Origin of the sequence: Pseudomonas sp. MWU16-30323 (genome assembly GCF_020515595.1) — a bacterium.
GTDB lineage: Bacteria > Pseudomonadota > Gammaproteobacteria > Pseudomonadales > Pseudomonadaceae > Aquipseudomonas > Aquipseudomonas yamanorum.
This window is the reverse complement of sequence record NZ_JAIWYM010000001.1, coordinates 567,242-611,429: the sequence shown is the minus strand read 5'-3', so window position 1 is coordinate 611,429 and position 44,188 is coordinate 567,242. Positions and strand designations below refer to the sequence as shown.

At 61.0% G+C, this 44,188-nt stretch carries 45 protein-coding genes and 2 pseudogenes (1 of these 47 only partly in view); 19 read left to right on the top strand and 28 right to left on the bottom strand.

Annotated elements, in window-relative coordinates; genetic code table 11:
* Positions 1-8 precede the first annotated feature (8 nt).
* Entirely contained in the window at positions 9-764 is a 756-nt protein-coding gene (locus LIY45_RS02920; RefSeq protein WP_017477383.1) for a spermidine synthase, read from the bottom strand.
* A gap of 118 nt (positions 765-882) precedes the next feature.
* Here LIY45_RS02920 and LIY45_RS02915 point away from each other — a divergent pair, with 118 nt between their 5' ends.
* On the top strand, positions 883-2,229 hold the full coding sequence (locus tag LIY45_RS02915) for a 3-deoxy-7-phosphoheptulonate synthase class II (protein WP_017477382.1): 1,347 nt from the start codon (positions 883-885) through the stop codon (positions 2,227-2,229).
* Here LIY45_RS02915 and LIY45_RS02910 read toward each other — a convergent pair.
* Together LIY45_RS02910 and LIY45_RS02905 are read right to left on the bottom strand one after the other, a co-directional pair.
* Positions 2,209-3,438 (bottom strand): winged helix-turn-helix domain-containing protein, encoded by a 1,230-nt coding sequence (locus LIY45_RS02910; protein ID WP_226475249.1) that lies wholly within the window; start codon positions 3,436-3,438, stop codon positions 2,209-2,211. The genes LIY45_RS02915 and LIY45_RS02910 overlap by 21 nt on opposite strands.
* Before the next feature lie 45 nt (positions 3,439-3,483).
* Complete coding sequence (locus LIY45_RS02905) at positions 3,484-3,690, bottom strand: DUF1127 domain-containing protein (protein WP_026077947.1); 207 nt, start codon at positions 3,688-3,690, stop codon at positions 3,484-3,486.
* Between the two features lie 70 nt (positions 3,691-3,760).
* Here LIY45_RS02905 and LIY45_RS02900 point away from each other — a divergent pair, with 70 nt between their 5' ends.
* Positions 3,761-4,642, top strand: a complete 882-nt coding sequence (locus LIY45_RS02900) for a LysR family transcriptional regulator (RefSeq protein ID WP_226475248.1) — start codon at positions 3,761-3,763, stop codon at positions 4,640-4,642.
* Here LIY45_RS02900 and LIY45_RS02895 read toward each other — a convergent pair.
* The gene (locus LIY45_RS02895; RefSeq protein ID WP_226475268.1) at positions 4,632-5,381 is read right to left on the bottom strand and encodes a sulfite exporter TauE/SafE family protein; all 750 of its coding nucleotides are present in this window, start codon (positions 5,379-5,381) and stop codon (positions 4,632-4,634) included. The genes LIY45_RS02900 and LIY45_RS02895 overlap by 11 nt on opposite strands.
* A 109-nt stretch (positions 5,382-5,490) precedes the next feature.
* Here LIY45_RS02895 and LIY45_RS02890 point away from each other — a divergent pair, with 109 nt between their 5' ends.
* The 3 genes from LIY45_RS02890 to LIY45_RS02880 all read left to right on the top strand — a co-directional run bounded on the left by LIY45_RS02890 (position 5,491) and on the right by LIY45_RS02880 (position 7,643).
* On the top strand, positions 5,491-6,441 hold the full coding sequence (locus tag LIY45_RS02890; RefSeq protein ID WP_226475246.1) for a LysR family transcriptional regulator: 951 nt from the start codon (positions 5,491-5,493) through the stop codon (positions 6,439-6,441).
* Between the two features lie 77 nt (positions 6,442-6,518).
* On the top strand, positions 6,519-6,971 hold the full coding sequence (locus LIY45_RS02885) for a MarR family transcriptional regulator (RefSeq protein WP_226475245.1): 453 nt from the start codon (positions 6,519-6,521) through the stop codon (positions 6,969-6,971).
* A gap of 252 nt (positions 6,972-7,223) precedes the next feature.
* Positions 7,224-7,643, top strand: a complete 420-nt coding sequence (locus LIY45_RS02880) for an organic hydroperoxide resistance protein (protein ID WP_017477375.1) — start codon at positions 7,224-7,226, stop codon at positions 7,641-7,643.
* Positions 7,644-7,711: 68 nt separating this feature from the next.
* On the opposite strand, the gene LIY45_RS02875 is transcribed toward LIY45_RS02880, so the two are convergent.
* The gene (locus tag LIY45_RS02875; protein WP_003218698.1) at positions 7,712-8,284 is read right to left on the bottom strand and encodes an elongation factor P; all 573 of its coding nucleotides are present in this window, start codon (positions 8,282-8,284) and stop codon (positions 7,712-7,714) included.
* Between the two features lie 49 nt (positions 8,285-8,333).
* Positions 8,334-9,467: an elongation factor P maturation arginine rhamnosyltransferase EarP gene (gene earP / locus LIY45_RS02870; protein ID WP_226475243.1), complete on the bottom strand. Its 1,134-nt coding sequence runs from the start codon at positions 9,465-9,467 to the stop codon at positions 8,334-8,336.
* Positions 9,468-9,598: 131 nt separating this feature from the next.
* On the opposite strand from earP, the gene LIY45_RS02865 reads away from it, so the two are divergent.
* Positions 9,599-9,967, top strand: coding sequence for a hypothetical protein (locus LIY45_RS02865; protein ID WP_226475242.1), 369 nt, complete (start codon positions 9,599-9,601; stop codon positions 9,965-9,967).
* A gap of 15 nt (positions 9,968-9,982) precedes the next feature.
* Positions 9,983-10,465: a transcription elongation factor GreAB gene (locus tag LIY45_RS02860; RefSeq protein ID WP_226475241.1), complete on the top strand. Its 483-nt coding sequence runs from the start codon at positions 9,983-9,985 to the stop codon at positions 10,463-10,465.
* A 5-nt stretch (positions 10,466-10,470) separates the two neighbouring features.
* On the opposite strand, the gene cysB is transcribed toward LIY45_RS02860, so the two are convergent.
* The 5 genes from cysB to LIY45_RS02835 all read right to left on the bottom strand — a co-directional run bounded on the left by cysB (position 10,471) and on the right by LIY45_RS02835 (position 14,400).
* Positions 10,471-11,445, bottom strand: a complete 975-nt coding sequence (cysB, locus tag LIY45_RS02855; protein ID WP_010176165.1) for an HTH-type transcriptional regulator CysB — start codon at positions 11,443-11,445, stop codon at positions 10,471-10,473.
* 104 nt (positions 11,446-11,549) lie between these two features.
* Positions 11,550-12,050 (bottom strand): universal stress protein, encoded by a 501-nt coding sequence (locus tag LIY45_RS02850; RefSeq protein ID WP_017477371.1) that lies wholly within the window; start codon positions 12,048-12,050, stop codon positions 11,550-11,552.
* Between the two features lie 63 nt (positions 12,051-12,113).
* On the bottom strand, positions 12,114-13,031 hold the full coding sequence (locus LIY45_RS02845) for a 5'-nucleotidase (RefSeq protein ID WP_017477370.1): 918 nt from the start codon (positions 13,029-13,031) through the stop codon (positions 12,114-12,116).
* Between the two features lie 14 nt (positions 13,032-13,045).
* Complete coding sequence (locus LIY45_RS02840) at positions 13,046-14,011, bottom strand: putative 2-dehydropantoate 2-reductase (protein WP_226475240.1); 966 nt, start codon at positions 14,009-14,011, stop codon at positions 13,046-13,048.
* On the bottom strand, positions 14,008-14,400 hold the full coding sequence (locus LIY45_RS02835) for a thioredoxin (protein WP_226475239.1): 393 nt from the start codon (positions 14,398-14,400) through the stop codon (positions 14,008-14,010). Before LIY45_RS02835 ends, LIY45_RS02840 begins: the two co-directional genes overlap by 4 nt.
* On the opposite strand from LIY45_RS02835, the pseudogene LIY45_RS02830 reads away from it, so the two are divergent.
* Together LIY45_RS02830 and LIY45_RS02825 are read left to right on the top strand one after the other, a co-directional pair.
* Positions 14,399-14,518, top strand: a pseudogene (locus tag LIY45_RS02830) (PilZ domain-containing protein); the annotation flags it as partial. The gene LIY45_RS02835 and the pseudogene LIY45_RS02830 overlap by 2 nt on opposite strands.
* A gap of 180 nt (positions 14,519-14,698) precedes the next feature.
* Entirely contained in the window at positions 14,699-15,775 is a 1,077-nt protein-coding gene (locus tag LIY45_RS02825) for a 3-deoxy-7-phosphoheptulonate synthase (RefSeq protein ID WP_017477367.1), read from the top strand.
* Between the two features lie 114 nt (positions 15,776-15,889).
* Here LIY45_RS02825 and LIY45_RS02820 read toward each other — a convergent pair whose 3' ends face one another.
* Positions 15,890-16,171 carry a GNAT family N-acetyltransferase gene (locus LIY45_RS02820; protein ID WP_003189869.1) on the bottom strand — a complete coding sequence of 94 codons (282 nt, stop codon included), beginning with the start codon at positions 16,169-16,171 and terminating at the stop codon, positions 15,890-15,892.
* 626 nt (positions 16,172-16,797) lie between these two features.
* On the opposite strand from LIY45_RS02820, the gene oprI reads away from it, so the two are divergent.
* Complete coding sequence (gene oprI, locus LIY45_RS02815; RefSeq protein WP_003172710.1) at positions 16,798-17,049, top strand: outer membrane lipoprotei OprI; 252 nt, start codon at positions 16,798-16,800, stop codon at positions 17,047-17,049.
* Positions 17,050-17,181: 132 nt separating this feature from the next.
* On the opposite strand, the gene LIY45_RS02810 is transcribed toward oprI, so the two are convergent.
* The 3 genes from LIY45_RS02810 to LIY45_RS02800 form a co-directional block, all read right to left on the bottom strand.
* Entirely contained in the window at positions 17,182-18,150 is a 969-nt protein-coding gene (locus tag LIY45_RS02810; RefSeq protein ID WP_017477366.1) for a L,D-transpeptidase family protein, read from the bottom strand.
* A 72-nt stretch (positions 18,151-18,222) separates the two neighbouring features.
* Positions 18,223-18,516 carry a hypothetical protein gene (locus LIY45_RS02805; protein ID WP_003218723.1) on the bottom strand — a complete coding sequence of 98 codons (294 nt, stop codon included), beginning with the start codon at positions 18,514-18,516 and terminating at the stop codon, positions 18,223-18,225.
* A 58-nt stretch (positions 18,517-18,574) separates the two neighbouring features.
* Positions 18,575-19,180 carry an arylesterase gene (locus LIY45_RS02800; protein ID WP_226475238.1) on the bottom strand — a complete coding sequence of 202 codons (606 nt, stop codon included), beginning with the start codon at positions 19,178-19,180 and terminating at the stop codon, positions 18,575-18,577.
* Positions 19,181-19,190: 10 nt separating this feature from the next.
* On the opposite strand from LIY45_RS02800, the gene LIY45_RS02795 reads away from it, so the two are divergent.
* Positions 19,191-19,874 carry an ABC transporter ATP-binding protein gene (locus LIY45_RS02795; protein WP_003218726.1) on the top strand — a complete coding sequence of 228 codons (684 nt, stop codon included), beginning with the start codon at positions 19,191-19,193 and terminating at the stop codon, positions 19,872-19,874.
* Entirely contained in the window at positions 19,874-22,384 is a 2,511-nt protein-coding gene (locus LIY45_RS02790) for an ABC transporter permease (protein ID WP_226475237.1), read from the top strand. The genes LIY45_RS02795 and LIY45_RS02790 overlap by 1 nt, the downstream gene beginning before the upstream one ends.
* Positions 22,385-22,430: 46 nt before the next feature.
* Here LIY45_RS02790 and greB read toward each other — a convergent pair whose 3' ends face one another.
* Both greB and LIY45_RS02780 read right to left on the bottom strand, forming a co-directional pair.
* Positions 22,431-22,904 (bottom strand): transcription elongation factor GreB, encoded by a 474-nt coding sequence (greB, locus tag LIY45_RS02785; RefSeq protein ID WP_008437752.1) that lies wholly within the window; start codon positions 22,902-22,904, stop codon positions 22,431-22,433.
* Positions 22,905-23,056: 152 nt separating this feature from the next.
* Positions 23,057-24,286, bottom strand: coding sequence for a hypothetical protein (locus LIY45_RS02780; protein WP_226475236.1), 1,230 nt, complete (start codon positions 24,284-24,286; stop codon positions 23,057-23,059).
* Between the two features lie 304 nt (positions 24,287-24,590).
* On the opposite strand from LIY45_RS02780, the gene LIY45_RS02775 reads away from it, so the two are divergent.
* From LIY45_RS02775 to LIY45_RS02765, 3 genes are read left to right on the top strand one after another with little or no spacing between them, the layout of a single operon-like run.
* Positions 24,591-25,517 (top strand): ABC transporter ATP-binding protein, encoded by a 927-nt coding sequence (locus tag LIY45_RS02775; protein WP_226475235.1) that lies wholly within the window; start codon positions 24,591-24,593, stop codon positions 25,515-25,517.
* Positions 25,514-26,239 (top strand): ABC transporter permease subunit, encoded by a 726-nt coding sequence (locus tag LIY45_RS02770; protein ID WP_226475234.1) that lies wholly within the window; start codon positions 25,514-25,516, stop codon positions 26,237-26,239. Before LIY45_RS02775 ends, LIY45_RS02770 begins: the two co-directional genes overlap by 4 nt.
* A gap of 15 nt (positions 26,240-26,254) precedes the next feature.
* Positions 26,255-28,060 (top strand): Gldg family protein, encoded by a 1,806-nt coding sequence (locus tag LIY45_RS02765; protein ID WP_226475233.1) that lies wholly within the window; start codon positions 26,255-26,257, stop codon positions 28,058-28,060.
* Positions 28,061-28,064: 4 nt separating this feature from the next.
* Here LIY45_RS02765 and LIY45_RS02760 read toward each other — a convergent pair whose 3' ends face one another.
* From LIY45_RS02760 to LIY45_RS02750, 3 genes are all read right to left on the bottom strand, one after another.
* Positions 28,065-28,373 carry a hypothetical protein gene (locus LIY45_RS02760; protein ID WP_003218736.1) on the bottom strand — a complete coding sequence of 103 codons (309 nt, stop codon included), beginning with the start codon at positions 28,371-28,373 and terminating at the stop codon, positions 28,065-28,067.
* 255 nt (positions 28,374-28,628) lie between these two features.
* Positions 28,629-29,063, bottom strand: a complete 435-nt coding sequence (locus LIY45_RS02755) for a DoxX family protein (RefSeq protein WP_003218737.1) — start codon at positions 29,061-29,063, stop codon at positions 28,629-28,631.
* A 104-nt stretch (positions 29,064-29,167) separates the two neighbouring features.
* A complete protein-coding gene (locus tag LIY45_RS02750) occupies positions 29,168-30,589 on the bottom strand; it encodes a transglycosylase SLT domain-containing protein (protein ID WP_017477356.1) in 1,422 nt (473 codons plus the stop codon).
* 238 nt (positions 30,590-30,827) lie between these two features.
* Here LIY45_RS02750 and LIY45_RS02745 point away from each other — a divergent pair, with 238 nt between their 5' ends.
* The 3 genes and pseudogenes from LIY45_RS02745 to LIY45_RS02735 all read left to right on the top strand — a co-directional run.
* Complete coding sequence (locus LIY45_RS02745; protein WP_226475232.1) at positions 30,828-31,634, top strand: TatD family hydrolase; 807 nt, start codon at positions 30,828-30,830, stop codon at positions 31,632-31,634.
* Between the two features lie 96 nt (positions 31,635-31,730).
* Complete coding sequence (locus tag LIY45_RS02740; RefSeq protein ID WP_226475231.1) at positions 31,731-33,212, top strand: methyl-accepting chemotaxis protein; 1,482 nt, start codon at positions 31,731-31,733, stop codon at positions 33,210-33,212.
* Positions 33,213-33,321: 109 nt separating this feature from the next.
* Positions 33,322-33,576, top strand: a pseudogene (locus LIY45_RS02735) (terminase); the annotation flags it as partial.
* A gap of 22 nt (positions 33,577-33,598) precedes the next feature.
* Here the strand turns inward: LIY45_RS02735 and LIY45_RS02730 are convergent.
* The 3 genes from LIY45_RS02730 to LIY45_RS02720 form a co-directional block, all read right to left on the bottom strand.
* Positions 33,599-34,396: a thioesterase family protein gene (locus LIY45_RS02730; protein ID WP_226475230.1), complete on the bottom strand. Its 798-nt coding sequence runs from the start codon at positions 34,394-34,396 to the stop codon at positions 33,599-33,601.
* Between the two features lie 101 nt (positions 34,397-34,497).
* On the bottom strand, positions 34,498-35,262 hold the full coding sequence (locus tag LIY45_RS02725) for a CHAD domain-containing protein (RefSeq protein WP_226475229.1): 765 nt from the start codon (positions 35,260-35,262) through the stop codon (positions 34,498-34,500).
* Between the two features lie 89 nt (positions 35,263-35,351).
* Positions 35,352-35,630, bottom strand: a complete 279-nt coding sequence (locus LIY45_RS02720) for a hypothetical protein (protein ID WP_017477350.1) — start codon at positions 35,628-35,630, stop codon at positions 35,352-35,354.
* Between the two features lie 217 nt (positions 35,631-35,847).
* Between LIY45_RS02720 and LIY45_RS02715 the strand changes: the two genes are divergently transcribed.
* Positions 35,848-36,885 carry a patatin-like phospholipase family protein gene (locus tag LIY45_RS02715; RefSeq protein WP_017477349.1) on the top strand — a complete coding sequence of 346 codons (1,038 nt, stop codon included), beginning with the start codon at positions 35,848-35,850 and terminating at the stop codon, positions 36,883-36,885.
* Between the two features lie 129 nt (positions 36,886-37,014).
* Here the strand turns inward: LIY45_RS02715 and LIY45_RS02710 are convergent, their stop codons facing one another.
* The 5 genes from LIY45_RS02710 to kdpA all read right to left on the bottom strand — a co-directional run.
* Positions 37,015-37,710: a response regulator gene (locus LIY45_RS02710; RefSeq protein ID WP_017477348.1), complete on the bottom strand. Its 696-nt coding sequence runs from the start codon at positions 37,708-37,710 to the stop codon at positions 37,015-37,017.
* Positions 37,711-37,747: 37 nt separating this feature from the next.
* Complete coding sequence (locus LIY45_RS02705) at positions 37,748-40,399, bottom strand: sensor histidine kinase KdpD (RefSeq protein ID WP_017477347.1); 2,652 nt, start codon at positions 40,397-40,399, stop codon at positions 37,748-37,750.
* 128 nt (positions 40,400-40,527) lie between these two features.
* Positions 40,528-41,073 (bottom strand): potassium-transporting ATPase subunit KdpC, encoded by a 546-nt coding sequence (gene kdpC, locus LIY45_RS02700; protein ID WP_017477346.1) that lies wholly within the window; start codon positions 41,071-41,073, stop codon positions 40,528-40,530.
* 67 nt (positions 41,074-41,140) lie between these two features.
* Positions 41,141-43,198, bottom strand: a complete 2,058-nt coding sequence (kdpB, locus tag LIY45_RS02695; protein ID WP_226475228.1) for a potassium-transporting ATPase subunit KdpB — start codon at positions 43,196-43,198, stop codon at positions 41,141-41,143.
* Positions 43,199-43,210: 12 nt separating this feature from the next.
* A protein-coding gene (gene kdpA / locus LIY45_RS02690; RefSeq protein ID WP_226475227.1) for a potassium-transporting ATPase subunit KdpA crosses the window boundary here: on the bottom strand, positions 43,211-44,188 show its 3' portion. 717 nt of this gene lie beyond the right edge of the window; only the last 978 of its 1,695 coding nucleotides appear in the window; the start codon falls outside the window, past its right edge — the gene reads right to left on this strand; its stop codon occupies positions 43,211-43,213.

Below are 44,188 nucleotides of genomic sequence, written 5' to 3'. Positions count from 1 at the left end.
TCAAAACCCTACGTAGCCGGCCGAATCGCCTTAATCAACGACTGCAACGAATACCCCAACCGCGACGCCAACCCCTCAGCCCGCGCAGACACCGCAGCCAGATCAAGCTCCTGATCCAGGTCCGCCGGCACCAAAAGAATCACATTCCCCTCCTTCACCGGCAACTCCCAATAATGTCGGTGATACAACCCACGCAACAATGCCGCCCCCAAAGGCTTGCCATCATCCGTAGCCCACTGATTAATCACCAGCCAGCCCCCCGGATTCAGCTTCTTCTGGCAGTTCTCCAGAAACGTCCAGGCCAGGTGCCCCACTCCAGGGCCAACATCCGTATACAGGTCGACAAAAATCAGGTCCGCCGACTCCGCAGTGGGCAGCAACTCCAACGCATCCCCAACGCGGATATACAGCCGAGGATCATCATCCAACCCCAAGTACTCAATAGCCAGGCGCGGCACATCAGGCCGCAACTCAATGGCCTCAACATCTTCCAAAGGCAAAAACTTCAGGCACGCCTGAGTCAAGGTCCCGGCGCCCAAGCCCAGGAACAACGCACTCTCCGGCTGCTCATGGCACAACGCCCCAATCAGCATCGCCCGGGTGTAGTCGTACTCGAGCCAACTCGGGTCAGCGGTAAACACGCAACTCTGCTCGATGGCATCGCCAAACTCGAGAAAGCGGTAATCGGCCACTTCCAGCACGCGGATCATGCCGAAGTCATCATGGACCTCGGCCAGCAGGCGCTCGACGCGCTCCTCAGACATTGCAACTCCTAACGGCGTGCCAACGGGAAAGGCGGGATTGTCGGCGAACCGGCGGCAGCAGGTCACGTACTAATTGCTGATAACATGACGGCCCGACCGCAAATCACTCGAGTTCATGATGAGCCAACCCTGGAGCCCCGACAGCTGGCGCGCCCTGCCGATCCAGCAACAACCCCAGTACCCTGACGCTGCGCACTTGGCGCAGGTCGAGCAGAACCTGGCGAGTTACCCGCCGCTGGTGTTTGCCGGTGAGGCCCGTGAATTGCGCCGTCAGTTTGCCGAGGTGACCCAGGGTCGCGCGTTCCTGTTGCAAGGTGGCGATTGCGCCGAGAGTTTTGCCGAGTTCTCGGCGGCGAAGATTCGCGACACCTTCAAGGTGCTGCTGCAGATGGCGATTGTGATGACCTTTGCCGCCGGTTGCCCGGTGGTCAAGGTCGGGCGCATGGCTGGCCAGTTCGCCAAGCCGCGTTCTTCCAACGATGAAACCATCGACGGCATCACCCTGCCCGCCTACCGTGGCGATATCGTCAACGGCATCGGTTTCGACGAAAAAAGCCGCGTGCCAGACCCGGACCGCCTGCTGCAGTCTTACCACCAGTCCACCGCTACCCTGAACCTGCTGCGGGCCTTTGCTCAGGGCGGTTTTGCCGACCTGCATCAGGTGCACAAGTGGAACCTGGACTTCATCGCCAACTCGGCCCTGGCCGAGAAGTACAGCCAACTGGCCGACCGCATCGACGAAACCCTGGCCTTCATGCGTGCCTGCGGCATGGACAGCTCGCCGCAACTGCGCGAGACCAGTTTCTTCACCGCCCACGAGGCGCTGCTGCTGAACTACGAACAAGCCTTCGTGCGCCGCGACAGCCTGACCAATGACTATTACGACTGCTCGGCACACATGCTGTGGATCGGTGACCGCACCCGCCAACTGGACGGTGCCCACGTCGAATTCCTGCGCGGGGTGAACAACCCGATCGGGGTCAAGGTCGGCCCGAGCATGAATCCCGATGACCTGATCCGCCTGATCGACATCCTTAACCCGGACAACGATCCGGGCCGCCTGAACCTGATTGCGCGCATGGGGGCGAACAAGGTCGGCGACCATCTGCCGAACCTGATCCGCGCGGTGCAACGTGAAGGCAAGCAGGTGCTGTGGAGTTCCGACCCGATGCACGGCAACACCATCAAGGCCAGCAGCGGCTACAAGACCCGGGACTTCGCGCAGATCCTCAGCGAAGTGAAGGAGTTCTTCCAGGTGCATGAAGCCGAAGGCACGTATGCCGGCGGGATTCATATCGAGATGACCGGCCAGAATGTCACCGAGTGCATCGGCGGCGCGCGGCCGATTACCGAAGACGGGCTGTCGGACCGCTATCACACCCACTGCGACCCTCGGATGAATGCCGATCAGTCGCTGGAATTGGCGTTCCTGATCGCCGAGACGCTAAAACAGGTCAAGCGCTAAGAGCGCCACCCGCAACCGTGCCGCACTGGCCCGCTGGCAATTGAGCTGGATCTGCTCAAGCCCGAGCCAGTCGGCCATCTGCCGCAGATTCAGGGCCAGCGCCTGCATCCCCTCCTCGTCCAGCCCCGGCTCCTCCTCGTGAACGGCATGCACCGCCAGGCGTCCGGCCGCCCGCTCCGCCCGTAGGTCCACCCGCGCGGCGATTCGCTCGTTGTGCAGGAACGGCAACACGTAATAGCCGTACACCCGCTTGTCCTGAGGCGTGTAGATCTCCAGCCGATAGCGGAAATCGAACAAACGCTCGGTACGGCTGCGCTCCCAGATCAGCGAATCAAAAGGCGATAACAGCGCGCTGGCGGGCACCTTGCGCGGGACTTTTGGCGCGGGCAGGCAATAAGCCGGCTGTTTCCAGCCCTGAACCTCGCACGTGATCAATTGCCCGTCCTCGACCAGTTCCGCCAGGCGCCCACGGCTGTCGGCCGGGTCGAGGCGGAAGTAGTCGCGCAGGTCTTTTTCGGTGCCCACCCCCAACGCCGTGGCGCTGTGCAGCAGTAAGCCGCGCTGCGCTTCGGCCTCGTCCAACGGGGCTTGCTGGAGAATGTCGGCCGGAATCACGCGTTCCGGCAGGTCATACAGCCGCTCAAAACCGCGACGCCCGGCCACGGTCACCTGGCCGGCAGCAAACAGCCATTCCAGCGCGTGCTTTTCATCGCTCCAGTCCCACCAGGGGCCGGCGCGTTCCTCGCGGGTCGACAAACTGCCCGCCCCCAAGGCGCCTTGTTGCTCAACGATGCCCAGCACCCGCGCGATAGTGGCCTGTTGCTCGCGACCAAACCGCGCCATTTGCTGGTAGATGCCCTGCCCTTGGGCGGCCCGCTCCATGCGCCAGCGCATCAACGGGTAAAGCGCCATGGGTAACAGCGAAGCCTCATGCCCCCAATACTCGAACAGCGAACGCCGCCGCCCGGAACTCCAGGCGGCCTGTTCAAGAATCAACGGAGAGTAGTTACCCAGCCGGGAAAACAGCGGCAGGTAGTGTGAGCGCACCACCGCATTCACCGAGTCAATCTGCAATACACCCAAACGCTCAACCAGGCGGTTGACCTGTGCGGCCTTGATCAACGCCGGCGGCTGGCGCCCGGAAAAGCCTTGGGCAGCCAGCGCCAGGCGCCGCGCCTGCTTGAGGGAAAAGGATAACTCTGCGGGCATGGGACTCTCCTTGTGTGCTCGCGAACCACCCTACTGCATCCCGCGTCATTTTCGCAGCGGATCTTCCCAAAAGTGCCGGCGGCTTTCCTGCTCGACATCGCCACGGTTGAGCCCGATGTCCTTGAGCGCCTCATCGCTCATGCTCATCAACAGTTGGCGTTCACGGTGCACGGTCAGCCACCGGGAACCCAGTTGGAGCAGCCCGGAAAACGGCCGCTTCGCCATCAGTACAAAGCCTCTTTGACCTTTCATCATCTCGCCCTCCAGTGGGGATGACTGAAGTCTGTGCCTGGCGCTATGATCAATCCAACGAATGTTTCTTATGCAATACATCTCGGAGATTGATCGATTGTCCAGCTACCCGAGTATCGACACTGAAGTGCTGCGCACCTTCGTCGCCATCGCTGATCAGGGTGGTTTTACTCGCGCCGGCGAGCAGGTCAACCGTACCCAATCGGCGGTGAGCATGCAGATGAAACGCCTGGAAGAGGATGTGTTGCAGCGCAAGTTGTTCGAGCGCGATGGCCGTCAGGTGCGGCTGACGCCCGAAGGCCAGGTGCTGCTGGGCTATGCCCGCAGGATTCTGAAACTGCACAGCGAGGTGTTCAACACCCTGCGTGAGCCGCACATGGTCGGGCTGGTGCGCATCGGCACGCCCGACGATTACGTGATGCGCTACTTGCCGGGGATTCTCAAGCGCTTCTCCAAGGCTTACCCGCTGATCCAGATTGAAATGCACTGCGAATCGTCGCCGGTGCTGATGCAGCGCCGGGATCTGGACTTGACGGTTATCAGCCGCGAACCGGGGAATGAAATCGGCGAACTGCTGCGCCATGAACGCATGGTCTGGGTGGCGGCGCCCTGCTTCTGCATGGATGAGCATACCGCCCTGCCCCTGGCCATTTCCGGCCTCGACAGCTTTTGCACGCAGTGGGCACGCGCCGCGCTGGACGCACAGGGGCAGGAGTATCGACTGGCGTATCACAGCTCCAACGGGGCCGCGATCCTGGCGGTGGTGGGTGCCGGCCTGGCCGTCACGATCAACATGGAAAGCCTGGTGACCGAAGACCTGCGCATATTGGGCGCGGCGGACGGCTTTCCACCGCTGCCGTCGGTCAATCTGCGGCTGTTGCGCAACCCGCGCACCACCTCGCCGATCACCGAATGCCTCGCCGAATACATCCTCGAAGGCTTTAAACTTTAAACGTCAGCATCACCGCACACACCGCCAGGAACCCGCAGAACAGTCCGCGCAACATACGCTCTGGCATGGCGTGGGCAACTTTCACCCCCCAACTGATGCTGAGCAGGCCGCCGACGGCCAGGGGCACGCCGATCAGCCAATCCACTTCATGGTGCCAGGCGTAGGTCACCAGGGTCACGCTGGTGCTCGGCAGCGCCAGGGCCAGCGACAGCCCCTGGGCGACCACCTGGCTGGTGCCGAAGATGCTGGTCAGCACTGGCGTGGCCACTACCGCGCCGCCTACGCCAAACAAGCCACCCATGGATCCGGACGCCGCGCCCAGCACCCCCAGCCACGGCCAGGAATAACGCATCTGCGCTGAAGGCGGTGCATTGTGGGTAAACATTCGCAGCAGGTTGTAGGACGCCAATACCAGTAGAAAGGCGATAAACCCTACGCGCATCACACCCGCATCAATGCCCACCGCCCAGATCGAGCCCAGCCAGGCGAAGGCAAACCCCATCACGCCCAGCGGTAATGCGTGACGCAGTTCAATCCGGTTGCGCTGGTGATAACGCCACAACGCGAGCATCACGTTCGGCACCACCATCACCAGGGCTGTGCCTTGGGCAATCTGTTGGTCCAGGCCAAAAAACACCCCCAGCACTGGAATCGCAATCAGCCCACCGCCAATACCGAACAAGCCGCCAACAGTGCCCAACGCGACACCCAGAGCCAAATACAACGCTAAATCTGTCACCACTTCGCCCCCGCCTATTCCCAGGCTTTGCATGCTACGCAGTCGGCTCTGGCGCGGAAACGCACAGCAACGCACAATGGCTGTGCCAATTTCGCATAAGCAGACGCTGATGAACCCCAACACCCTGACCGATCAACTCAGCCTGTTTCTCGACGTACTGGAAACCGGCAGCTTTTCCGCGGCCGCGCGGCGTCACCCGCTCACGCCCTCAGCGGTAGCGCGGCGCATCGACAGCCTGGAAGGCTCGGTGGGTAGCCGGCTGTTTCAACGCAGCACCCATGCCGTGGTGCCGACGCCTGCCGGCCTGGCGTTTGCCGAGCGCGCCCGCCGGATTGTCAGCGAGTTACAACTGGCGCGGGCCGAAGCGGTGTCGCTGAGCCATGCGCCTGAAGGGTTGATCCGCGTGGACGCCCCGGCCGCCTTCGGGCGACGGCACTTGGCGCCTGCCATTGCTGACTTTCTTAACGTGTACCCGGGCCTCGACGTACACCTGCACTTGATCGATAGCTTTGTTGACATGCAAGGCGAGCATTTGGGCAAAGTCGACCTGGTGCTGCGGGCCGGGCATATCGTCGATACCCGGCTGATCGCCACGCCCCTGGCCAGTATCGTGCGCATCGCCTGCGCCAGCCCGGCCTACCTGAAAAGCCGTGGTACCCCGACTCATCCCAGCCAGTTGAACGAACACGACGGCCTGGACTGGGAAGGCCTGGCGCCGATGTTCGCCTGGCGATTTGAACTGGACGGCCGCAAGACCACCTACCGCCCGCAACGCATTCGCATGAGCGCCAACAACGCCGAAGCCCTGCTCTCCGGGGCGCTGGCCGGACTTGGGGTTGCCCACCTGCCGACCTGGCTCGCCAGTGAATACCTGGTGCGCGGCGAACTGGTGCCGCTGTTCTGCGAGAACGGTTTGCCGACGCCTGAAACCGCCGGCATCTATGCCCTGCGCCTGGAGCAACACGCCAACGCCCGCAGCCGGTTATTGCTGGAATACCTCAAGGCACGCTTCAGCCCCGTGCCGCCGTGGGATCTTGCGCTGCAAAGCGCCTTCGGCTGACCAAGCGGACAGAATTGTCTGGCGCGTTAAACATTTGCCCGCTAGATTCGAAACCAGACACGTTTTAAGGCACTGCCATGACCAAGCCCCTCGATACCTGCGAATCCTTGCTGCTCGACAACCAACTGTGTTTTGCCCTGCATTCCACCTCGTTGTTGATGACCAAAGTCTACAAACCCCTGCTGCAAGCCCTCGGCCTCACCTACCCGCAGTACCTGGCGATGATGGTGCTCTGGGAAGAGGATGGCTTGACCGTCGGCGAAATCAGCAATCGCCTGCTGACGGATCCTGGTTCCTTGACGCCGCTGCTCAAACGCCTGGAAGCCGAAGGCCTGCTCAGCCGGACCCGTAGCCGGGAAGACGAGCGTGTGGTGGTGGTTGAGTTGACCGATGCCGGGCGTGCCCTGCGGAACAAGGCGATGGATATTCCGCAGTGCATTCTGGGCGCCAGCGGGATGGACATCGAACAACTGCGCAAACTGCAGGGCGATTTGCTGGCGCTGCGGAAAAACCTGAAAGTCTCCCTCTAAAGGCACCACGCATCAAAAATGTGGGAGCGGGCTTGCTCGCGAATGCGGTGTGACAGTCACTAGATGCATTGACTGATCCACTGCATTCGCGAGCGAGCCCGCTCCCACATTTGTTTGTGCAGAGCCTCGCCATCAAGGCAGGCAAAATATTTTCAAAATATATATTGCGTACTAACTATTTGCGCGATACATTCACCTCGCCACTTACTTAGCGCGCAAATAATTAGCGCAAATAAAGACGAGGAAATCACCATGCAAACTCTCTATACCGCAGTAGCCACCGCCACCGGCGGCCGCGATGGTCGCGCTGTTTCCAACGACAATATCCTCGATGTAAAACTCTCCACGCCAAAAGAGCTGGGCGGCGCGGGTGGCCAGGCCACCAACCCGGAACAACTGTTCGCCGCCGGCTATTCCGCCTGCTTTATCGGCGCATTGAAATTCGTCGCCAGCCAGACCAAACGCAAGATCCCGGATGACGCTTCGATCACTGCCCACGTCGGCATCGGTCAAATCCCCGGCGGTTTCGGCCTGGACATCGACCTGCACGTCAGCCTGCCCGGCCTGGCCCAGGACGAAGCACAAAGCCTGGTCGACGCGGCCCACCAGGTCTGCCCCTACTCCAACGCCACCCGTGGCAACGTCGATGTGCGCCTGCACGTGACCGTTTGAATCAAACCGCGCCCACAAAAAAGCCCGACTCATGGTCGGGCTTTTTTTGTCGTACGGTGGCGCAAGAATTACTTCTTGGCGCGACCTTTGTACGAACCACCTTCACGGGTGTCGATCTCGATCAGGTCGTCGATTTCGATGAAATCGGCCACTTGCAGTTCGGTACCGTTAGCCAGTTTGGCAGGCTTCATCACCTTGCCCGAAGTGTCGCCGCGAGCGGAACCTTCGGTGTAGGCAACCTTGCGCACGATAGTGGTCGGCAGCTCTACGGAAACCAGACGGTCTTCGAAGAAGATAGCTTCGCAGACGTCTTCCATGCCTTCTTCCACGAATGGCAGAACGGCTTCGATGTCTTCAGCGTTCAGCTCGTACATGGTGTAGTCGGTGGTGTCCATGAACGTGTAGGTGTCGCCGCTGATGAAGGACAGGGTCGCTTCTTTGCGGTCGAGGATCACGTCGTCCAGTTTGTCATCGGCGCTGTAGACGATCTCGGTCTTGTAACCGGTCAGCAGGTTCTTCAGCTTGGTCTTCATGATTGCGCTGTTACGACCAGACTTGGTGAACTCAGCTTTCTGAACCAGCCAAGGGTCGTTTTCGAGACGGATCACTGTACCGGGTTTCAGTTCTTTACCAGTTTTCATTGCGAATATCCGAAATTTGGATGGGATTTACAAAAATCAAGGTCGCGTATCATATCCAATTTACATAAAACTGTACCAGCGCCGTCGCAAGATCGGTCCGCGAGCCTTGTTCCAGAGCCCATTTCTCGGCATTCGCGGTCACTTCAGGCCAGTGTTCCAGCAGCATTTTCCAGCTATGTGCCATATCGCCATCAGCGTTCCAGGCCTGCCAAAGGCTGACCAACGCGACTTTCGCGGCCGGTGACAAGCCTTCGGTATACAGCTCGAGAAAGGCGTCCAGCTTGTCCAGGTGAATGTCTTCGTCCTGGCGATAGATATGCCACAACAGCGGCCGCCCGGCCCATTGCGCCCGCACAAACGAGTCTTCGCCGCGCACGGCGTTGAAGTCGCAGCACCACAACAGGCGGTCGTATTGCTCCTGGCGCACGAACGGCAGCACTTGCACGGTCAACCCGTCGCGCCGGTGCACATCGCCGACGTTCAGCGACTCCACACCCAGCCAGCGCTGTACATCGCCGAGAATCCGTCCCTCTGGCACCAGCAGATGGGTAGCGCGCCCATCGGCCGCCAGCACGTCGAGCCAACTGGCCAGCCCGGCGTTTTCATAGGCGAACAACGACATCAGTCGCGCACCGGCTGCCGGGAAAACCCCAAGCGCCTGCAAAAACTGTTGCCGGGCGATGGCGTCTTGCTGGAAGGCATCGCGCTGTTCCAGCAGCCCGTCCTCGCGCAGCAAGCCGCCGGTACCGGGACGGAACCCCGGAAAGAAGAAGTACTTTTGCACGCCTTTGAATTTCACCGACGGCAAACCGTGGCAACCCACCACCCAGTCCTCGGCGCTCAGGTAATCCAGGTTCATCCACAGCGGCGGGCGTTCGCGTGCGGCCATCGCTTCCATATAGTCAGGCGGCAGTTGGCAGGCGAACGCGGCGATCACCACGTCGGCCGCCTCGGTCGCCGGCCAGTCGGAAGGCCAGTAGCGCACATCAACGCCCTCTTGCCACTGCTGGTGCGCCTGCACATCAATCTCGGGGCACATGCGTTCAAACGCCCGCAGGTCATCGACCCACAGGCGCACCCCACAACCGTGTTCCGCTACCAATTGCCGGGCCAGGCGCCAGGTCACGCCGATGTCGCCGTAGTTATCGACGACGCTGCAAAAAATATCCCAGCGGGCTTTCATTCCGGGCTCCAACGCTCAAAGGCTCGATTGTCCGTATAAATGCCTCGATTGCGAAGGGTTGATCGCGATTATTCTGCGCGCGGCTGTGGGACAATCGGCGCCATGCCGCACGTGCCTGCCAGGAGGCCATCATGTCTGATCGTTCGTTCTCACTGTTCAAACTCAGTATCGCCGTGGCCTTCGGCCTGTGGCTGGGGTTTATCGCCATTGTGCTGAGCCTGTGGCTGGCGTCCCGCTACCTGCCTGAGCAAACCGTAGCCCCAGTGGCCCGAGTGGTGCAGCAACTGGGCAAGCCGGAGGTGGTTGCACCGGAGCCGCCGAACCGCATGTTCGAGCAGTACCAGGAGAACCTGCGCAAGCAGGAGCAACAGCAAACCCTGGACCAGGCCCGCAACAACCCACGCAACCTGTCCAACCCCAAATGCCAGTTCTGGCTGCAACAGGACCAGAACGCTCCCAACGACAAGAGCCGGGCCAACGTCCTGCAATTTTGCAATTGATCACGAAAGCCGCCCATGAATAAGCACGCCGTTCACCAACTGGTCCTGGACAAACTCGCGGTCGATCTCGATATCGCCCAGCGCGCGGCACAAACCGCGTACGAAACCGCGACCCACGAAGAAAACATCGCCGAGAACAAGTACGACACCCTGGGACTGGAGGCGTCTTACCTGGCCGCCGGCCAGGCCCGGCGCGTCGAGGAAATCAAGCTGGCGCTGACGCTCTGCCAGACCATGCAACTGCGTACCTACGATGACCAGCGCGGGATCGAAGTGGGCGCATTGCTGGGGCTGGTGGATGAAAACGATCGCCAGCAGTGGCTATTCCTGGCGCCGGACGGCGCAGGCTTGAAGGTCGATGTGGTGGGGCAACCGGTGACCGTCATCACCCCACGCTCGCCCCTGGGCAAAAGCCTGCTGGGCAAGTTCGAAGGGGATGAGGTGGAGATTCTGGTGGAGGGCGCTCGGCAACAGTTTGCTGTTACCGAGGTCAAGTAAGCCGATCAGTGAACCGGTAGTTCAACGCCGTCGAACAGTTCTTCCAGTTCCTGCTTGTTGTGGCACTGAATGGCCTTGGCCATCACTTCGCGCGTCAGGTGCGGCGCGAACTTCTCGATGAAGTCGCACATGAACCCCCGCAGGAAGGTGCCGCGACGGAAACCGATCTTGGTCACGCTGGACTCGAACAGTTCGCTGGCATCGAGCACCACCAGGTCGCTGTCGAGCTTGGTGTCGACCGCCATCTTGGCGACGATACCGACGCCCAGGCCCAGGCGTACATAAGTCTTGATGACGTCGGCGTCGGCAGCGGTGAACACCACTTTCGGCGTCAGGCCGCGATGGCTGAAGGCTTCGTCGAGTTTCGAACGACCGGTGAAACCGAATACGTAAGTCACGATCGGGTATTCAGCCAGGGCTTCAAGTGTCAGCTTCGGCAGCTTGGCCAGAGGGTGACCTTGAGGCACCACGACGCAGCGGTTCCAGCGGTAGCACGGCATCATCACCAGGTCGCCGAACAACTCCAGGGCTTCGGTGGCAATCGCGAAATCGACAGTGCCGTCGGCGGCCATCTCGGCGATCTGCATCGGCGAACCCTGGTGCATGTGCAACGCCACGTCCGGGTACTGCTTGATAAAGCTGCTGATCACCGGCGGCAACGCATAACGCGCCTGGGTGTGGGTGGTGGCGATCGACAGGGTGCCTTTCTTCTCGTTGGAGAATTCCTGGGCGATCTGCTTGATGCTTTCGACCTTGCGCAGGATCTCGCCGGCGGTGGTGATGATGCGCTCACCGGCGGGGGTGACGCGGGTCAGGTGCTTGCCGCTGCGCGCGAACACTTCCACGCCCAACTCATCTTCGAGCAGGCGGATCTGCTTGCTGATACCGGGTTGCGAGGTGTAAAGGCTTTGAGCGGTAGCGGAAACGTTGAGGTCGTGGTGCGCCACTTCCCAGATGTAGCGCAGTTGTTGAAGCTTCATATGTGTCCCTCAAAGCGGATAGACGCCACGGGTATCAGCGACGGTATATAACTATATTAAAGGTCAGACTGATAAATCTAGAACTTTTTATCGTTTTTTACCCATCACACGTCATCACTGCGGCGGCGCTGTAAAAGTGGCACCAGGTACACCGGCACCTGAGACAGCTGCAGCACCCGTGCAGCGGTTCTTCCCAGGGGGGTCGCCACACCGACCGCCTGGCTGTGACTACCTACGATCAACAAATCCACAGAGAGTTTCTGCGACTGGTCGAGAATCACTTCACAGGGGTCGCCCTGGATCACCCGCACCGAACGGATCAACTTGAGGTCCTGCTCCCCTTCCCCCAGCTCTTCGCGAAAACTGTCGAGCACCCGTTGCTCGATGGTCGCCATCACTGTCGTCAGGCCCTGGCTTTGCCATTCACTCAAGGCCTTCTCATCAAGGTAGCTCTGCAACACCGATTCGGCGAACAGCCCGATGGGCTCGACCACGTGAATCACATACAGATCGGCCTTGAACGTTCGTGCCAGCGCCAGGGCATGTTGCATCACATAAGGTGCATAGAGACCGAGGTCAGTGGCGTACAGCATCGAACGAATCATAGAACCTCCTGGGTAGCCAGGATGGCGGGGATTGATTCAGCTTAGCAGCGCCTTTGGCAGTGCTCAGCCCTCGGTCTGAATTTTCAACTCGTTGCTGATGCCGTGGGGGACGTGCCCGGTGGCCACGAACTCCCGGGCCTTCTCGCAATGCCCTTCCTGGTCATCGAAAAACACATCGGCGGCAAAGGCCTCGAGGAACGCCGACTTTTCCAGGCCACCGAGAAACAGCGACTCGTCGAGACGGATATCCCATTCCCGCAGGGTGCGAATCACCCGCTCGTGGGACGGCGCCGAACGGGCGGTGACCAGTGCAGTACGGATCGGGCAGGACTCGTCCGGGAACTCGCGCTGCAACAAGTTGAGCGCCGCCAGGAACCCCTTGAACGGACCTCCGCGCAACGGCTCGCGCGCCGACTCCCGCTCGCTGGCCTGGAAGGCTTCAAGGCCTCCCGACTGGTAGATACGCTCGGACTCATCGGAAAACAGCACCGCGTCGCCGTCGAAGGCAATCCGCAATTCGGCACTGGAGGCCCGACGTGCGCCGCCCGACAGGATGGTCGCTGCGGCAAACCCGGCATCCAGGGCGCTGCGCACATCCTCGGCATGGGTGGACAGAAACAGATGGCAGCCAAACGCTGCCAGGTAGGGATAAGGACTGCGCCCGCCGACGAAGGCGGCGCGGGAGATGTCCAGGCCGTAATGCTGGATCGAATTGAACACGCGCAGGCCGGTGTCGGCACTGTTGCGCGACACCAGCACCACCTCGACCCGGGCACGGCCGAGGCTGGCGTTGAGGCTCAGGAGTTTCTTCACCAGCGGGAAGGCGTCGCCGGGTTCGAGGATTTCATCCTCGTGGTCGATCTGGTACTTGCGATACGTCTCGACCCCTTGGGCCAGGTAGACCTTGTGGCTTTCGCTCAGGTCGAACAGCGCCCGCGAGGAAATCGCCAGCACCAGTTTGTCGCCCAATCCCTTTGCCATGGTGTTGCCTCCCATCAGCGGTTATGCCGATCCATAAAACTCAAGGCCTGGTACAGCGCTTGCATTCTTGGCAGTTCACAACCCGCCGCCTTCGCCGCCGCCAAGGGGCGTGCGTAAATCGCCGCCAGTTCCAGCGGGCGCTTGTGCACGTAATCGTGATACATGCTGGGCAGGTAGTCATCCATGCTTTCCGTCATGGTGAACATCTGCCCGGCGTAACTGGCGGGGATTTCATGCCCGCAGGCGTGGGCGCCCTGCACCACTTCCGCCATCAGCGCCTGGATCAGTTCACGGCTGGATTCATCCGCCATCATCGCCGTGGTGCCAGTGCCGAACACGACGGAGAGACCGTTGTAAGGCACGTTCCACACCAGTTTATGCCAGCGTGCCTGATGCACATTGGCCATGGCCTGGGAGTCGATACCGGCCTGGTGAAACAGCGCGGCGCCTGCTTCGACAATGGCCTGCCGATGAGTGTCATCGTTGGCCGCGGGGCCACTGTGGTAACCCAGGTTGACCCGGCCCAGCGCCTGATGCTCGACAACTCCGGGGCCGGAACGGTGCACGCCGATGTAGCACAGGCCACCCAGCAAGTGCAGCGACGGCGGCAAGTGTTCCCGCAGGCTGTCTTCGACATCGAGGCCGTTTTGCAGCAGCACCACCTTGGCGTCCGGGGCGGCGATCTGGGCGATGGTTGGAGCCAGTTCGACATTCCCCGTCGACTTGGTGCCCACCAGCAGCCAGTCGCACGGCGGCATGTCTGCGGCGCGGGCATAGGCCTGCACCGGGTGCAGGTGCACGGTTCCGTGGATTGTGCTGTTGAGTTGCAGGCCGCGCTCGCTGACCGCCGCGTACTCGCTGCGCAGCAGGAAATGCACATCGAAGCCGGCACGCGCGAGCATCACCCCGTAGAAGCCACCGATGGCCCCGGTGCCGATAATCCCGATCCGTGGCGACTGTGTTTTTGCAACTTCGGTCATGGCAATTCCTCTGGTAGTCGTTTGAGCGCCTGCTGCACACCTTGCGTCAGGTCGCCGGCGGTCAGACGCGTCAGTGACGCTAATATTCCATGGAATTTCCCGTCGCACACCACAAACAACGCGGGCAGATGAAAGATCTCGTAGCGCTCTACCGCGCCGCCATTGTGGCCAGCATCCACCCAACAGACCCGGTCCACCGGCAAGTCCCAACCCGGCAGTTGCTGGTGCAGGAAGCGGCAGCGCGAGCATCCGTCACCAGTGAACACCACCAGCGAGGTGCCGGGAAGCCCCAATAATTGCTGGTCGATATCCAGATCGGTAAGGTGCAGTTCTTTCACTATGCTGCTGCCACCGCCGTCAACTGGACGGTGCTCGGAGTCCGTGTGCATGGGTCGTTTCTTTCCTCACCCTGATGATGTCGCTGTCGAATTAACCCAACGTCCCATTTCCGGCATTTCCCGCCAACGGCTGCACACTATCGGCCTGGGCGGCGTCGCATGCAATTACCCGGGCGGGCGCCCATTGCACTTTTTGTGCAGACGCCGCGGGATTAAAGCGGCCTTTGCCCATTGTCTCGCAGCCTTGTAACGCGCTAAGGTTCGGCTCCCCGCTGCACTTAAATCATGCTGTGCTCCGCCGCACGGGGATCGCTGGCGGCCGGCACCCGTGACCCTGACGAGTAACACGATGGCTGATTTACCGATCAACGACCTTAACGTCGAATCCAACGAGACCCTGATCACACCCGATCAGCTCAAGCGCGAAATCCCCCTGAGCGACGCTGCCCTGCAGACCGTCACCAAGGGCCGCGAAGTCATCCGTGAGATTCTCGACGGCACCGACCACCGCCTGTTCGTGGTCATCGGGCCGTGCTCGATCCATGACCTCAAGGCTGCCCACGAGTACGCCGAGCGCCTGAAGGTGCTGGCGGCAGAAGTGTCCGACACCTTGTACCTGGTGATGCGCGTCTATTTCGAGAAGCCGCGTACCACCGTCGGCTGGAAAGGCTTGATCAACGACCCGTACCTGGACGACTCCTTCAAGATCCAGGATGGCCTGCACATCGGTCGTCAATTGCTGCTGGACCTGGCGGAAATGGGCCTGCCGACGGCAACCGAAGCCCTGGACCCGATTTCCCCGCAGTACCTGCAAGACCTGATCAGCTGGTCGGCGATTGGTGCACGTACCACCGAATCCCAGACTCACCGGGAAATGGCTTCCGGCCTGTCCTCGGCGGTCGGTTTCAAGAACGGCACCGACGGCGGCCTGACAGTGGCGATCAACGCCCTGCAGTCGGTGTCCAGCCCGCACCGTTTCCTGGGTATCAACCAGGAAGGTGGCGTGTCCATCGTCACCACCAAGGGCAATGCCTACGGTCACGTGGTACTGCGTGGCGGCAACGGCAAGCCCAACTATGATTCGGTCAGCGTGGCCCTGTGCGAACAGGCGCTGAACAAGGCGAAGATCAAGCCGAACATCATGGTCGATTGCAGCCACGCCAACTCCAACAAGGACCCGGCCCTGCAACCGCTGGTGATGGAGAACGTGGCCAACCAGATTCTGGAAGGCAACCAGTCGATCATCGGCCTGATGGTCGAAAGCCACCTGAACTGGGGCTGCCAGGCGATTCCAAAGGATCTGGCCGACCTGCAATACGGCGTGTCGATCACCGATGCCTGCATTGACTGGGCTGCCACCGAGACCACCTTGCGCAGCATGCATGCCAAGCTCAAGGACGTGTTGCCCAAGCGCCAACGCGGCTGAGCAAACACTGCGGACACAAAAACGCCGGGCTGAACCCGGCGTTTTTTTTGATCGTTGCCCCGCTCTGCGTGGGAATGCATCCTGGGATGCTCTGCGTCCCGCCCTACTCAAGGCTCACAGCTTTGCGGCATGGCGCTGGTGGCGCTCCATATAGCGCTCAACGTAGGAGCAGGACGGGATCACCGTATAACCGGCCTCTTCGGCGAACTTCAACGCTTCCTCGGTCAGCGCGGCAGCAATGCCACGGCCGCGCAATGCGTTGGGCACGAAGGTGCGATAGATATCCAGGGTCTGCTTCCCAAGGTCCATATAGGTCAGATAGGCACGATGACCGTCCACATTGGTCTCGAACTGATGACCAGCCTGGTCATGGTGGATGGACAACGCCTCGCTCATCACTACTCCTCGCGGGTCTTGGTTTCTGACCCCTACCTTACCGATGTTTTTCCGGCGAAGGAACATCTACGCCACCCGGTGCCGGTTTCGACAACGAGAAAAGCGGCCAGTGCCTTGCACTAGCGCTCACAACCAGCACAGGGAAATAGTAGGCGTCAATCGCACAATTGCTCAAGACGCGCTTGTCTTCCGTTGCGCTGGCGGACATAGAAAGGGCCAATCGAGATGCCTTACGTCGATGGCCTGAACATTGCCGGCAGTTGAAGCTTGAGACGAACACGCGCTCTTAAAGTCACCTCAACATGCACAAAAGATACCGAAGACCAGAAAGACAATCTGAACAATAGTGTCAGGGACGATATATAAAATGACTTATGTTTACATGGCTTAACACATGCCAGCCGGCCCTTTCAGGCTGGATCCAATCCTCGGCCGAGTGCAAAAATCTGGATATTTTTTATACAGACTCTGAAAAGATTAGCCAAAATAGATTGGGCGCGAGAATTTTTTTTGCTTCTTGCGCTACGTCAGTTTACTTACTACAAGTAATGGGTAGTATGTACGCCGGCTATTAGCTCACTCTGAGAAAGTAGCCATTTAATAGAAAGTCCTTGAAGGGGAACACGATGAACAACGTTCTGAAATTCTCTGCTCTGGCTCTGGCCGCAGTTCTGGCTACCGGTTGCAGCAGCGTCTCCAAAGAAACCGAAGCTCGTCTGACTGCAACTGAAGACGCAGCAGCTCGCTCCCAGGCTCGTGCAGACGAAGCCTATCGTAAAGCTGATGAAGCTCTGGCTGCTGCTCAAAAAGCACAACAGACTGCTGACGAAGCTAACGAGCGCGCTCTGCGCATGCTTGAAAAAGCAAGCCGCAAGTAATAATCCTCCGGGGTTGTTATCAAGCCGGTCCATTCTTGGATCGGCTTTTTTTTGCCCGCCATTTGGCTGGATTCCAGACAATAAAAAACCCGTCACCGCGCGAGGCGATAACGGGTTATGGATCGTGCAGGCTTATTGCTGCAGATCGACCGGCGTACTCGACACCATAGGCGCCCCGCCCGGCACGCCGATTTCCGTCGGGATACCGTCTTCAGCCGCCACGACGTCACGCACCTGGTCCCAGTTGACCCGCAGGTTGCTGGACAGGTCTTCACGCTTGAGCAAGGCGTTGATCACCGCAGTGTGCTTGTCGACGACCGATGGCGTGCCATCGTCGTTCAATGGCGTATGCGCTTCCAGGTAGACCTTGCCACCGGCTGCGCCGAACTTGTAGGCGTCGTTGATAATCCGCACCGACGTACCCACCGGCACCATGTCGGCCATTTCCAGCACGTTGTTGTTGAACATGCGGAAGCAGCCGTGACTGGTACGGGTACCGATGCCGAACTTCATGTTGGAACCGTGGATCAGGTAGCCCGGCGTGCCGAGGGTGAACTTGAAGGGCCCCAGCGGGTTGTCCGGGCCGGCCGGCACGACGTTGGGCAACGGGTCGCCATTGGCGGCGTGCTCGGCCTTGATCGAGGCTGGCGGGGTCCAGGTCGGGTTCGGGATCTTGCCCGTTATCGTGGTGTGAGCCACTGGCGAACCCCAGCCTTCACGGCCAATCCCCAACGGGAACGTGTACACCACGTTCTGGCCCTTGGGGTAGTAATAGAGCCGGTATTCCGCCAGGTTGATCACGATGCCTTCACGGGGGCCGGGCGGCAGGATGAAACGCGTCGGCAACACGATCTCGGTACCCGCTCCTGGCAACCAGGCATCGACGCCCGGGTTGGCCGCGACCATCTCCGAATAGCCCAGGTCGTAGGTGGTGCCCAGGTCAGCGAAGGTATCTTCGTACTTGGCCTTGATCACCTGGACCTGGCCAACGATATCTTCACCCGGTGGCGGCAAAGGCAACTGCAAGGCTGCAGCAGGACCAGCCGCGCAGAGTGCAGCAAGAGACAGGCAGCAGGTGACGGCGGAAAGGCGCGACAACATCCGGGAATTCCTTCGCAGATCGACGGGTTGTAAAAAATGGATTGTACACGGCTGCCCGGCGGGCACCCATATTCAAAGTTCGAAGCGCAGCTCTGGCCAGATCGGCGGTGTGCCGCGTTTTTGCGACTCGAGGATCGCCCGGCACAGGGGGCACAAACGCTGGTCCTGGAAGATCGAGCGATCCACCGACGACCAACGCGGCTGGGCGGGCAATAACGTACCGCAGAGCGTGCGGTCGATGGACCCGCCCAACTCCAATTGACGCGTCACCAGATGCACCCGGACTTCCTGGCAGGCGAACAGATCCAGCTGTTCGTCAGGCTCGATCAGTTGGTAGGCAAACAGTGACCAGGCAGGACGCGACATCGGGGGCTCCAAATCGGGGGGGCGCCACCTTAGCCGAAAGACCGCTGCTAGAAAAGCGTCATAGCAGTGGTTTTAGCGTTGGCCAGACATTTTCCAGCAACTTGCCCTGCGCGCCAACCGCCGGGTGCAATTGGTCAGCCTGCATCAGCTCGGGATGGCCGCCGATTCCTTCCAGGAAAAACGGTACCAGCGGGACGCTTTTCTCCTTGGCCAGCTCCCCGTAAACCTGCGCAAACGCGGTGGTGTATTTCGGGCCGTAATTAGGCGGTAACTGCATGCCCAGCAGCAGCACCTTGGCACCGCCGGCCTTGGACTGGTCAATCATCGATGCAAGATTTTGTTTCAATTGCGCGGGTGGCTGCCCACGCAGGCCGTCATTGCCGCCCAGCTCAATGATCACCAGGTCCGGCTTATGCTCTGCAAGCGCCGCCGGCAGCCGCGCCAGGCCTCCGGCACTGGTGTCACCGCTGATGGAGGCGTTGACCACTTTATCGTCGAAACCTTCGCTCTTGAGCCGTTGTCCCAACAGCGCTACCCACCCTTTGCTGGTATCCAGCCCGAAACCGGCACTGATACTATCCCCAACGATCAGGACTGTACCCGCCGCTGCGTTCTGGGCCATGCACATCAGGGCCAGGCCAGCACTCAAAAACCACATTCGCATTGGATTCTCCATGGGCGCAAGCATTCTCACCGCGCGAAACCTTAGCAAAGTGGTTCCCAGCGCGGAAGGTGAACTGACTATCCTGCACGAACTGAGCCTGGAACTGAACAAGGGCGATAGCCTGGCTATCGTCGGCGCCTCCGGTTCCGGCAAATCCACCCTCCTCGGCCTGCTGGCCGGCCTTGACCTGCCCAGCAGTGGCGAAGTCACCCTCGCCGGCCAAGCCCTGAGCACCCTCGACGAAGACCAGCGGGCACGCATCCGCGCCGAGCACGTGGGGTTTGTATTCCAGTCTTTCCAGTTGCTCGACAGCCTCAATGCCCTGGAAAACGTGATGCTGCCCCTGGAACTGGATGGCCGCAAGGACGCCCGCGAGCGTGCAAAGCACCTGCTGGAGCGTGTCGGCCTGGGCCAGCGCCTCACCCACTCACCGCGCCAACTCTCGGGCGGCGAACAGCAACGGGTAGCGATTGCCCGGGCGTTTGCCGCCGAACCGGACGTGCTGTTCGCCGATGAACCCACGGGCAACCTCGACAGCCACACTGGCGAGCGCATCAGCGACCTGTTGTTCGAACTCAACAAAGAAAGCGGCACGACCCTGGTGCTGGTGACCCATGACGAGCGCCTGGCCCACCGTTGCCGCCGCCTGATCCGTCTTGAAGCCGGCCTGATGGTCGCGCCCCTGGAGCCTTGATGGCACGCTTGCCCTTGTTGCGCCTGTTCAGCCTTGCCCTTCGACAGTTGCTGCGCGATGCCCGCGCCGGCGAACTGCGCGTGCTGTTCTTCGCCCTGCTGGTGGCCGTCGCTGCCAGCACCGCCATCGGTTACTTCGGTGCACGCCTGAACGGCGCGATGATGTTGCGTGCCACGGAATTCCTCGCGGCCGACCTGGTGCTGGAAGGCAGTTCACCCGCCCGCACCGAGCAAATCCAGAGTGGTACCGAGCTGGGATTGCAACACGCCAGGGTCGTGGAGTTCTCCAGTGTTATTGCCACCGACAACGGCATCCAGCTCTCCAGCATCAAGGCGGTCAACGACGAGTATCCGTTGCGCGGCGAGTTGAAGAGCGCCGCCGAGCCCTTCGGCAAGGAAACTCCCGGAGGTTCGCCCAGGCCCGGCGAAGCCTGGGTGGAAGCACGGTTGCTGACAGCGCTGGGGCTGAAAATCGGCGACAGCATCGACGTCGGCATGAAGACCCTGCGCCTGGCCCGCGTACTGACCTACGAGCCGGACCGCGCCGGCAACTTCTATAGCCTGACGCCCAGGGTGATGATCAACCTGGCCGATCTCGAGGCCACCGGCGTGGTGCAGCCCGGCAGTCGTGTGAGTTATCGCGACCTATGGCGCGCGCCCCAAGGCGGCACCGTACTGCAAACCTATCGCGACCTGATCAAGCCCGGCCTGGCTGCCAACCAGCGGCTGCAGGATGCGCGCGACGGCAACCAGCAGATCGGCGGCGCCTTGGGCAAGGCCGAACGTTACTTGAACATGGCCAGTCTGGTGGCGGTGCTGCTCTCCGGCGTGGCCGTGGCGCTCTCGGCCAACCGCTTCGCCAGCCGACGCTTTGATGCCAGTGCCTTGTTGCGCTGTCTCGGACTGTCCCGGCGCGAGACCATGTTGCTGTTCAGCCTGCAATTGACCGTGCTGGGCCTGCTGGCCAGCCTGACCGGCGCCCTGCTCGGCTGGCTGGCGCAATTGGGGTTGTTTGCGCTGCTGCATGACCTGCTGCCGGCGGACGTTCCACCCGGCGGGCTGTTGCCGGCCGTTGCCGGGATTGGCACCGGGCTGGTCGCTCTCGCCGGTTTCGCCCTGCCGCCGCTGGCCGCCCTGGGGCGAGTGCCACCGCTGCGGGTATTGCGACGCGACCTGCTGCCGATCCCTTCCAGTACGTGGATGGTCTACGGCGCCGCACTCTTCGCCCTGGGCCTGATCATGTGGCGCTTGAGCCTCGACCTGGTGCTGACCTTCGCCCTGCTGGGTGGCGGCGTGATTGCCGCGCTGGTTCTCGGCGGCCTGCTCCTGCTGCTGTTGCAAAGCCTGCGTCGCCTGCTGGCACGGGCTTCCCTGCCCTGGCGCCTGGGGTTGGGCCAGTTGCTGCGTCACCCCTTGGCGGCGGCGGGCCAGTCCCTCGCATTCGGGCTGATCCTATTGTCCATGGGACTGATCGCATTGCTGCGGGGCGAATTGCTGGACACCTGGCAAAACCAGTTGCCCAAGGACGCCCCCAACTATTTCGCCCTGAACATCCTGCCTGCCGACAAAGACACCTTCGGCGCACACCTGCTGGAATTGCAGGCACAGTCTGCTCCGTTGTATCCGGTGGTGCCGGGACGCTTGATCAGCATCAATGGCGCTCCGGTGCAGGAGATCGTCAGCAAGGATTCCAGCGGCGATCGCGCAGTGCAGCGAGACTTGAGCCTGACCTGGGCCGCCGACCTGCCACCGGGCAACAAGCTGACAGCGGGCTCCTGGTGGACGGCGCAACCGACCGACGAAATTCCCGGCGTTTCGGTGGAGGCCAAGGTCGCTGACAGCCTGAAACTCAAGCTCAACGATCACCTGGTGTTTACCGTCGGCGGGGAAAACCGTGAAGCGCGGGTCACCAGCCTGCGGGAAATCAACTGGGACAACTTCCAGCCCAACTTCTTCATGATCTTCCAGCCCGGCACCCTGAAGGACCTGCCGGCCACCTACCTGACCAGCTTCTACCTCGCACCCGGCCATGACCAACAGATCGTTGACCTGTCCCGGGCTTTCCCGGCGGTGACCATCCTGCAGGTGGAGGCACTGCTGGAACAACTGCGCAGCATCCTGGCCCAGGTCACCCTGGCGGTGGAGTACGTGCTGCTGTTTGTCCTGGCGGCGGGGATGGCAGTGTTGTTCTCCGGGCTCCAGGCAACCCTCGATGAGCGGATTCGCCAGGGCGCGCTGCTGCGGGCGCTGGGGGCTGAGCGCAAGTTGCTGGTCAAGGCCCGGCGTATCGAGTTCGGGTTGTTGGGCGCAGTCAGCGGGCTGTTGGCAGCGCTGGGCACCGAACTGGTGACACTGGTGCTGTACCGCTACGCGTTCGACCTGACCTGGCACCCGCATCCGTGGCTATTGCTGCTGCCGGTGATCGGCGCCGTGCTGATCGGCAGCGCTGGCGTGTTCGGCACCCGCCGTGCACTGAATGCCAGCCCGTTGACGGTGCTGCGCGAGGGCTGAAAACGCAGATGGCCCGCACGCGTTCATGCGTACGGGCCATCCGTTGTCACTTCACATATTCGATAGCGGTGATCCACCAGCACACTTCGCCACTCGGGGTCTGCACGAGCGCCTCGTCATCCACTTCCTTGCGCAACAGTGCCCGGGCCATGGGTGAGTCGATGGAAATGTAGTCCATACGCTCATAGATCTCATCGTATCCCACGATGCGAAACCGCTTGGTCTCGCCCTGTTCGTTTTCAATCTCTACCCAGGCGCCGAAAAACACCTTCCCTTCCTGCTCGGGCATGTACTCGACCACACGCATGTCTTCCAGGCGCTTGCGCAAATAACGCACCCGGCGATCAATTTCCCGCAGCAGCTTCTTGTTGTACTGATAGTCGGCGTTTTCGCTCCGGTCTCCCAGGGAGGCGGCCCACGTGACTTTACGGGTGGTATCAGGACGCTTTTCTCGCCACAGGTAATCAAGCTCCTTTTTCAGGGCTTCATGACCTTCTTTGGTAATCAGCTTGGTACTCAAAAGCTCTACATCCCCTGGAAGTTTGCATTTTTCCGACCCACTGCCGCATCAGGCACAACGTATTTAACGCCCGATGTCGACGGTGGGGGTCGATGATAAATGAACTCGGGAAAGTAGCCAGACCCACCGGCGGATTCGGGCAACGACGCGTATCAGTCAGCCTCCGTCTGGATCGGGCCGCATTCAGGCTGGCTGCGCCCGTTCTCGCCAAGCCATGCAAGTGACTCATCCAGGGATTGAAGCGTAACCCTCAGGTTGTCCCGCAGGACAGGCAACTGGAGCAGCGCAGCCGTCAGCTGTTGCTCTTTGAGGCGCACCGCAAGGTCACGGTCATGCAACTGGGCTTCCTGGCTCTCCAGGTAGCGCGCACGCTCGTCCATTCGACGCTGCTCTGTCTGGTTCAGCGCCGAGCTGCCAGCCAGATGCTCCTCCCGAACGGCCAGCGTGCGGGCCAACTGTTCCAGGGACGTTTCCTTTTCGGCAATCCTTTCGGCACTGCGTTGACTCTCCTGCTCAATGTCCGCCTTTTCCTGGTTCAGTTCGAGGCGTAACTGCTCAAGCGCTTCCTCTTGCTTGAGCACACTGAGCTTTTGCTGCGACAGTTCTTGCGCCAATCGGGAAAGATTGGCCAGCGTATCTTCCACTTCAAACAACGAGGCAGACTCGTGCCGGGCAGGCACGGGCAGTGGCGCCTGGGAGACCGGTTCAGGATGTCGGACCGTCGGAGTCTGCGCGGGTGCAGCGACAGCAGGCGCCTCGACCGGTGCCTGTGGTGGCGCCTCAACGAGTGGCTCGGATATCTCGAACGCCCCCTCGGGTGCCTGCGGCACCGGCTCGCGCAATGACTGTGCAGGCTCGGAAGGATCCAGGGACCTTGGGGGAGACACCATTCTTGAGGAAAAACGAATCGACGGCACGATCAACGTGTTGCTTTCAATGGCGGGCAAACCGGGCGCCGACGTTCCCAGGGTAATCACCTTCATCACCAGGGATTTCTTGATCGTCAACGAGTGATGATCTTCAGGCCTCGCCGGGGGTAACTTACAACCTTTCAAATCAACAAAATGATAGGGAATCTGAGTCTCGCCGCTGCTTGCGGCTTTTCCCCCGGGCGCAGCCGCAAGCGTCAGGATTTGCTTGAATACATGGGTCGCTATTTGCAAGTCTTCTTTGGAGTCTATCGCCCCCAGGAAGTAACGTTCGGACTTTTTACGCAACGCTGCGATGTATACCCGTGAACTACCAGGCTCTGTCTCTTCATCCAGGCTATAGGCAAGAAAGTTTGAAGAGATCTGCGCCACCGCAAAACCACAAAGCAGTGCACCGTTGACCGGCGCATCATGCCCGGACTGTTCAAGAACAAGGGTACGTAGAAGCAGCATGACGATCAGGCTCCATTTAAAATTGGCGTAACACTCAAAAAACGCCAAACAGACAACAACAGTAATTAAAGCATCAAACGCATAACAATTGTTTCAGCGAGCCATCGCCTGACATGTAGGACTTATCTTATTTAGGCCACTCAGCGTTTCCAAGAGCGTTTATTGAACGTACCATTTTTTAACAGCCCGATACCGGAAGTGCCTCAATAAAAAAGATGTCGCGCTTTGACTTTTCGAACATTCACAACCTGCTGTTCATGCAGGTTAATCCAGCCTTGCCATATCCATTCAGTAGAAAAGCATAATGATCGAGATAACGAGCCTGACAAAAAACATGGGCGGGAAAAACATTATCCATGACGTCTCATTCAGCGCCCAATCCCAGGAATGCCTGGGGCTGTTTGGAAATGACGGTGCGGGAAAAACAACGATTATCAAAATGATCGCAGGCTCGACTACTCCCTCTTCAGGCCATGTAAAAATATTCGGTAACGATATCGCCCTGAATGCATTCCAGGCAAAGAAAGTCACCGGCTACCAGCCAGAGCGACTCTTGAGCCATGGTGCAATGAGCGTAAAGGCCTTTCTCGGTTTCATTGCCGAAATACGCGGATTCCGCGGCGCGGAAAAACGCAAGATGATTGACCGCGCGGTCGCACGACTTGAGCTTTGGCGCATACTCAAAAGCCCGGTGGAAACCCTCACGGCAGGGTTGAAACGCAGGGTAGCCATCGCCCAGGCAATCCTGCATGACCCCAGCCTGCTGTTGCTCGATGAGCCAACAGATGGTCTGAATGCCGACCAGAAACACAAAGTCAGAATGCTCATCAAGTCGCTTAGCGACGAGATGACGATCATTGTCGCATCCCGTGCGCCGGAAGAACTGACCGGTATTTGTACCCGCGCACTGGTAATAGCCGACGGCCGATTGGTGGCAGACACTTCGGTGCCCGAACTGCAGCGCAGCTCCCGTCATCACCAGGCGGTCACCCTTGCTGCCGACACACCGCTGGACCTTTTGGCCCTGGCGGTATTACCCGGGGTCGCCGGCATCGAGGAAGACCGCGAGACCCCGGGCACAGTGACTGTACTCGCCCTGCCGGGGCAAATCATTTACCCCCACATCAACGCACTGATCACCAATCGCCGCTGGAAGCTCAATGCCCTGAACCTGGAGGCCGGGCGCCTGGATGACGTTGTTCACCATATGAGCCAGGAGGCATCGATTTGAAACTTCTACCCGTCATATTCAAGCGTCAACTTGTCAGTTATTTTTCGGCTCCCGTCACTTATCTGAGCACAGCAGCTTTCCTGACGGCCGCGGCGGTCTCTGGCATCCATACCACCCGGCTTCTTGAACTCGGCAGCGTTGACTTGCAGGGTTTCTTCCAACTGCACCCATGGCTCTATTTAATGTTGACACCTGTTCTTTGCACTCGCCTTTGGGCAGACGAGCACACCACGGGCGCCATGGAGTTCCTGAAAACCCTGCCCGTCACTGGTTTCGAAATAGTCGTCGGGAAGTTCCTGGCGGCCTGGATTGTTTCCGGCCTGGCGTTGCTATTGACCTTTCCAATAGTTATCACGGTCAATTATTTTGGAAATCCGGACAACACGGTTATTGCGTCACAATACCTGGCAAGTTGGATATTGGCCGGCAGTTATCTATCAGTCGGTTGTTTTATTTGCACACTGACCCACCATCGCGCCGTCATATTCACGGTAACACTGTGCTTGCTCCTGACCGCCAGCGGGCTGTCATCCATTATTGATGCCATTGAACGTCAGGTACCGATATGGCTCATTGACCGTGTTCTTTCCCTGAGCCCCTCTGTGCGTTTTGACGCCATTGACCAAGGAGTACTGGCTCTTCAAGACAGTTTGTACTTCATCAGTATGATCATCGCCTTTCTTGGCGCGACGGTCATTGCCCTGAATGCAAGGAACGGTTGAGAAGGACACATCACGATGAAAACGCGACTAAGTGCCAGCCTCACAATTATCACGCTCCTGTTACTGTTTCTCGCTTTTAACCTGGTCTGGGCACTGAAACTTCCAAATCCACGGCTGGATTTTTCGGAACAGAACATCCATACACTTTCCGATCCTGTACAGACCTTGCTCGATTCGTTGGAAGGGCCGGTCGATCTGTACTTCTTCAATTCAAGCAACCCAGCACACAAAGCCAACGCCGTTGAAAGCTACGCTAAACGGGTCGAGCTATTGCTCAAGGAATATGAAAAAGCCGCAAAGGGCAAAATCAACCTGCACCTCATCAACCCCACCCCTTTTTCTGAAGATGAATACAAAGCCAGGTTACTGGGACTTGACGAACAACAGGGATTCTTCGGCCTCGTGGGTACCAGCGCGGGCCATGCGCCCCATAGCATCCCGTCATTCAGCCCGGACCGGGAGTCACTGCTGGAGTATGAAATCAGCCATTTGATTCATAAGGTGATCCACCCCGAGCAACCCGTCATGGGCGTGATCTCCCGGCTGCCAATCAACGGTGAGCGGGATGAACGCAACGGCGTTAAGACGCCGCCCTGGCAGGTGTTGCAGGAGATCCGTCGCCAGTTCAACGTGGTGAGCCTGGAGCCGGGTATCGCGCAAATTCCTGAACACGTCAAAACCCTGATGGTGGTTCATCCCGGCAACCTGCCTGACCAAACCCTTTTCGCAATAGACCAGTTTGTATTGGGCGCAGGCAAGTTGATGATGTTTATCGACCCGCTTGTCGGGCTGGACACCAGCGTCACCACCCCGGAAAACCCCAGGCTGGAAGCATTGCTGTCCGCCTGGGGCATCCAGATGCCCGCGAACAAGGTGATCGCCGATCGCGACTATGCCACTTCGGTGATCCTGACCACAGGCCAGCCGCCTGTGCGCCATCCCGCGGCACTGACCTTGCCCCGCCAGGCGATGGCACAGGATGACATCAGCACCTGGAAACTTCACAACGTCAACGTCTTGAGCAGCGGCGCCCTGGCCCCTGCCAAGAGAAGCCGCATGACGTTCACCCCGCTGCTGCAAAGCTCCGCGCACGCCGCGCTGTTCGAGACAGAGCGCTTCGCCCTGCCAGCGCAGCTCAATTCACTGATCAATGAGACAACCGCTCGCGCTCAACAACAGGTGATCGCCGCACGCGTCGAAGGGCCCGCCTATTCCGCCTTTCCTGACGGCATCAGTGGGCATAACGCCGGCTTGCAAAAGGCTGCGAACATCCATGTGGTCGTGGTCGCCGACACTGACCTGCTCAGCGATCGTGTGTCTGGAATGCTCCCGAAGCATCGCGCGGCGGGTGGCCCGTTGTCAGATAACGCGATGTTTGTATTGAACACCCTGGATAACCTGGCAGCGCCCGATGCACTGATGAACATCCGCCCCCGCACAGGCGGTGCTCGATCACTGCAGGTGCTGCAGGCAATGCGCGAAGACGCAGCCCTGGCTTACGGTGAGAAGTCCGCCGAACTGGCGCAACGCCTGGAACAAACGGAAAAGGAATGGCAACTGCTCAACCCCCGGACAATTTCCCCGGGCCCCCAGGCGGCAACCTCCAACACACTGCTGCAAGCGCTCAACAAGGAGCGGTTGCGAATCCCCATGGAAATTCACGCGCTGAAGGTCCAGTCCTACGCCGAGGTTCACGCCCTGGAACGCAAAGTGAAACTGCTCAATATCTTGCCTGTACCGCTGATACTGTGCCTGATTGCGGGGGGTATTCTCGTGTCGCGTCGCCGTCGCCGGCACCTGACTTCAGCAGCATTCTACTGAGGGCTCAACGCCGGGCGATCAGTCCTTGCCGGGCAATGCGGGTCAGTTGGCGTATCACTTCGCCCGCGTCGCTGGCACTGGGCGCCTGAATGACGGCCAGGTCGAAGCTGTTGGACGCAAAGCGTGCAAGGGAGTCGCCGTCTTCGACAAACTGGATCAGAAAGGCCGAAGGCCGCCCCGTGCGGCGCGGCCAGCCATCCAGATAGCGCAGCAACGTCGGCTGATGCTTGCCGCCCAAGAGGATTTTCGGATTGCGTTGGGTCAGGTCCGCGGTGATCGGGGCCAGGCGTATGAGGGGGCGTAGTGCATTCATTGTGTCGTGTCTCTGCCTCAAAAGTCTGCGGGCAGGTGAGAGGCAACACCGAACCAGCGCTTTAGCGGAATTTCGAAGCGGGCCCAGGGCTCTGGCTTCTGTCGGGACTGTGATCAGTCACCGGTGGCGCCCCGCAATTAGCTGTTTAAATCGGCGCATGGGCAACATCCTAGAGAAGCCTGTAGGGCGGTGTCAAGAATCCCGAGCAACGAAAAGGCCCGCACTGGGCGGGCCTTTTAAGGGGGGGTTGCGGTATCAGTGAGTGATGGCGCGGTCTGCGGACAATTTGCCCGCACCTTCCAACAACACTGCCAGCGTACCGCCCAGCAGCGCCAGGGCGAACTCGTAGCCGTTGTTGGCCATGAACAAACCGTTATGGATATGCACCGAGAAAATCGCCACCAGGGAAATGATCGACAGGCCCAGAGCCGCTGGCCGCGCCAGCAAGCCAATGATCAGCGCCAGCCCGGCGAAGAACTCGGTACCACCGGACAGCACCGCCATCAGGGTGCCCGGGGCCAGGCCGATACTTTCCATCCACTGGGCAGTGCCCGCCAGGCCGCCGCCGCCAAACCAGCCAAAGAGCTTTTGCGAACCGTGGGCGGCGAAGATGATCCCGACAAAAATTCGCAGGACAGTCAGGCCGTAGCCGGCGCGGGTCGAGAGGATGCGGGTGATCAATGGGCTCATGCTGATAATCCTTTTCAAGGTAGGGGTTGGGTTGGCCGCTATATTAATCAGTTTAAACAATGATAAAAGCCGATAAAGCGGCTAATAATGATCGAATTAATAGATTATTTCCGTGAGGCAACCCGTGGCGCTGCGGGTTCCAACGACTCCCGTTCCCGATCAAACGCCAGGTAATACTTGTTCACGCTATTAACATAGCTGACGCCGCTCATTCCCACCTGCTCCATGGCAATGCGCTCGACCTGGAAAAACCATTGGTTTGGGTTAAGCCCCCGCCGCCGCGCTTCGGCACGCATTCCCTGGACCCGCTCGGGCCCCATGTTGTAGGCCGCCAGCACAAACGCCATGCGCTCGCGCTCGTTGAGCTTTGGGCTTGAGAAGAACTTGCGCCGGATCATCGCCAGGTATCGCGCGCCGGCCTGCACATTGCTGTCCAGGCTTTCGATGTTGTTCACCCCAACCCGCTGTGCCGCCGACGGGGTGATCTGCATCAATCCGGTGGGGCCGCCGCTGCTTCGAGCGCCGGGATCGAGGGCCGATTCCTTGAACGCCAACGCGGCCAGGTTCAGCCAGTCCATGCCCTGCTCGCGGGCATGCTTTTGCAGCACCGGGCGCAGTTTTTCCAGGCGCTGGCGGTCAGCACGGGCCAGTGGATAACGCACTTGGTACAGGCGGCGATAAATGCGCTGGAACGCCACGTCCTGATCGGACGGCGTGTGGTAAGTCTTGAGGAAGCGATCAATGCTGGCTCGCAGCATCGAGGCATCCTGGCGCACAAACCAATACTCTTCGCCCGGCTCGCTGATCGCTACTTGCCGGTCAAACCGCAGCTTGGGCAGGATCTTCGCCCAGCGCTCGGCAATTGGTCGCTCGACAATGGTCAGGTGGAAAATCCCGGCCTGGACCATCTCCAGCACGTCTTCCACCGCCAGGCTGGGATCGACCCACTCCACCTTCACCGGCGGCAACTTGTGCAGCGCCAGCTTCTGGTTGACCTGATTGATCGCGTCCGACGCAGCGCTGCCGGTGGTCAAGGCCAGCGTGCGCCCGGACAATTGCTCGAGTTTGGTAAACCGCCGCTCACCCTTGAGCCCTACCAGCCACAGCGGCACGTCGCTGGCAATCGGGTCACTGGTGGCAATCTTGTGGGCGGCCTTCATATCCAGTAATTCGCCGGGGGCGACCAGGTCACCCTCACCGCGCGCCAACGCGCCGATCAACTGGTCCTTGGCCTTGGGAATAATCTTGAGGCTGATCTCCTCACCGTCACGGGCATGGCCGTTGAGGTATTGCTCGAAAGCGCGCAGGCGGTGGTATTCAACACCGATGGCCTGGCCCTGGACTTCGCCGGAACTGTTACGGCTCTGGTTGACCAGCACTCGCAAGGTGCGGCTGCTGCGGATCTGCGCGAGGTCCCGGACCTTGCCGGGCTTGGTGACTTCCAGCGGCCCGTCCAGACGCGCAACCGCCGCCATGGGCAGCAGTAACGTCAGGCACAACACAAGCAACGCCGAGGGTCGGATCATCCGCTCTCCGGAAGAAAGAATACTGCCCATTGCTTCGCGAAAAACGAGGCGTTGGGGGACAGAAACAGAGCGCCATGAGCGCAGGCTTTGGGCGCAAGGGTGGCACGGCAGATGGCGACAAACCAAACACGGTGTTACTTGCGACTTTCAAAGACAGCTTTAACTCGTTGTAGTTCTTGGCTTTTCTTATAAATCTACAGCTCTGATATGCTTTCCGACCGCAGGCGGAGGTAGCACCATGCAACTCATTGATATCGGCGTCAACCTGACGAACCCAAGTTTCGACGAAAAGCACCAGGCCGTTCTCGACCGCGCCTACGCCGCCGGGGTGAGCCAATTGGTGCTCACCGGCACCAGTGTCGACGGCAGTGAACAGGCCCTGGAACTGTGCCAGCAGCTGGACGAAAGCGGCCAACGCCTGTTCGCCACCGCCGGTATCCACCCCCACTCCGCCAGTGACTGGAACGCCGAGAGCGCCAAGCGCCTGCGCGGTCTGCTCAAGGAAAGCCGTGTACGGGCGGTGGGTGAATGCGGGCTGGATTTCAACCGGGATTTCTCGCCGCGCCCCCAGCAGGAAAAAGTCCTCGAAGAACACCTGGCCCTGGCCGTGGAATTGAAACTCCCGGTTTTTCTTCATGAACGTGACGCCAACCAGCGCCTGTTGGAAATCCTGCGGGACTACCGTGATCACCTGTCGGCCGCCGTGGTGCACTGCTTCACCGGCGAGCAGCGCGCGCTGTTCAGCTACCTCGACCTGGACCTGCACATCGGCATCACCGGCTGGATCTGCGATGAGCGCCGTGGGACGCACCTGCATCCGCTGGTCAGGGAAATTCCCCGGGGCCGTCTGATGCTGGAAAGCGACGCGCCCTACCTGCTGCCCCGCACCTTGCGGCCCAAGCCCAAACACGGTCGCAACGAACCCGCCTATTTGCCGGAAGTCCTGCGGGAAGTCGCCCTGCACCGTGAAGAAACCGTGGAAGACCTGGCGCAACACAGCACGGCCTGCGCCCGTGCCTTTTTTGGATTGCCTGTGCCGGATTGACGCGGCGCATTGACCCATATCAAAACCTGCCGGGCCGATAGCGGCACAATAATGGCACCTTGCCAATACTGTTTCCGCTATCAGAGAAAACCTTCCATGGGTGCCTGGCTTAGCAACATCTCACTGAAGTACAAATTCTGGGCCGTGAACGCGGTCGCCTTCATCACCACCCTGTTGCTGGTGCTGTACGCCGTGCAGCTCGAACAACAGGCTCGCAGCCAAGCCTCCCAGGCTTCGGCGCAAGCCCAGGCGCGCTTGCTCAGTGCCTGGCCCGCCAGCCAACCGCTGCCCAAGGGCGAGCACTGGCTGACCTATGCCAAGGGCAAAGCCCCACAACTGGGCGACGAGAATCTGTCAGCCCTGGCCACCGCCAGTGGCTGGGTGGATTTCAATCACATGCCGTTGTTCGGCGAAAACCCGCTGATGGGCGCCGAAGTGATCACCCGCGCCGACGGCCAGCAGGTCGCCGTCCTGGCCTACGGACCCAGCTTGAGCCAAGTCTTCGAAGACCGTTTCGCCAACTACGCCGTGGCGGTGATGATTCTGATGCTGGCCATGCTCGGCGCCTCACAGCTGCTGATCCGCTTTCTGCTCAGCCAGCTCAATACCTTGAAAGACGTGATGCTGCACGTCGAAAAAACCGGCGACCTCTCGGCCCGCGTGCCCTTGGCTTGTAAAGACGAAGTCGGGCAGATGGCCAGTGCCTTTAACGCGATGCAGGCGGGTTATCAACGGGTGGTCAACACCGTCGCGCGCACCGCCAGGCAACTGGACGACGGCGCCGCACGCCTGGCCAGCAGCATGAACGAGGTGCAACACGGCATGCTCGGCCAGCAAAGCGAAACCGACCAGGCCGCCACCGCCATCAACGAGATGACCGCCACCGTCCACCACATCGCCCAGCACGCCGGCGCCACCCGCGACCTGTCCCAGACCGCCGACACCCTCGCCGGCAGCGGCCAGGAGGTGGTCAGCCGGGTGCAGCGCTCGATTGCCGGGCTGTCCACCGGCGTGCAGCAGACCGCTGAAATGATCCAGAAACTGGCCGAGGACAGCCAGAAAATCAACAGCGTGGTCGGGGTGATTCACAGCATCGCCGAACAGACCAACCTGCTGGCCCTCAACGCCGCCATTGAAGCCGCCCGCGCCGGCGAAATGGGCCGGGGTTTTGCCGTGGTGGCCGACGAAGTGCGCAACCTGGCCAAGCGGGTGCAAAGCTCCACCGATGAAATCACCCGCATGGTGTCCGCCCTGCAAGCCGGCACCCGGGACGCGGTGGACTTTATGCAGGAAAGCTCGTTCAAGGCCGACGACTGCGTGCAACAGGCGCAAGAGGCCGGGATCGCCCTCGCTGAAATCACCGGCGCCGTGGCGCAGATGCGCGAGAGCAATACGCAGATTGCCGTGGCGGCCGAACAGCAAAGCCATGTGGCCGAGGAAATGAATCGAGCCGTTGTGAGCATCCGTGACGTCACCGAGAACACCGTGCAACAAACCGTGGACTCGGCGACCACCAGCAATGAGCTGGCAACCCTGGCCGGGGAACTGAGCAAGGCCATCGGACAGTTGAAGCTGTAAACCATAAGTGGATGGCTATGGCGCCCATAGCCATCCTTGATTCGCCGCCCCGCCCCGCCCCGACCTAAACTCTGCTCAAGATGTTTCAACGGACAGAGGAATCACGATCATGGGCAAACGTCATCCAAATCTCCCCGCCTGGCAATGGCGCACTCACCCGCAGAATCATCAGCACGCGACCAATCAAGTGTTGCAGTTGCTGGCGCTGCCGCTGCTGGTGATCGGCTTTCTGCTGATGGTGTCCGGAGTGTTCAGCGAGAACCTGGCGAGCGTCGCGATCGGGGTTGTCGGCATTGTTGCCGCGCTGGCATTGCAGCATCACGGTCGCAGCCTGGAGGCACGCGCCAGCGATGCCTCCAACGATCAACACCTGTTGGTCTGAGGGCTCAGGCGAACACCACCACCGACTGGCGGCTGATAGCGATCAACTGGCCGTCGGGGCTCCACAGCTGCGCAGCCGCATGGCCGTAGCCGTCGCGGGCATGCTCGATGTGGACCCGGTATTGGCACCAGTCCAGGGTACTGAGGGTTTGCAACGGCTGGACGAATTCGATGGTCCAGGTCAGGGTGCTACCCGGTGCGGGTTGGGTCAGGTGCGGCAACACCGACGGTGGCCACGCATCCACCAGCGCGAGGATATGCGCCTCGGTCAGCGGTTCTTCTTTCACATCGCCACGCAAGCGCACCCAACCGCCCATCTCACGGGATTTATTGCCGGTGAATGGGAGGCCGCCGACGCTCCAGCGCATCGCCAGGTGCCGCATGAATTCCGGTGTCACCCCTTTGACGTAGGGCAGCTCCTGGCACTCATCCCAGTGTTTGAAGGTGGGCGCCGGTTCAGCGGCGACGTCGATTTGCGACGGCCGCGACGCGCCAAAACTGGCCTGCACCAGGGTCATCGTTTCACCGTTCTGCACCACACGGCCCAGCAACTGGCTGACAGCCTTGCCTTCGCGCAGCACTTCGACTTCGTAGCGGGCAGACACATCCGGCGCCACCGGGCCGACAAAGGTAATCGCCAGCGAACGCAACGGGCGATCCGCCGGGACCTGCGCACGCAGGGCCTCGTACGCCAATGCCACGACCAGGCCGCCGAACGTGGCACGGCCCTGGGCCCATTCGGCCGGGATCGAAACGTCCAGCGGGTGGTTGCGGGCAGCGTCGAGCAAATCACTGAAGCGCATGGCGATCTCAACTTGAAAAAAGAATTGAGGGATCTTAACCACCCGGCCTGCGCCATACAGCGCCTATTCCAGCCAAAAGTCCGGACAGATAGGCCGCAGGTTCAAGCGAAGCAGTCGGCGTTCAGTTTATCCAGCACACGGTCCGCCTGCCCTTCAGCCTCGGCCATGGTGCGGTGCCAGCCGGATACGCACGGCTGCAAATCAGGTTCGTGCCCGGCTTGCGCCAGCCATTGCCAGCAGTCGTGCCAATCGCCGAGGGCGCCTTGGGCGGCCTTGAGACGGGACACCGCTTTGCGGGGCAGCTTATCCAGCTCGGGATAAGCCTCGGCCGCATAACGCACACGCTTGATCAACAGGCGCAGACGATGGCGGTCATGGTTGGGATCGTGCAACGCGTCGCCGAGTTTTTTCCATTGCTTGGCCAGGCGTTTTTCAATGCGGGTGCGCAAGCCCTTGAGCAATTTCTGCCGTTGGGATGCGCGGATAAAGCGGGGGAATGCTTCGAGGATCAACAGCAGTTGCGCCAGCTCCGGCCCTTGTGCCACCGAGCGGTAGGTGGCTGGCTGCTGCCGCATACGCCGCTCAGCTGCTTCGTGATGGCCATGCTGGTGGAGGTACGCCGCCAACACTTCACGGTCGCGAAACGGCGTGGTCAGTTGGCCCACGGCACTGGCGGCCTGTTCGAGCTGCTCGACGCCGGGCAACCCGCGCAATGGCCGCAACAGGCTGCGCAACCGCCGCACCGTGGTGCGCAGATCGTGCAGGGCCTCGTCGTCCGTGACGGCGGCGAGGCGCGCCTGGCAGCTCAGTAACCCTACTTCCAGGCCGATGACCTGAGCGACTAGCTGATCTACCAACGCTGCCATGCCTGTTTCCCCTGTTGAAGAACGGGCGCCTGCTTGGGCAAACGCCACACAACACTATCGACTACCTTTCCTTGGCACCCTGATCAGGATCAACGTCCTGCGCGCGACTCACGAATATAGAAACGCGCTTTCTCGGCCTTTTCCGAGCAACCTTCAAAGGCTTCGAACTGCTGCTGGGTCTTGGCGCCAGTCAACAACGACAGAGCCTTGGAGTAACTCACAGTACCGGCAAAACCTTCGGCCTTGGCCAGGTCCAGTTCGTGCCACGCAGCGTCCAGTTGCGTGCCGCAGCTGTCGCGATAAGCAGTTTTCCCGGCACAACCGGCCAGGGCCAACACGATCACAGGTACACACATCCAGGCTTTCATCAAATGACACCTCAAGAAAAGAAAAAACAGTCACTGGTGTAGACGTTGCCTACACCGAAAAGTGCCTTATCCGACTGCCTGAATCCGCAGTGCCGATTGCCAGAGCATACCCGAGCCCAATGGCTCCCTCGCGAAAATATTCGGTTGTGACCGTGATGATTGAAGCCCGACCCTCGATGGGTGCATTGTGGGCACCTGTTTTGCGAAGGATCAGGTCATGAAGAAACGTGTTGCATTGGTGCTGGGCTCCGGTGGCGCCCGGGGCTACGCCCATATCGGCGTGATCGAGGAAATCGAAAAACGCGGCTATGACATCGCCTGCATCGCCGGCTGCTCCATGGGTGCGGTGGTGGGCGGGATCTATGCCGCGGGCAAGCTGGACGAGTATCGAAACTGGATCGAAAGCCTCGACTACCTGGACGTACTGCGCCTGGTGGACGTGAGCTTTCGCCTGGGGGCGATTCGTGGCGAAAAGGTGTTCGGGCAGATCCGCAAGATTGTCGGCGAGATCAATATCGAAGACCTGCGCATTCCCTACACCGCCGTGGCCACCGACCTCACCAACCAGCAGGAAATCTGGTTCCAGGAAGGCTGCCTGCACCAGGCCATGCGGGCCTCGGCGGCGATTCCCAGCCTGTTCACCCCGGTGATGCAGGGCAACCGCATGCTGGTGGACGGCGGCCTGCTGAACCCGCTGCCGATCGTGCCGGTGGTGTCCAGCCATTGCGACCTGATCATTGCGGTCAACCTCAACTCCACCAACCAGAAGCAGTACAAGCTTCCGGTGATCCAGCGTCCACCGGCGTTCAGGAGCCGCTTCGACAACCTGGTGCGCTCACTGGGTTCGCACTTGCCGTTTCGCCGCAAGCAGGCCGAGCAGTTGTTGATGCTGGAACAGGAAGCGCTGCTGGCCCAGGCCGCCGATATCAACCCTTGGCTGGACTCTGCCGAACCCGAGGCACAACAACCGGCGGCCGCCCCGGAAGAGGCCGGCGCGCCAAAGTCGGCGACCGGCTCGTTCATCATCGATAACGTGGGGCCCGCGTCGCTGCTGGACTTGATCAACCAGAGTTTCGAGGTGATGCAGACGTCGCTGGCGCAGTACAAGATCGCCGGGTATCCGCCGGATATTTTGATCAACGTGCCGAAGCGGGTATGCCGGTTTTTCGAGTTCTACAAGGCGCCGGAGTTGATCGCGCTGGGCCGGGAGATCGCCAGCGATACGCTGGACCGGTATGAGAGCGAGCAGCACTGAAGTTTGATGAGCAGTGCTTTTGTGGCGAGGGAGCTTGCTCCCGTTGGAGTGCGAAGCGCTCCCAGGATTTTGGGACTGCTGCGCAGCCCAGCGGGAGCAAGCTCCCTCGCCACAGGTTAAGCACCACCCTTAAGCTTCGGTGTTCAACAACCGATAGCCCACCCCGGCCTCAGTCACGATAAACCGTGGCTGGGTCGGATCATCTACCAGTTTCTGGCGCAGATGCCCCACCACAATCCGCAGGTAGTGGCTGTCTTCGGTATGGGTCGGGCCCCAGATATCCTTGAGCAGTTGCTGCTGGGTAATCACCCGCCCGGGATGGCGGGCCAGTTGCGCCAGCACCGCGTATTCCTTGCGGGTCAGCGCCACTTCGACACCGTCCAGCAACACCCGCCGATAGGCCAGGTCTACGGTCAACGGGCCAAAACGCAATGCCGCTTCCTGGGCCTCCCCCGCCGGCGCCTGGCGCAACAATGCCCGTACCCGCGCAAGAAACTCCTGGATGCCAAACGGCTTGGTCACATAGTCATTGGCGCCGTTATCCAGCGCCTCGACCTTTTGCACTTCACTGGCTCGCACCGACAGCACCAGCACCGGCACCGTAGACCATTCACGAAACTCGCGCAGCACCTGCTGGCCGTCCATGTCCGGCAGGCCGAGGTCGAGTACCAGCAGGTCCGGTTTACTCAAGGCGGCCTGGGCCAGGCCTTCGTTGCCGGTGCCGGCCTCGATCACTTTGTAGCCCTGGGAGGCCAGGCTGATACGCAAGAACTTGCGGATCTGCGGTTCGTCGTCAATGACCAAAATCGTCGCAGTCTGGCTCATGGTGTCCAATCAAAATCCGTGAAAAAAAGAGGGTAGCTCAAGGTTCGCTTTCCAGGCCAGGCTGGGCCTGCAATGGCAGGAATAAAGTGATGCAGGTGCCGCGGCCTTCGATGCCGTCGGCCACGCTGATATGCCCGCCGTGCGCACCGACCATGCCCTGACAGATCGCCAGGCCGAGACCGGTACCCTGCCCGCCCCGGTCGCCGCGGGCGGCGGTGTAGAACATGTCGAAAATCTTCGCGCGCTCCGCCTCGGGAATACCCGGGCCTTCATCGGCAACGGCAAAGAACAATTGATTACCCTGCACGCCAGCACTGAGTTGCAGGCGGCCTTGTGGCGGCGAAAAGCGTGCGGCGTTTTCCAGTACGTTGACCAGTGCCTGCTCGATCAAGGCGGCGTGCACGTAGAGCAATGGCAGCTCGGACGGCACATCAGTGGTCACTTGCAGCGGCGCCAGCACCGCACGCAAACGGCCCAGGGAGCTGCCGACGATGTCGCCGGGCGAGACCCAATCCCGCGCCAGCTTCAGGGCGCCGTGGCCCAGGCGGGTCATGTCCAGCAGGTTCTGGATGTAGCGATCCAGGCGCTCGGCTTCATCACGGGTACCTTCCAGCAACTCCCGGCGGTCTTCCAGGGGAATCGCCTCGCCGAGGGCCAGCAAGCTGTCGATGCTGCCACGCATGGAGGTCAGCGGTGTGCGCAAATCGTGAGACACGGAGGCCAGCAAGGCGCTGCGCAATTGCTCGGTTTCGCCATGCAAGCGTGCCGCTTCCAGTTCCTGGCCGAGCTGCGCACGGGCCAAAGCTTGGGCCAATGGCTGACTCAAGGCGGTGAGCAGACGACGGCGTTGGCCGCTCAGTTCAAGCCCGGCTTTCGGGCTGACACCCAGCAGGCCCAACGGGCCTTCTTCGCCGGACAAAGGCCACCACCACCAGCGCCCGAACGGCAAGGTGCCGGTGCCCATGCCGGCCGGTTGATCGTGCTGCCAGGCCCAATCGGCGGCGGCGCGCTCGGCTTCGGTGAAGGTGATCGGGCCACCGGTCTCGACCTTCCAGTCACCCTGACCGTCGCGGTTGAGCAGGCACAATTGCAGGTCGCTCCAGCCTTCCAGGTGATGCGCGGCGGCACTGATCACCGCCTGGCGATCAGTAGCGGCGGTGAGCTTGCGGGACAGGTCGAGCAACTCGGTGGTTTCTTCCTGGGTATCGCGCAACGCCTGCAACTGCCGACGCTGGCGCGCGGCCAGGTTGCCGGTGAGCGCGGCCATCAGCAGGAAGAACAACAGCGTCAGCACGTCCTCTTCACGCTGGATCGCGAAGGAAAAACTGGGCGGGATAAACAGGAAGTCGTAGGTCAAAAACGAGAGTGCCGCCGTGGCCAGCGCCGGGCCCAGGCTGCTGCGCACCGCCACCAGCAATACCGCCGCGAGGAACACCAGCGAGATATTGGGCAACGGCAGAACGCTCGATACTCCCCACGCCACGGCAGCGGCGATGACCGTCGCGACCACGGCCAGGGCATAGTCAAACCACACCAGCCCACGCACATCCGGCAGGCGCGGCGGGGCCGGGACCTCGTCGCTGTCGAGGACGTTGATTTCCAGGCCCCGGGCATTGCGCAGCAAGCGTGAGGCCAGGCCACCACCAAACACGGTGCGATGCCAACGCGGCCGGGACTGCCCCACCAGGATCAAGCTGGCGCGACGCTCGGCGGCGTGCTGGATCAGCGTCTTCGCCACCTCACCCGCCCGCAGCAACACCACTTCACCACCAAGGCGCTCGGCCAGTTGCTGAGCGTTTTGCAGGCGCAGGCGCGATTGTTCATCCCGCACCCGGCCGTTATCCACATGCACCAGGCTCCACGGCAAATGCCGACGCTGGGCCACGCGGCTGGCGTGACGCACGAGGCGTTCAGCCTGGGCATCGCCATCCACGCCCACCAACAACCGGCCACGCACGGCGGGTGCGGCCTGGCCCAGTTGGCGGTAACCCTGGGCCAGGTCATCGTCGACGTGGGCCGCAGCGGTTTGCATTGCCAGTTCGCGCAAGGCCATGAGGTTGGTCTGGGTGAAGAACGCATCGATGGCGGCACGAGCCTGTTCCGGCACGTAGACCTTGCCGTCCCGCAGGCGCTCCAGCAGTTCGCGGGATGGCAGGTCGATCAGCAGCAGTTCGTCGGCTTCCTGCAAGACCCAGTCGGGCAAGGTCTCGCGCACTTGTACGCCGGTGATGCCGCGCACCTGGTCGTTGAGACTTTCCAGGTGCTGGACGTTGACGGTGGTGAAGACGTTGATGCCGGCGGCGAGCAATTCCTGGATGTCTTGCCAGCGTTTTTCGTGGCGGCTGCCGGGGGCGTTGCTGTGGGCCAACTCGTCCACCAGCACCAGTTTGGGCTTGGCGGCGAGCAGGCCGTCGAGGTCCATTTCTTCCAGCACCACGCCGCGGTATTCGGAGCGCAGCAGCGGCTGTTGTGGCAGGCCGCTGAGCAAGGCTTCAGTCTCGGCGCGGCCGTGGGTTTCCACCACGCCGGCGATCAGCCGCACACCCTGGCGCAGTTGGGTGTGGGCGGCCTGAAGCATGGCGTAGGTCTTGCCCACGCCGGGGGCGGCGCCGAGGAAGACTTTGAGCCGGCCACGGCCGTCCCGGGGTAGATCGGCTAACAGGGCATCGGCGCGGCCGGAGTCGCTCATGCGGGCGGTCTTCCTTCAGGTGTTGATGTGGTGATTGTGATGCCGTCATCGCGGGCAAGCCCGGCTCTCACATTGGAGTGCATTTCCCTGTGGGAGCCGGGCTTGCCCGCGATTGGCGGCGCCACGACTTACAGTTTTTCCAGGGCCATATTCAGCGCCAGCACGTTCACCACCGGCGGCCCCACCAACGGGCTTTCGATGTGCTCGTCCATCAAGCGCTCCAGGGTGGCCACCGGCAGATTACGTGCGGCGGCTACCCGGGCCAGTTGATAGGCAATCGCCTGCGGTGGCAAGTGTGGATCAAGACCGCTGCCGGAGGTAGTCAGCAATGCCATCGGCACTGGGCCCTGGTCTGGCACCAGCAGTTTCTTGGCATCGTCAAATACACGAGTGGCCAGCGCTGGGTTGCTTGGGCCGAGGTTGCTGGCGCTGCTGGAAACCGTAGCAAACGCACCGGCAGATGGTCGCGGGTGGAACCAGCCGTCACCAGTGAAATCCTGGGCGATCAGGCTCGAACCACGAACCTTGCCGCTGGCATCGTGTACCAGGCTGCCGTTGGCTTGGTCGGGGAATGCGACTTGCGCCACGCCGGTAACAACCAGGGGATAAGCCACGCCGGTGATCAGGGTCATCAACACCAGCAGGCTCAGGGCCGGGCGGATTATGTTGGACATTTCAAATTCCTCAATTCGGTTATTGCAACCTGCAGGCACCGGTTTGCCGGTACCTGCAGGCATCGAGTCAAACCAGGTGCAGCGCGGTCAACAGCATGTCGATCGCCTTGATGCCCACGAACGGCACCACAATCCCGCCCAGGCCGTAGATCAGCAGGTTGCGGCGCAGCAACGCCGCCGCACTCGCCGCCTGCACACGTACACCGCGCAGTGCCAGGGGGATCAGCACCACGATGATCAACGCGTTGAACACAATGGCCGAGAGGATCGCGCTCTGCGGGCTTTGCAGGTGCATCACGTTGAGCACACCCAGTTGCGGGTAGATCGAGGCGAACAGCGCCGGCAGGATCGCGAAGTACTTGGCCACGTCGTTGGCGATGGAAAAGGTGGTCAGTGCACCGCGGGTCACCAGCAATTCCTTGCCGATCTGCACCACGTCCAGCAGCTTGGTCGGGTCGCTGTCGAGGTCGACCATGTTGGCCGCTTCACGGGCGGCTTGGGTGCCGTCGTTCATCGCCATGCCGACGTCCGCCTGGGCCAGCGCCGGGGCGTCGTTGGCGCCGTCACCGCACATCGCAACCAGGCGACCGTCGTTCTGTTCGTGACGAATGCGCGCCAGCTTCTTCTCTGGAGTGGCTTCGGCGAGCACGTCATCCACACCGGCCTCAGCAGCAATCGCGGCGGCGGTCAGCGGGTTATCGCCGGTCACCATCACGGTGCGGATCCCCAGCTTGCGCAGCTCGGCGAAGCGCTCGCGGATGCCGGGCTTGACCACGTCCTTGAGGTGAATCGCGCCGAGCAACTTGCCGTCGGCACAGACCAGCAACGGTGTACCGCCGCTCTGGGCGATCTTGTCGATTTCCCGGGACAGCGCCGGTTGCAGGTCGCGGCGTTGCAGGCCGATGAAGGCCAGCAGCGAATCCACGGCACCTTTACGGAACACACGGCCCTGGTAGTCGACGCCGGACAGGCGGGTTTCCGCGCTGAACGGTACGGAGGTCAACGCATCCGTCGATGGCTCGGCTTGCGGGTGCAGGCCACGCAGGTATTCGACGATGGATTTACCCTCGGCCGTGTCGTCCGCCAGGGACGCCAGCAGTGCGCCTTCGGCCAGCTCCTTGCCGCTGACACCGGGCGCGGCGATCACGTTGGTGCAGCGACGGTTACCGAAGGTGATGGTGCCGGTCTTGTCCAGCAGCAGTACGTGCACGTCCCCCGCCGCTTCCACCGCGCGGCCGGACTTGGCAATCACGTTGAGGCGCACCAGGCGGTCCATGCCGGCAATACCGATGGCCGACAACAGGCCGCCGATGGTGGTCGGAATCAGCGTCACCAGCAGCGCCACCAGAAACACCAGCGGCAGGTTGCCATTGGCGAAGTGGGCGAACGGCTGCAGGGTCACCACCACCAGCAGGAAGATCAGCGTCAGGCCGATCAGCAGGATATCCAGCGCGACTTCGTTGGGGGTTTTCTGACGTTTGGCGCCTTCCACCAGGGCGATCATACGGTCCAGGGTCGACTCGCCCGGGTTGGCGGTGATACGGATCATCAACCAGTCCGAAACCAGGCGGGTGTTGCCGGTGACGGCCGAACGGTCGCCGCCGGATTCACGGATGACCGGAGCGGACTCGCCGGTGATCGCCGCTTCATTGACCGCAGCAATCCCTTCGACGACTTCGCCGTCACCCGGGATCATTTCCCCGGCGACCACGCGTACCACATCACCTTTGCGCAGGCTGGTGGCCGGTACGACCTTGAAGCTGCCGTCGGTTTCCTTGCGACGGGCGCTGAGGCCCTCGCTGCCCGCCTTGAGGCTGTCGGCACGGGCCTTGCCGCGACCTTCAGCCAAGGCTTCGGCGAAGTTGGCGAACAGCACGGTGAACCACAGCCACACGGCGATTTGCACGGCGACGTAGGTCGGTACGGCAACATCCGGCACGAAGCACAGGATGGTGGTGAGGATCGCGGTCAGTTCCACCACCAGCATCACTGGCGAGCGTTGCAGCTGGCGCGGGTCCAGCTTGACGAACGCCTGGACCAGCGCCGGGCGCCACAGGGCCGACATTGCGGTCTTGGCCGGCTCCTGGGTTTTCACCGGAGCCGCGTTTTTTGCAGGCATATTCATTTTCATATCCCCTTAGAAGCCCATGCTCAAGTGTTCAGCGATAGGCCCAAGTGCCAGCGTCGGCAGGAAGGTCAGGCCGCCCACCAGCAAAATGGTCACGGTCAACAGGGTCACAAACAGCGGGCCGTGGGTCGGGAAACTGTTCTGGCCAATCGGTGCGGTCTTCTTCATCGCCAGGCTGCCGGCCAGGGCCAGTACCGGGAGGATGTAGCCGAAGCGACCCAGCAACATCGACAGGCTCATCATCAGGTTGTGGAACGTAGTGTTGGCGCTGAAGCCGCCAAACGCCGAACCGTTGTTCGCACTGGCCGAGGTATAGGCGTACAGCAACTGGCTGAAACCGTGGGGCCCAGGGTTACTGATGGCACTGGCCGGGCCCGGCAGGGTCGCAGCGATGGCGCCCAGTACCAGGGTGCCCACCGGCATCACCAGCAAGGTCACCACCAGCAGTTGCACTTCCTTGGCCTGGAGTTTCTTGCCGAGGTATTCCGGTGTACGGCCAATCATCAAACCGGCGAGGAATACCGCAATCAACACGTTGAGCAACATGCCGTACATGCCGGCACCAACGCCGCCGAAGATCACTTCGCCGACCATCATGTTGACCAGCGAGACCATCCCGCTCAGGGGATTGAGACTGTCTTGCATACCGTTGACCGAGCCGTTGGACGCGGCGGTGGTCGCCACCGACCACAACACGGTGCCGGTGGTGCCGAAGCGCGCTTCTTTACCTTCCTGCGGCGCGGCCTGTTCAACCGCCGGGTTGTTCAGCGCCGGGTTGGGCTGGTACTCGGCCCACATCGCGGTTGCGCCGCCGATGATGAACAAGGCCAGCATGCAACCGAGGATCGCCCGACTCTGACGCAGGTCTTTCACGTAGTGGCCAAAGGTGAACACTAGCGCGACCGGGATCAGGATGATTGCGCCCAGCTCGAACAGGTTGGCCCAGGCGGTCGGGTCTTCAAAAGGATGCGCCGAATTGACACCGAA

Excerpts from the sequence above, each read along its gene's own strand:
- LIY45_RS02885 (WP_226475245.1), top strand. The coding sequence starts at position 6,519 with ATGACCAAGCCCCTCGATACCTGCGAATCCTTGCTGCTCGACAACCAA.
- LIY45_RS02805 (WP_003218723.1), bottom strand. The coding sequence starts at position 18,516 with ATGTCGCGTCCTGCCTGGTCACTGTTTGCCTACCAACTGATCGAGCCT.
- LIY45_RS02810 (WP_017477366.1), bottom strand. The coding sequence starts at position 18,150 with ATGTTGTCGCGCCTTTCCGCCGTCACCTGCTGCCTGTCTCTTGCTGCA.
- LIY45_RS02875 (WP_003218698.1), bottom strand. The coding sequence starts at position 8,284 with ATGAAAACTGGTAAAGAACTGAAACCCGGTACAGTGATCCGTCTCGAA.
- LIY45_RS02900 (WP_226475248.1), top strand. The coding sequence starts at position 3,761 with ATGCAATACATCTCGGAGATTGATCGATTGTCCAGCTACCCGAGTATC.
- LIY45_RS02880 (WP_017477375.1), top strand. The coding sequence starts at position 7,224 with ATGCAAACTCTCTATACCGCAGTAGCCACCGCCACCGGCGGCCGCGAT.
- LIY45_RS02760 (WP_003218736.1), bottom strand. The coding sequence starts at position 28,373 with ATGAATGCACTACGCCCCCTCATACGCCTGGCCCCGATCACCGCGGAC.
- LIY45_RS02800 (WP_226475238.1), bottom strand. The coding sequence starts at position 19,180 with ATGCGAATGTGGTTTTTGAGTGCTGGCCTGGCCCTGATGTGCATGGCC.
- oprI (WP_003172710.1), top strand. The coding sequence starts at position 16,798 with ATGAACAACGTTCTGAAATTCTCTGCTCTGGCTCTGGCCGCAGTTCTG.
- LIY45_RS02850 (WP_017477371.1), bottom strand. The coding sequence starts at position 12,050 with ATGATTCGTTCGATGCTGTACGCCACTGACCTCGGTCTCTATGCACCT.
- LIY45_RS02775 (WP_226475235.1), top strand. The coding sequence starts at position 24,591 with ATGATCGAGATAACGAGCCTGACAAAAAACATGGGCGGGAAAAACATT.
- LIY45_RS02860 (WP_226475241.1), top strand. The coding sequence starts at position 9,983 with ATGAATAAGCACGCCGTTCACCAACTGGTCCTGGACAAACTCGCGGTC.
- LIY45_RS02750 (WP_017477356.1), bottom strand. The coding sequence starts at position 30,589 with ATGATCCGACCCTCGGCGTTGCTTGTGTTGTGCCTGACGTTACTGCTG.
- LIY45_RS02910 (WP_226475249.1), bottom strand. The coding sequence starts at position 3,438 with ATGCCCGCAGAGTTATCCTTTTCCCTCAAGCAGGCGCGGCGCCTGGCG.
- LIY45_RS02715 (WP_017477349.1), top strand. The coding sequence starts at position 35,848 with ATGAAGAAACGTGTTGCATTGGTGCTGGGCTCCGGTGGCGCCCGGGGC.
- LIY45_RS02835 (WP_226475239.1), bottom strand. The coding sequence starts at position 14,400 with ATGCACACGGACTCCGAGCACCGTCCAGTTGACGGCGGTGGCAGCAGC.
- LIY45_RS02725 (WP_226475229.1), bottom strand. The coding sequence starts at position 35,262 with ATGGCAGCGTTGGTAGATCAGCTAGTCGCTCAGGTCATCGGCCTGGAA.
- LIY45_RS02840 (WP_226475240.1), bottom strand. The coding sequence starts at position 14,011 with ATGACCGAAGTTGCAAAAACACAGTCGCCACGGATCGGGATTATCGGC.
- LIY45_RS02755 (WP_003218737.1), bottom strand. The coding sequence starts at position 29,063 with ATGAGCCCATTGATCACCCGCATCCTCTCGACCCGCGCCGGCTACGGC.
- cysB (WP_010176165.1), bottom strand. The coding sequence starts at position 11,445 with ATGAAGCTTCAACAACTGCGCTACATCTGGGAAGTGGCGCACCACGAC.
- LIY45_RS02825 (WP_017477367.1), top strand. The coding sequence starts at position 14,699 with ATGGCTGATTTACCGATCAACGACCTTAACGTCGAATCCAACGAGACC.
- LIY45_RS02745 (WP_226475232.1), top strand. The coding sequence starts at position 30,828 with ATGCAACTCATTGATATCGGCGTCAACCTGACGAACCCAAGTTTCGAC.
- LIY45_RS02920 (WP_017477383.1), bottom strand. The coding sequence starts at position 764 with ATGTCTGAGGAGCGCGTCGAGCGCCTGCTGGCCGAGGTCCATGATGAC.
- LIY45_RS02865 (WP_226475242.1), top strand. The coding sequence starts at position 9,599 with ATGTCTGATCGTTCGTTCTCACTGTTCAAACTCAGTATCGCCGTGGCC.
- LIY45_RS02780 (WP_226475236.1), bottom strand. The coding sequence starts at position 24,286 with ATGCTGCTTCTACGTACCCTTGTTCTTGAACAGTCCGGGCATGATGCG.
- LIY45_RS02790 (WP_226475237.1), top strand. The coding sequence starts at position 19,874 with ATGGCACGCTTGCCCTTGTTGCGCCTGTTCAGCCTTGCCCTTCGACAG.
- earP (WP_226475243.1), bottom strand. The coding sequence starts at position 9,467 with ATGAAAGCCCGCTGGGATATTTTTTGCAGCGTCGTCGATAACTACGGC.
- LIY45_RS02915 (WP_017477382.1), top strand. The coding sequence starts at position 883 with ATGAGCCAACCCTGGAGCCCCGACAGCTGGCGCGCCCTGCCGATCCAG.
- LIY45_RS02905 (WP_026077947.1), bottom strand. The coding sequence starts at position 3,690 with ATGAAAGGTCAAAGAGGCTTTGTACTGATGGCGAAGCGGCCGTTTTCC.
- LIY45_RS02720 (WP_017477350.1), bottom strand. The coding sequence starts at position 35,630 with ATGAAAGCCTGGATGTGTGTACCTGTGATCGTGTTGGCCCTGGCCGGT.
- kdpB (WP_226475228.1), bottom strand. The coding sequence starts at position 43,198 with ATGAATATGCCTGCAAAAAACGCGGCTCCGGTGAAAACCCAGGAGCCG.
- LIY45_RS02890 (WP_226475246.1), top strand. The coding sequence starts at position 5,491 with ATGAACCCCAACACCCTGACCGATCAACTCAGCCTGTTTCTCGACGTA.
- LIY45_RS02765 (WP_226475233.1), top strand. The coding sequence starts at position 26,255 with ATGAAAACGCGACTAAGTGCCAGCCTCACAATTATCACGCTCCTGTTA.
- LIY45_RS02740 (WP_226475231.1), top strand. The coding sequence starts at position 31,731 with ATGGGTGCCTGGCTTAGCAACATCTCACTGAAGTACAAATTCTGGGCC.
- LIY45_RS02710 (WP_017477348.1), bottom strand. The coding sequence starts at position 37,710 with ATGAGCCAGACTGCGACGATTTTGGTCATTGACGACGAACCGCAGATC.
- LIY45_RS02705 (WP_017477347.1), bottom strand. The coding sequence starts at position 40,399 with ATGAGCGACTCCGGCCGCGCCGATGCCCTGTTAGCCGATCTACCCCGG.
- LIY45_RS02730 (WP_226475230.1), bottom strand. The coding sequence starts at position 34,396 with ATGCGCTTCAGTGATTTGCTCGACGCTGCCCGCAACCACCCGCTGGAC.
- LIY45_RS02795 (WP_003218726.1), top strand. The coding sequence starts at position 19,191 with ATGGGCGCAAGCATTCTCACCGCGCGAAACCTTAGCAAAGTGGTTCCC.
- kdpC (WP_017477346.1), bottom strand. The coding sequence starts at position 41,073 with ATGTCCAACATAATCCGCCCGGCCCTGAGCCTGCTGGTGTTGATGACC.
- LIY45_RS02845 (WP_017477370.1), bottom strand. The coding sequence starts at position 13,031 with ATGGCAAAGGGATTGGGCGACAAACTGGTGCTGGCGATTTCCTCGCGG.
- LIY45_RS02820 (WP_003189869.1), bottom strand. The coding sequence starts at position 16,171 with ATGAGCGAGGCGTTGTCCATCCACCATGACCAGGCTGGTCATCAGTTC.